General features: G+C 30.5%; 62 protein-coding genes, 1 tRNA gene and 1 other RNA gene (1 of these 64 running past the window's edge). 16 read left to right on the forward strand and 48 right to left on the reverse strand.

The window, feature by feature from the left end:
- The 5 genes from tnpA to BUA92_RS17135 form a co-directional block, all read right to left on the reverse strand.
- The coding region (tnpA, locus tag BUA92_RS17115) for an IS200/IS605 family transposase (RefSeq protein WP_139259354.1) at positions 1-222 on the reverse strand (222 nt) is incomplete at its 3' end.
- 220 nt (positions 223-442) lie between these two features.
- Positions 443-1,705, reverse strand: a complete 1,263-nt coding sequence (locus tag BUA92_RS17120) for an ammonium transporter (RefSeq protein ID WP_073021609.1) — start codon at positions 1,703-1,705, stop codon at positions 443-445.
- Between the two features lie 264 nt (positions 1,706-1,969).
- On the reverse strand, positions 1,970-2,989 hold the full coding sequence (locus BUA92_RS17125; RefSeq protein WP_139259370.1) for a hypothetical protein: 1,020 nt from the start codon (positions 2,987-2,989) through the stop codon (positions 1,970-1,972).
- 319 nt (positions 2,990-3,308) lie between these two features.
- On the reverse strand, positions 3,309-3,569 hold the full coding sequence (locus tag BUA92_RS17130; protein ID WP_073021613.1) for a pro-sigmaK processing inhibitor BofA family protein: 261 nt from the start codon (positions 3,567-3,569) through the stop codon (positions 3,309-3,311).
- Positions 3,570-3,595: 26 nt separating this feature from the next.
- The gene (locus tag BUA92_RS17135; RefSeq protein WP_021803885.1) at positions 3,596-3,868 is read right to left on the reverse strand and encodes a DUF2508 family protein; all 273 of its coding nucleotides are present in this window, start codon (positions 3,866-3,868) and stop codon (positions 3,596-3,598) included.
- Positions 3,869-4,030: 162 nt separating this feature from the next.
- Between BUA92_RS17135 and BUA92_RS17140 the strand changes: the two genes are divergently transcribed.
- Entirely contained in the window at positions 4,031-4,630 is a 600-nt protein-coding gene (locus tag BUA92_RS17140; RefSeq protein ID WP_021803886.1) for a tyrosine-type recombinase/integrase, read from the forward strand.
- Between the two features lie 79 nt (positions 4,631-4,709).
- Here the strand turns inward: BUA92_RS17140 and BUA92_RS17145 are convergent, their stop codons facing one another.
- The 4 genes from BUA92_RS17145 to dnaX all read right to left on the reverse strand — a co-directional run bounded on the left by BUA92_RS17145 (position 4,710) and on the right by dnaX (position 8,520).
- Complete coding sequence (locus BUA92_RS17145) at positions 4,710-5,627, reverse strand: ROK family protein (RefSeq protein ID WP_073021615.1); 918 nt, start codon at positions 5,625-5,627, stop codon at positions 4,710-4,712.
- Between the two features lie 134 nt (positions 5,628-5,761).
- Positions 5,762-6,358 (reverse strand): recombination mediator RecR, encoded by a 597-nt coding sequence (gene recR, locus BUA92_RS17150; protein WP_073021617.1) that lies wholly within the window; start codon positions 6,356-6,358, stop codon positions 5,762-5,764.
- Between the two features lie 95 nt (positions 6,359-6,453).
- Positions 6,454-6,798, reverse strand: a complete 345-nt coding sequence (locus BUA92_RS17155; protein WP_073021619.1) for a YbaB/EbfC family nucleoid-associated protein — start codon at positions 6,796-6,798, stop codon at positions 6,454-6,456.
- A 96-nt stretch (positions 6,799-6,894) separates the two neighbouring features.
- The gene (gene dnaX, locus BUA92_RS17160) at positions 6,895-8,520 is read right to left on the reverse strand and encodes a DNA polymerase III subunit gamma/tau (protein WP_073021621.1); all 1,626 of its coding nucleotides are present in this window, start codon (positions 8,518-8,520) and stop codon (positions 6,895-6,897) included.
- 176 nt (positions 8,521-8,696) lie between these two features.
- On the opposite strand from dnaX, the gene BUA92_RS17165 reads away from it, so the two are divergent.
- From BUA92_RS17165 to BUA92_RS17195, 7 genes are all read left to right on the forward strand, one after another.
- Positions 8,697-9,488 (forward strand): thymidylate synthase, encoded by a 792-nt coding sequence (locus BUA92_RS17165; RefSeq protein ID WP_021803891.1) that lies wholly within the window; start codon positions 8,697-8,699, stop codon positions 9,486-9,488.
- A gap of 389 nt (positions 9,489-9,877) precedes the next feature.
- Complete coding sequence (locus BUA92_RS17170) at positions 9,878-10,198, forward strand: PadR family transcriptional regulator (RefSeq protein WP_021803892.1); 321 nt, start codon at positions 9,878-9,880, stop codon at positions 10,196-10,198.
- A gap of 14 nt (positions 10,199-10,212) precedes the next feature.
- Entirely contained in the window at positions 10,213-10,872 is a 660-nt protein-coding gene (locus BUA92_RS17175) for a permease prefix domain 1-containing protein (RefSeq protein WP_073021624.1), read from the forward strand.
- Between the two features lie 2 nt (positions 10,873-10,874).
- Positions 10,875-11,789: a DUF4097 family beta strand repeat-containing protein gene (locus tag BUA92_RS17180; RefSeq protein WP_073021626.1), complete on the forward strand. Its 915-nt coding sequence runs from the start codon at positions 10,875-10,877 to the stop codon at positions 11,787-11,789.
- Between the two features lie 246 nt (positions 11,790-12,035).
- Positions 12,036-12,713: a M15 family metallopeptidase gene (locus BUA92_RS17185; protein ID WP_073021629.1), complete on the forward strand. Its 678-nt coding sequence runs from the start codon at positions 12,036-12,038 to the stop codon at positions 12,711-12,713.
- A gap of 31 nt (positions 12,714-12,744) precedes the next feature.
- Complete coding sequence (locus tag BUA92_RS17190) at positions 12,745-13,446, forward strand: response regulator transcription factor (protein ID WP_073021632.1); 702 nt, start codon at positions 12,745-12,747, stop codon at positions 13,444-13,446.
- On the forward strand, positions 13,433-14,539 hold the full coding sequence (locus tag BUA92_RS17195; RefSeq protein WP_073021635.1) for a sensor histidine kinase: 1,107 nt from the start codon (positions 13,433-13,435) through the stop codon (positions 14,537-14,539). The genes BUA92_RS17190 and BUA92_RS17195 overlap by 14 nt, the downstream gene beginning before the upstream one ends.
- A gap of 44 nt (positions 14,540-14,583) precedes the next feature.
- Here BUA92_RS17195 and BUA92_RS17200 read toward each other — a convergent pair whose 3' ends face one another.
- From BUA92_RS17200 to thiS, 13 genes are read right to left on the reverse strand one after another with little or no spacing between them, the layout of a single operon-like run.
- A complete protein-coding gene (locus BUA92_RS17200) occupies positions 14,584-16,434 on the reverse strand; it encodes a GTP-binding protein (RefSeq protein ID WP_139259371.1) in 1,851 nt (616 codons plus the stop codon).
- A gap of 17 nt (positions 16,435-16,451) precedes the next feature.
- Positions 16,452-17,252: a sulfate adenylyltransferase subunit CysD gene (gene cysD / locus BUA92_RS17205; protein ID WP_021803899.1), complete on the reverse strand. Its 801-nt coding sequence runs from the start codon at positions 17,250-17,252 to the stop codon at positions 16,452-16,454.
- Between the two features lie 15 nt (positions 17,253-17,267).
- A complete protein-coding gene (locus BUA92_RS17210) occupies positions 17,268-17,996 on the reverse strand; it encodes an ABC transporter permease (RefSeq protein ID WP_083553581.1) in 729 nt (242 codons plus the stop codon).
- Positions 17,974-18,813, reverse strand: coding sequence for an ABC transporter ATP-binding protein (locus BUA92_RS17215; RefSeq protein WP_073021642.1), 840 nt, complete (start codon positions 18,811-18,813; stop codon positions 17,974-17,976). Before BUA92_RS17215 ends, BUA92_RS17210 begins: the two co-directional genes overlap by 23 nt.
- On the reverse strand, positions 18,810-19,832 hold the full coding sequence (locus BUA92_RS17220; RefSeq protein WP_073021644.1) for an aliphatic sulfonate ABC transporter substrate-binding protein: 1,023 nt from the start codon (positions 19,830-19,832) through the stop codon (positions 18,810-18,812). The genes BUA92_RS17215 and BUA92_RS17220 overlap by 4 nt, the downstream gene beginning before the upstream one ends.
- A 28-nt stretch (positions 19,833-19,860) precedes the next feature.
- Positions 19,861-20,175: a 4Fe-4S dicluster domain-containing protein gene (locus BUA92_RS17225; RefSeq protein WP_073021647.1), complete on the reverse strand. Its 315-nt coding sequence runs from the start codon at positions 20,173-20,175 to the stop codon at positions 19,861-19,863.
- Entirely contained in the window at positions 20,156-21,847 is a 1,692-nt protein-coding gene (locus BUA92_RS17230; RefSeq protein ID WP_073021649.1) for an adenylyl-sulfate reductase subunit alpha, read from the reverse strand. The genes BUA92_RS17225 and BUA92_RS17230 overlap by 20 nt, the downstream gene beginning before the upstream one ends.
- Complete coding sequence (cysC, locus tag BUA92_RS17235) at positions 21,838-22,437, reverse strand: adenylyl-sulfate kinase (RefSeq protein ID WP_073021651.1); 600 nt, start codon at positions 22,435-22,437, stop codon at positions 21,838-21,840. The genes BUA92_RS17230 and cysC overlap by 10 nt, the downstream gene beginning before the upstream one ends.
- Before the next feature lie 9 nt (positions 22,438-22,446).
- Entirely contained in the window at positions 22,447-23,676 is a 1,230-nt protein-coding gene (locus BUA92_RS17240; protein WP_073021654.1) for an O-acetylhomoserine aminocarboxypropyltransferase/cysteine synthase family protein, read from the reverse strand.
- An 11-nt stretch (positions 23,677-23,687) separates the two neighbouring features.
- A complete protein-coding gene (locus BUA92_RS17245; protein ID WP_073021656.1) occupies positions 23,688-25,991 on the reverse strand; it encodes a sulfurtransferase TusA family protein in 2,304 nt (767 codons plus the stop codon).
- 23 nt (positions 25,992-26,014) lie between these two features.
- A complete protein-coding gene (locus tag BUA92_RS17250; RefSeq protein WP_073021658.1) occupies positions 26,015-26,422 on the reverse strand; it encodes a M67 family metallopeptidase in 408 nt (135 codons plus the stop codon).
- A gap of 23 nt (positions 26,423-26,445) precedes the next feature.
- Positions 26,446-27,261 (reverse strand): HesA/MoeB/ThiF family protein, encoded by an 816-nt coding sequence (locus BUA92_RS17255; RefSeq protein ID WP_073021660.1) that lies wholly within the window; start codon positions 27,259-27,261, stop codon positions 26,446-26,448.
- Entirely contained in the window at positions 27,251-27,466 is a 216-nt protein-coding gene (gene thiS, locus BUA92_RS17260) for a sulfur carrier protein ThiS (protein ID WP_073021663.1), read from the reverse strand. The genes BUA92_RS17255 and thiS overlap by 11 nt, the downstream gene beginning before the upstream one ends.
- 266 nt (positions 27,467-27,732) lie before the next feature.
- On the opposite strand from thiS, the gene BUA92_RS17265 reads away from it, so the two are divergent.
- Positions 27,733-28,224, forward strand: a complete 492-nt coding sequence (locus tag BUA92_RS17265; RefSeq protein WP_073021665.1) for a dihydrofolate reductase — start codon at positions 27,733-27,735, stop codon at positions 28,222-28,224.
- 24 nt (positions 28,225-28,248) lie between these two features.
- Here the strand turns inward: BUA92_RS17265 and BUA92_RS17270 are convergent, their stop codons facing one another.
- The 12 genes from BUA92_RS17270 to BUA92_RS22890 all read right to left on the reverse strand — a co-directional run bounded on the left by BUA92_RS17270 (position 28,249) and on the right by BUA92_RS22890 (position 38,397).
- Positions 28,249-29,055 carry a YitT family protein gene (locus BUA92_RS17270; protein ID WP_073021842.1) on the reverse strand — a complete coding sequence of 269 codons (807 nt, stop codon included), beginning with the start codon at positions 29,053-29,055 and terminating at the stop codon, positions 28,249-28,251.
- Between the two features lie 161 nt (positions 29,056-29,216).
- Positions 29,217-29,924: a superoxide dismutase gene (locus tag BUA92_RS17275; RefSeq protein ID WP_083553569.1), complete on the reverse strand. Its 708-nt coding sequence runs from the start codon at positions 29,922-29,924 to the stop codon at positions 29,217-29,219.
- A gap of 276 nt (positions 29,925-30,200) precedes the next feature.
- An RNA gene (gene ffs, locus BUA92_RS17280) (signal recognition particle sRNA large type) lies at positions 30,201-30,465 on the reverse strand.
- Positions 30,466-30,469: 4 nt separating this feature from the next.
- Positions 30,470-30,559 (reverse strand) — tRNA-Ser (locus BUA92_RS17285).
- Positions 30,560-30,734: 175 nt separating this feature from the next.
- Positions 30,735-31,508, reverse strand: a complete 774-nt coding sequence (gene lgt, locus BUA92_RS17290; RefSeq protein WP_073021667.1) for a prolipoprotein diacylglyceryl transferase — start codon at positions 31,506-31,508, stop codon at positions 30,735-30,737.
- A 276-nt stretch (positions 31,509-31,784) separates the two neighbouring features.
- Positions 31,785-32,129 (reverse strand): FMN-binding protein, encoded by a 345-nt coding sequence (locus BUA92_RS23630; protein WP_139259372.1) that lies wholly within the window; start codon positions 32,127-32,129, stop codon positions 31,785-31,787.
- Positions 32,130-32,153: 24 nt separating this feature from the next.
- Positions 32,154-33,572, reverse strand: a complete 1,419-nt coding sequence (locus tag BUA92_RS17295; RefSeq protein WP_139259373.1) for a flavocytochrome c — start codon at positions 33,570-33,572, stop codon at positions 32,154-32,156.
- A 208-nt stretch (positions 33,573-33,780) separates the two neighbouring features.
- On the reverse strand, positions 33,781-34,461 hold the full coding sequence (locus BUA92_RS17300) for a response regulator (protein ID WP_073021669.1): 681 nt from the start codon (positions 34,459-34,461) through the stop codon (positions 33,781-33,783).
- 14 nt (positions 34,462-34,475) lie between these two features.
- Entirely contained in the window at positions 34,476-36,008 is a 1,533-nt protein-coding gene (locus tag BUA92_RS17305) for an ATP-binding protein (protein WP_073021671.1), read from the reverse strand.
- A 109-nt stretch (positions 36,009-36,117) separates the two neighbouring features.
- Positions 36,118-36,858 (reverse strand): TIGR03943 family putative permease subunit, encoded by a 741-nt coding sequence (locus BUA92_RS17310; RefSeq protein ID WP_073021673.1) that lies wholly within the window; start codon positions 36,856-36,858, stop codon positions 36,118-36,120.
- A gap of 9 nt (positions 36,859-36,867) precedes the next feature.
- A complete protein-coding gene (locus BUA92_RS22885; RefSeq protein ID WP_083553570.1) occupies positions 36,868-37,755 on the reverse strand; it encodes a permease in 888 nt (295 codons plus the stop codon).
- A gap of 21 nt (positions 37,756-37,776) precedes the next feature.
- Positions 37,777-38,397 (reverse strand): GTP-binding protein, encoded by a 621-nt coding sequence (locus tag BUA92_RS22890; RefSeq protein WP_083553571.1) that lies wholly within the window; start codon positions 38,395-38,397, stop codon positions 37,777-37,779.
- 116 nt (positions 38,398-38,513) lie between these two features.
- On the opposite strand from BUA92_RS22890, the gene BUA92_RS17320 reads away from it, so the two are divergent.
- Complete coding sequence (locus BUA92_RS17320; protein ID WP_073021675.1) at positions 38,514-40,043, forward strand: coiled-coil domain-containing protein; 1,530 nt, start codon at positions 38,514-38,516, stop codon at positions 40,041-40,043.
- Between the two features lie 49 nt (positions 40,044-40,092).
- On the opposite strand, the gene BUA92_RS17325 is transcribed toward BUA92_RS17320, so the two are convergent.
- The 4 genes from BUA92_RS17325 to BUA92_RS17340 form a co-directional block, all read right to left on the reverse strand.
- Positions 40,093-41,229: an aminotransferase class V-fold PLP-dependent enzyme gene (locus BUA92_RS17325; RefSeq protein WP_073021677.1), complete on the reverse strand. Its 1,137-nt coding sequence runs from the start codon at positions 41,227-41,229 to the stop codon at positions 40,093-40,095.
- A 10-nt stretch (positions 41,230-41,239) separates the two neighbouring features.
- The gene (locus BUA92_RS17330; RefSeq protein ID WP_021803924.1) at positions 41,240-41,503 is read right to left on the reverse strand and encodes a putative Se/S carrier protein; all 264 of its coding nucleotides are present in this window, start codon (positions 41,501-41,503) and stop codon (positions 41,240-41,242) included.
- Between the two features lie 71 nt (positions 41,504-41,574).
- Positions 41,575-42,417, reverse strand: a complete 843-nt coding sequence (locus tag BUA92_RS17335; RefSeq protein WP_073021679.1) for a hypothetical protein — start codon at positions 42,415-42,417, stop codon at positions 41,575-41,577.
- Between the two features lie 109 nt (positions 42,418-42,526).
- Positions 42,527-43,540: a homoserine dehydrogenase gene (locus BUA92_RS17340; protein WP_073021681.1), complete on the reverse strand. Its 1,014-nt coding sequence runs from the start codon at positions 43,538-43,540 to the stop codon at positions 42,527-42,529.
- A 121-nt stretch (positions 43,541-43,661) separates the two neighbouring features.
- Here BUA92_RS17340 and BUA92_RS17345 point away from each other — a divergent pair, with 121 nt between their 5' ends.
- The gene (locus BUA92_RS17345) at positions 43,662-44,192 is read left to right on the forward strand and encodes a hypothetical protein (protein ID WP_073021684.1); all 531 of its coding nucleotides are present in this window, start codon (positions 43,662-43,664) and stop codon (positions 44,190-44,192) included.
- 24 nt (positions 44,193-44,216) lie between these two features.
- Here BUA92_RS17345 and BUA92_RS17350 read toward each other — a convergent pair whose 3' ends face one another.
- Both BUA92_RS17350 and BUA92_RS17355 read right to left on the reverse strand, forming a co-directional pair.
- Entirely contained in the window at positions 44,217-44,651 is a 435-nt protein-coding gene (locus BUA92_RS17350; RefSeq protein WP_073021846.1) for a nucleoside deaminase, read from the reverse strand.
- Positions 44,652-44,676: 25 nt separating this feature from the next.
- Complete coding sequence (locus tag BUA92_RS17355; RefSeq protein ID WP_073021687.1) at positions 44,677-45,918, reverse strand: HlyC/CorC family transporter; 1,242 nt, start codon at positions 45,916-45,918, stop codon at positions 44,677-44,679.
- Between the two features lie 289 nt (positions 45,919-46,207).
- Here BUA92_RS17355 and BUA92_RS17360 point away from each other — a divergent pair, with 289 nt between their 5' ends.
- The 3 genes from BUA92_RS17360 to BUA92_RS17370 all read left to right on the forward strand — a co-directional run bounded on the left by BUA92_RS17360 (position 46,208) and on the right by BUA92_RS17370 (position 50,055).
- Positions 46,208-47,590 (forward strand): MATE family efflux transporter, encoded by a 1,383-nt coding sequence (locus BUA92_RS17360; RefSeq protein WP_073021689.1) that lies wholly within the window; start codon positions 46,208-46,210, stop codon positions 47,588-47,590.
- Between the two features lie 168 nt (positions 47,591-47,758).
- On the forward strand, positions 47,759-48,283 hold the full coding sequence (locus tag BUA92_RS17365) for a TetR/AcrR family transcriptional regulator (protein WP_021803932.1): 525 nt from the start codon (positions 47,759-47,761) through the stop codon (positions 48,281-48,283).
- Positions 48,284-48,354: 71 nt separating this feature from the next.
- Positions 48,355-50,055, forward strand: coding sequence for an MFS transporter (locus BUA92_RS17370; protein WP_073021691.1), 1,701 nt, complete (start codon positions 48,355-48,357; stop codon positions 50,053-50,055).
- Positions 50,056-50,102: 47 nt separating this feature from the next.
- Here BUA92_RS17370 and BUA92_RS17375 read toward each other — a convergent pair whose 3' ends face one another.
- Positions 50,103-50,291 (reverse strand): hypothetical protein, encoded by a 189-nt coding sequence (locus BUA92_RS17375; RefSeq protein WP_073021693.1) that lies wholly within the window; start codon positions 50,289-50,291, stop codon positions 50,103-50,105.
- 186 nt (positions 50,292-50,477) lie between these two features.
- Here BUA92_RS17375 and BUA92_RS17380 point away from each other — a divergent pair, with 186 nt between their 5' ends.
- Positions 50,478-51,422, forward strand: coding sequence for an alpha/beta hydrolase (locus BUA92_RS17380; protein WP_073021695.1), 945 nt, complete (start codon positions 50,478-50,480; stop codon positions 51,420-51,422).
- 89 nt (positions 51,423-51,511) lie between these two features.
- Here BUA92_RS17380 and BUA92_RS17385 read toward each other — a convergent pair whose 3' ends face one another.
- The 5 genes from BUA92_RS17385 to BUA92_RS17405 form a co-directional block, all read right to left on the reverse strand.
- Positions 51,512-51,859, reverse strand: a complete 348-nt coding sequence (locus tag BUA92_RS17385; RefSeq protein WP_073021698.1) for a hypothetical protein — start codon at positions 51,857-51,859, stop codon at positions 51,512-51,514.
- 12 nt (positions 51,860-51,871) lie between these two features.
- Complete coding sequence (locus tag BUA92_RS17390) at positions 51,872-52,393, reverse strand: sigma-70 family RNA polymerase sigma factor (protein WP_073021699.1); 522 nt, start codon at positions 52,391-52,393, stop codon at positions 51,872-51,874.
- Entirely contained in the window at positions 52,383-53,162 is a 780-nt protein-coding gene (locus BUA92_RS17395; protein ID WP_073021701.1) for a hypothetical protein, read from the reverse strand. Before BUA92_RS17395 ends, BUA92_RS17390 begins: the two co-directional genes overlap by 11 nt.
- Positions 53,163-53,500: 338 nt before the next feature.
- The gene (locus tag BUA92_RS17400; protein ID WP_073021704.1) at positions 53,501-54,799 is read right to left on the reverse strand and encodes a sensor histidine kinase; all 1,299 of its coding nucleotides are present in this window, start codon (positions 54,797-54,799) and stop codon (positions 53,501-53,503) included.
- Between the two features lie 24 nt (positions 54,800-54,823).
- Positions 54,824-55,549 carry a LytR/AlgR family response regulator transcription factor gene (locus BUA92_RS17405; RefSeq protein WP_073021705.1) on the reverse strand — a complete coding sequence of 242 codons (726 nt, stop codon included), beginning with the start codon at positions 55,547-55,549 and terminating at the stop codon, positions 54,824-54,826.
- A gap of 166 nt (positions 55,550-55,715) precedes the next feature.
- On the opposite strand from BUA92_RS17405, the gene BUA92_RS17410 reads away from it, so the two are divergent.
- Entirely contained in the window at positions 55,716-56,138 is a 423-nt protein-coding gene (locus tag BUA92_RS17410) for a hypothetical protein (protein WP_073021706.1), read from the forward strand.
- A gap of 75 nt (positions 56,139-56,213) precedes the next feature.
- Here BUA92_RS17410 and BUA92_RS17415 read toward each other — a convergent pair whose 3' ends face one another.
- Positions 56,214-57,398, reverse strand: a complete 1,185-nt coding sequence (locus tag BUA92_RS17415; protein ID WP_073021707.1) for an ABC transporter permease — start codon at positions 57,396-57,398, stop codon at positions 56,214-56,216.
- Positions 57,361-57,671, reverse strand: the 3' portion of a protein-coding gene (locus BUA92_RS17420) for an ABC transporter ATP-binding protein (RefSeq protein ID WP_341413346.1). The gene runs 412 nt beyond the window's last position; 311 of the gene's 723 nt are visible here — the last part of the coding sequence; its start codon lies off the right edge, out of view; the stop codon is at positions 57,361-57,363. The genes BUA92_RS17415 and BUA92_RS17420 overlap by 38 nt, the downstream gene beginning before the upstream one ends.

Consider the following 57,671-nt stretch of genomic DNA (forward strand, 5'->3'; position numbering starts at 1 on the left):
ACTTATCTTTGGTGGAATTGTTATAAGCATATGTATATGGTCGGGGCATGCATTTGCTTCTATAATTTCTACCCCATTTCTTTTACATATTTCCCTTAATATTTTTCCTATCTCTGATTTATACTTCCCATATATTATTTGTCTCCTGTATTTTGGTGCAAATACTATATGATATTGACACCTCCATTTTGTGTGTGATAAGCTTTCTATGTCGTTACCCATACGACACCTCCTATGATTTATTTGTTTTGCGATTGTCAGTCGCTTTCATTTTATCATAGGAGTTTTTTTCTGTTCAGAGCTAAAGCCTTTTTGTCCACCGGCATAGCCGGAGGTTTTCTAGACAACAAAAAAAGTATAAAACCAATTAAAAATTGGTTTTATACTTAATTTTTCACACAATATTATAAAAATAAACTTATATTTTTAACTTACTTAAAAACTACGCACTATAGCTTTCTTTTTCTTCTATTACTCCAAATTCACCATATGCACCTTTTCCATGCATAGTTACATCTAGACCATAATCTTCTTCAATATTTGTAGCTCTGAATACTGTAACTAATCCTATAACTTTTACTATTGCAAATGTTACTATAGCTGAATACACTATGGTTGCTGCAATACTTATAATTTGCGCTGATAAAAGAGTAACTCCACCACCGTAGAAAAGTCCATCTGCTCCAGCTGAATTAATTCCTGTTGTTCCGAATAGTCCTACCGCTATTCCTCCCCATATACCACCTATTCCGTGGCATCCAAATGCATCTAATGCATCATCATAACCGAATTTTTCTTTTAGGAAAGTTACTGCCCCATAACAAATTGCTCCGCCGATAGCACCTATAGCTAATGAAGCTATTGGTGTAACAAATCCAGCTCCTGGTGTTATTGCTACAAGACCTGCTACAGCTCCACTTATGAAACCAATAGCTGAGAATTTCTTAGTATGAGAATATTCAAATAACATCCAAGCTAATGCAGCAGCTGCTGCTGAAGTATTAGTAGTTATGAAAGCATCTAAAGCTACATCATTTAAACCTAAAGCACTTCCTGCATTAAATCCAAACCATCCGAACCAAAGAAGTCCTCCTCCAAGTATTGTCATTGGTATATGATGTGCAGTAATATCTTTTATATTTTTTCTCTTACCTATAAGTAAAGCCACTACCAAAGCCGAAATACCTGAACTTATATGAACAACATTTCCGCCAGCGAAGTCTAATGCACCAAGGTTTCTAATCCATCCTCCAACTCCCCATACCCAGTGAGCTATTGGATCATAAACTAGAGTAGTCCATGCTAATACGAATAGTATAACTGCTGGGAATCTCATTCTTTCAGCAAAAGATCCTGATATTAATGCAGGTGTTATAATTGCAAACATCATTTGAAATAACATAAATCCTTGATGAGGTATTGTTGCTGCATAATCTGCATTAGGTTCAAACCCTACACCATTTAATAAAGCATATTTTAAATCTCCTATAATTCCTCCAATATCATTCCCAAATACCAATGTATAACCTATTAATATCCATTGTATTGATACAAGTGCAATAGTTACGTAACTATGCATAGTGGTACTTACAACATTTTTCTTTCTAACCATACCACCGTAAAAAAGTGCTAAAGCTGGTGTCATTAACATAACAAGTGCCGTACAAACTAATACAAAAACTGAATCTGCTCCATTAAATCCCATATTAAGGTCCCCCTCTTTAAGTTTAAATTTATTTTTATTTTATAATTCCTTAATCCTCAAATACTAAAAGATGAATTACCATGGTTTAATTCAAGTTCTTGCATTTGTTTTCACTAAAAAAGAAAAAGACGCTTAATAGAGCTGTTGCTCTATTAAACGCCTTCGTTTAATATATTTCTATTATATAAGCTGTAAAGAAAAAAGCAATACACTTTTTGAAATTTACAAAAGTTCATTTTGTAACCATTAACATTTGCAATTTGATTAATTTTTCTCTAATTTATTATCAATATTTTTAATCCCTAGCATTTTATATATAATTATCGCTATAATAAACATAAAAATGTTTATTCCTAAATTGATTTTATCAAAAGCTTGAGGCATAACTAATAGTACTGCTAAATCTAAAAATACAAGTACTGTAAAAGCTCCTATAAAAGCTAAAATTACTGATGTAACTTTTTTAATCCAAACAAAATAATAATCTCTCTCTATTATATTTCCTTTTATTCTTTTCATTGCCTTGTAAGATAATAACATTAATAAAGCACTAGAAGCCATGAAAAATGCTATGCTTCCAAGTTGCATTCCTAAACTCTGAAGTTCTATTCTCCAATCAAAAGCAATAAAAAACACAAAATAATCTACTAAAAATGTACTTATTTTATTTAATAACCATTGAATAGGCCATAAATAGCTACTAATTAGAAGGTTAAATAATCCAAAAAGTAAAAACAAGCTATACTCTATCATAGGTAGCAATACCACTGCTATAAAATTATTTTTTATCAAAAACATAGATAAAAATCCTAAAGATCCTGCAGTAATAGATACCAAAGTAAATATTATGAAAAACATAATAACTCTAGATGCACCTATAGAATAACCTGAAAAAATATCACTATTAATAAAATAAGCCATTAATTTAAATAAAGAAATTATTAAAGTATTTAGAGTTACTACAGAAACAAATGATAAATATTTAGTAAAAAATACTTCCTTAAAGCTATATGTGTTTTTATCAATGTCATTAAATAATTCTTTTTTGTCCTTAAACAAAAAAACTATAAATAATCCATATACAAAGTATAAAATACAAGCTTTAATTGGCGCTAAAGATAGATACTTTCTTATTAATACCTCACTTTCTGATATATTTTCTTGTGCTAAAAACATTGTATGAGTATTAGTTAAGAAAAAACTAATTACTACAATAAAAAACAGAGATAATAGAATAGTTTTTTTGTCCTTTAAAATTATTTCTTGGTTAATAAATTTTTTCATTTCTTTCCTTTCATTAATTGCTTCTATATATTGTATTAATGAAAGATTAAATTTATAATTTTTATTTATTTTTTGTAACACATTATTATATATTTCATATATTAGTTCTATAGGGATATACGTGATAGTGTCCTTATCAGGAACCTCTCAAGTTTGTTTCCTTTTCTTTTTTTGAATACCTCAACTCCCATCTATAAATAAACCTCAGCCAGTGGTTAATAATTAATCACTGGCAAATTACTCTTCAGAACTACTATTCTTTTATTATGTAATAAAAAGGTACTAGAACTTTTAATTCTAATACCTCAAAAATAATTTCTTATAAAAATAACTTAAATATAACCAAAAATACTACCCCTGGAATCCCAAAAAATCCTGCTATTAAAGCTGTAGTTGCATTTATTCCTATATACAGACCAAATGCCTGTCCAAAAAAATTGAAAATTATTAGTAATATTGCTCCTAATATACCATTTACTATTAATTTCATTAAAACCTTAAATGGCCATGAAAATATTTTAAATAGAAGTACTAATGCTATTAGTCCAATTACCCCGTAAAGAATTTCTATAGGAAACATAATGACCCCCTCCTTAATTTAATTAACTAAGCTAGTTTCGTATATTTGTCCAAAATGTACTGGTTATCAACCTTTACGCCTCTTTCTTTGGCTTCCTTAATTAAAAAATCTAATCTTCTCTTAGCTGCCTGCTCTGTATATATGGCAACTTCAATTAAAGTTGGATTATTTACTGTTTCAAACATCATTTGTGCGGACTCTATATCTTTTATAGCTTTGTATATATCCTCTGTTATATTATCATACCTTAAATTCTCTTCCTTAGAAAATAATATTTTTAAAATCGAATTTTTATTCATACTATACCTCCTATAATTTTATCTTAATTATTGACAATAATTACAAGTTATATGCATAAATTTCTTGAATAGTTATTTTTAGTTTTGACATTAATCTTAATAAATTGTATTATTTACTCAACAAAATAAATGTTTTGTTGTATTTACTAAGGAGGATTGTATATGGGCAGAGATGCTAGTGAAAAAATTAAATATCTAACGCAACAAGAAGCGTCTAGACTTTTTAACTCAATTAAAAATTCTAGAGGTATACATTCAATTAGAGATTTAGCAATATTTAGAGTAGCTTATAGATGTGGCTTAAGGGCTTCTGAGATAGCATTATTAAGACTAGAAGACTACAACATCTCCAAAGGGGAGATTTATTGCAAACGACTTAAAGGAAGTAAAAATAATACTATAAGATTGGATTCTATTACTAAAGAAATTGTTGATAAACACATAACAATAGCTAATATACATATAGATAGTGAAGCTTTATTTAAGAGCCAAAAGGACAAACCTATTTCTAGACATACCTTAGACTACTTAATGAAAAAATATTGCGCAACTGCTGATATTGATGATAAAAAGAAACACCATTTCCATGCTTTAAAACATAGTACTGCTGTTCACTTGGCAGAATCAGATATGGATATAAAAGAATTACAATGGTGGCTTGGTCACAAATCTATTTCAAATACCGAAATATATTTTCAATTCACTACAAGACAACAAGAAAAGATGTATGCTAAATTAGAAGAAAAAAGTGAAATGGTCTAGCCTCTATACATTCCATTATAGAATATAATAAATTTGAGTATGATAATTCAACTTTATATTATCATACTCATTTTTTATATTAGTTATAGGTAGCCTTAAAATTATATACAGCTCCTAATAAGTTCGAATCATTAAAGTACTTACATACTTTTATATTAGCTCTTATATCTGCAATAGATATTCCTTCATGGATTATATTTAGCTTTTGTTCTATTCTTTCAACCAAATCTTTTCTTGCGCTTATAGCTCCCCCAATTACTATTATTTCAGGGTCAAATGAGTATTGTAGATTATATATACATTTTGCAGTAGTTTCAAAATACTCATCTATAGCTAAAATTGCATCTTCATCTCCATTATCAGCTAATTCAAAAACTTTTTTACCATCTAACTCACTTTTATCTATTCCTTTAAGCTCAGCTGCTCTCCTTACAATAGCATTAGTAGAGCCTTTATCACTCCATGTTGAGAATTTCTTATTCTTAAAATCAGCTTCAGCTATCATAAAGCCAAACTCTCCACCATAAAGGTTTTTACCTGTATGAAGCTTTCCATCAACTATAACAGCTCCTCCAATACCTGTTCCACATACTACGAATAACACATTTTTACAACCTTTAGCTACTCCATTCCAAACTTCTGCTAAAGCGGCACAATTAGCATCGTTTTCCATAGCCATTTTTAAGTTTGTACTATTTTCTATTAACTCCTTAATATTAGGACCGTGTATATAAGGTAATGCACTAGCACCGTTTATAAAGCCTGTTTTGTTATTAACTGCTCCTGGTGCACTAAGAGCTACCCCCACTAAATTATATTTAGATTTAAATTCATTTGTCACTTCTGATATGTTTTTTATAAGCTCATCTAGATCTTTTTCACCATCATCACTATGTGGGGTTTTAAAAGATCCCTTTTCTATTATTTCGGCATTTTCATCTATTATGCCATATTTTACTGATCCTCCACCAATATCAAAGGTCATATAATAATTCATAGATTTACCCTCCATCTATTAAAAGTATATACTTATAATTCTATCACATTTGTAAACATATTCATATATCTTTTTAATTATTTCAAAATAAAACCATGTTTTTAGTTTATACTTATCTAAAAACATGGTTTCTATTATATTTGTTTTCTTCCTTCAAGTGCCTTGGATAAAGTTACTTCATCTGCATATTCTAAGTCTCCACCTACAGGAATACCAGCTGCTATTCTAGTTACCTTAACATCTAGTGGTTTAAGAATTTTAGCTATATACATAGCTGTAGCTTCACCTTCTATATTAGGATTAGTTGCAACTATTACTTCTTCTATATCAGAATTCATTCTAGCTACAAGCTCTCTTATCTTTATATCTTGAGGACCTCTTCCCTGCATAGGAGATATATTTCCATGAAGTACATGATATACCCCATTAAATTCTTTTACTCTCTCCATTGTCATTATATCTTTAGGTTGCTCTACTACACACACAACATTTTTTTCTCTACTAGGGTTAGAGCATATAGAGCAAGGATCTTTATCTGTATAATTTCCACATACTGAACAGTATTTTATAGTTCCTCTAGCTTGAACTAAGGCTCTTGCAAAATCCTTAACCTCATCTTCCGGAAGATTTAATATATGTAAAGTTAATCTTTGCGCAGTCTTATTTCCAATGCTTGGCAACTTCGCAAATTCCTCTATTAATTTTTCTATAGCAATAGGATAAAAGTCCATTTATTTCCCTTCCTCTCAGAAACAATACAGGTGTGACTTAAAAATAATAAATCCTTAAGACACACCCAAATATTTCAATTTCTCATTCTAGTCTATTAAAATAGTCCTCCAGGCATTCCCATCCCGCCTGTTAATTTTCCCATCTTGCTTGATGTTTCTTCATCTGCTTTCTTTATAGCTTGATTTACAGCACTAAGAACTAAGTCTTGAAGCATTTCAACATCATCAGGATCTACTACTTCTGGTTTTATTTCTATGTGAGTTAACTCTTTTTTACCATTAACTTTAACTAAAACAGCTCCGCCACCAACTGTTGCTTCAAATTCAGCAACCTCTAAATCTTTTTGCACTTTTTCCATTTCTTGTTGAAGCTTTTGAGCCTGCTTCATTAAGTTATTCATATTTCCAAGTCCACCGCCAGGGAATCCACCTTTTGCCATGTCTTATCCTCCTTATAACAATAAATCTACTAATATTATATAGTATTTTATTTGACTATACAAACCTTTCCTTACTATTAAAGTATTTACCACTTTTTATTCATCTAAAATTTCTAAAGCATCTTCTCCAATTGTATCTAAAAGTATTTCTTCAGTAGTTTTACCTCTAACTTCCTCAGTTATTACAGAATATTTAACCCTTACTCCATCCTTTAGAACTTCACTAAACACTTCATTTACTAATTTAGATGTATCCGGCTTTTCAAGCCTAGACTTATTAAACCCATATTGATCTTCATATTGAATTTCGATGACTCCATTATTACAAGACACTGGTTTTCCAGTACTAAGAGAAGCATATACAACCATAGCTCTTCTAGCTTTAAACCTCTCTAGTATATCTTTCCAAGCTCTCTTAACTTCATCTATACTAATTTTTGAATCCTCATTAAAACTAGTATTTATAGAAGCATCCTCCTTCTTTTCTGGTCTTCTAGTAACTTGAGCTACTTTAGATTCCTTAACCATTTCCGGTTCCTTAGTTTCAACCTTTGCTCTAACAGCTATCTTTCCGCTTTTTATAGCTTCTTCTATTCTATTTATTCTAGATATTATTACTTCTTTAGAAGTATCATATTCAATTTTACACATCTTTATAGCAGCTAATTCCATATAGAGTCTTGCCTGCTTACTAACCTTTGAGCTTTCCTCACACTCTTGAAGGATTCTTATGTCTCTCATAATCTCTTCTATTCTTAAGCGTTCTCCTTGCCCTTTTACTAACTCTATATTCTCTTCTGACATGTCTAAAACTTCTTCTGGATTATTTGTTACCTTAACCATAAGAAGGTTTCTAAAATGGCTTGTAAGGTCTTTTATAAATAAAGACATATCCTTTCCAGAAAACACAATGTCCTCAATTACTCGCATAGTCTTCTCTATATTTTTTTCTATAACAGCATCTGTTATCTTTAATAAATGATCATTCGTTACAAGTCCAAGCATAGATACTAACTCATCATAATCAACCTTTCCATCTCCCATGGATATAGATTGATCTAATATACTAAGTGCATCTCTCATAGCCCCATCAGAAACCCTGCATATAAGAGCTAAACTTTTATCATCTGCAAATACCCCTTTTTCCTTTACTATCTTTCTCAGCCTATTTACCATATGATTATTAGATATTCTCTTAAAATCAAATCTTTGACATCTTGAAAGAATAGTAATAGGCAGCTTCTGTGGATCGGTAGTAGCTAAAATAAAAATAACATTACTTGGTGGCTCTTCTAACGTCTTTAAAAATGCATTTACAGCACCAGTTGTAAGCATATGAACCTCATCCAGTATGTATATCTTGTACTTAGCTTCTTGAGGAGGATATTGAACCTCATCAATAATATCTCTCATATTTTCCACTTTATTTCTAGATGCAGCATCCATTTCACTTATATCTATAGCTAAACCCTCGTTTATCTTTACGCACATTTCACACTCATTACATGGTTCTCCATCATGAGGATTAAGACAATTTAAAGCCTTTGCAAAAACCTTTGAAGTAGAGGTTTTTCCTGTTCCTCTAGTACCACAAAAAAGATAGGCATGGGCTATTCTATTAGTTAATATCTGATTTTTTAATGTAGTTGTTACATGTTCCTGACCTATTATATCCTCAAAGGTCTTAGGTCTCCACTCTCTATATAAAGCCTTATAAGCCAACGTAACCCACCTCTCAATTCCTTTAATAATCTTCTTATATTATTATATCTTATTATTGACTTAATTACATCAATGAGAACAAAAGTTCAATAAACAATTAAATTAATTTTACATAACCGCAGACTTATTATAAAATTAATGTAGGATTTTTAGAAATAAGAAAGGATGAATAATTAATGAGTCTTTATGATAAAAAATATTTAGCAATAGCTGAGGATATTTTAGAAAATGGATACTTTGACAACAACAGAACAGGAATTAGAACTTATAAACTTCCCCATCAAATAATGCAATTTAATTTAGAAAAAGAATTTCCTATATTAACAACAAAATTTGTAGCCTTTAAAACTGCTGTTAAAGAACTTCTTTGGATATTTAAAGATCAATCAAATGATGTAAAGAAACTTCAAGAGCAAAATGTATCCATATGGGATGAATGGATTCAAGAAGATGGTACTATAGGAACATCTTACGGATGGGTAGTAAAAAAGTTTAATCAAATGGATAATCTTTTAGAGGCTTTAAGAAATAATCCTCAAGATAGAAGAATGATGATTAACCTTTGGCAGATTCCTTATTTAGATACCGCTCCTCTTCATCCTTGCTGTTTCTTAACAATGTGGGATGTAACTGATGGAAAACTTAATTGTATGCTTGTACAGCGCAGTGGAGATTGGGGACTTGGAGTTCCATTTAATACCAGCCAGTATGCAGTATTAGTTCATTTAGTAGCACAAGCAACAGGATTAAAACCAGGACTATTTACTCATGTTATTAACAATGCTCATATATATGAAAATCAAGTAGAAGGTCTTAAGATTCAACTAGGAAGGGCTAATGAAGCTTATGATGCACCTAAACTTTGGATTAACCCTGAAATTAAAAACTTCTACGATTTTACACCTGATGATATTAAACTTGTAGATTATAAACATCATCCTTCAATTAAGATGGAAGTGGCAGTTTAATTTACTATAAATAAGGAGTCTCCAAGAGGCTTCTTATTTTTTTATAAAAACCGTTAACTCTAATAATTTCTACACTTCTATGTTCCTATGTTCCTATGTTCCTCTGTTTCTGTGTTTCTGTGTTTCTGTGTTTCTGTGTTTCTGTGTTTCTGTGTTTCTGTGTTTCTGTGTTTCTGTGTTTCTGTGTTTCTGTGTTTCTGTGTTTAGGAATTTTAACATAAAATCTGCTTGTGCAATACTTTTCTGACAAAATTAAAATAAATTTAACCTAAATTACTAATTTTATAAACTTAATATTGTTTGTTTTTTTATTTAGATATACCTTGACATGCGAGGTATATATTTATATTATATAACTATAGAGACGATATATTGCAAAGGAGGATACTATGTCTATTGCATCAGATTTGATTAGAGGTCATACAGAGACCATTATTTTATCTCAATTATTAGAAAAAGATAGCTACGGCTATGAAATAAATAAATCTATACAAATGAAAACAAATAATGAATATGAACTAAAAGAAGCAACTTTATATACAGCTTTTCGTAGATTAGAACAGGCAGGTTTAATAACTTCTTATTGGGGAGAAGAAAATACAGCCGCCAGAAGAAAGTACTACTCAATAACGAAACTTGGACGCGAATCTTATACTTATAATAAAGCAGAATGGGAAAGAACAAAAAAATTAATTGATAGTTTAATTTAACGGAGGGGTTATTAATGAATGATAAACTTTATAGATACGTTAACAACTTATTTGAAGATGCACCTAAAAATAAGAAAACTTACGACTTAAAAGAAGAACTACTTTCAAACTTGGATGCAAAATACACTGATTTAATGTCAGATGGATATCCAGAAGATGAAGCTTGCAATATTGTTATTTCAAGTATAGGAGATGTGGATGAATTAATTAATCGTCTTAACTCTCCAGATGAGGTTAACTCAGATTTAATTGATGAAAGAAAAAAGAAATCTGCTTTATTAGTAGCTGTAGCAGTTGGATTATATATTTTGAGTCCTTGCTTTATAATAATTTTTGATATTCTTTCTCTAAACGAGGATTTAGGAATTATACCTATGTTTATATGTATAGCAATAGCTACTGGAATTCTTATATATACAGGAATGACTAGTCCTAAATATCTTAAAAAGGATGAAACCTTGGTTGAAGAATTTAAAGAATGGAAAGCTGCTAACTCAGAAAATGTGCGAATTAAAAAATCAATCACTTCTGCTATGTGGATTACAATTGTAGCTATATATCTTGTTATAAGTTTTTATTTCAATGCTTGGCCATTCTCTTGGATAATTTTTGTCATAGGTGCGGCAATTGATCAGATTATTTCAGCTGCCTTCGACTTAAAGAAAAGGAGGTAGTTATGAATAAAAAGTTTGCTATAGCAAGAATAATTGCTTCTTCTTTATTAGCTATTGTATCTTTATTTATATTAGTGTCTTTAATCCTTGGAAACTTTAGTCCTACAGATTTTATATTTAGATTAAATAGTAAGTATAATTCTACAAACGAGCTGACAGCTTCTATTGAGTCTATTAGTAAAATCGACTTAAGAAATTTTGGAAGTGAACTAGTAACTATATACCCTACAGATTCTAATGAAGTTAAACTTTTGCAAAGCTCAACTACTACTCTTAAAAATGAAGATTTAATTTCTATTTCAAAAGAAGGTAATTCTCTTATATTTACTAAACCTAATAAAATTAAATTCTTTAGTGTGAAGATTTTTCCTCAGAAAATAGATTTATATATACCAAAAGATTATTCTGATGATTTATCTATATCTATGTCCTCTGGTAAACTTTCAATGGATGGTCTGAACTTTAAAAATTTAGATGTATATCTTAGTTCAGGAACTTGTGATTTAAAAAATCTAACTGCTGAAAATACGGAGTTGAGATTATCAAGCGGTACTCTTAATGCGAACGCTATTAAGTCTAATATCATGACAACAGATATTAGTTCTGGTAAGTTAGTAGTAGAAGGTGAATTCACTAATATAGATACTCAAACTTCTAGTGGTAGTACAAAAATATCTAGCAAAATAACTCCTGAAACCTTAAGTTCTAAAGTATCTTCTGGTAAAACAGATATATCAATCCCTGATAATAATGGTTTTGAAGTTAGATATAAAAGATCTTCTGGAAGTATAGTATTGGACTTCCCCCTATCCGACTTTAATAAAGATAATAAAAGTGGTGTTGCAAAATATAAAGATGGAGGTAATACCTATAATCTAAGTGTTTCTTCTGGAAAGCTAACTTTAGGAAAATTATAATATTATAAATGGCTAAAAACTAAGTGAAAAATTAGTTTTTAGCCACTATTTTTATATAATCTAAAGAATTTCTTAAATATACTAACTTATTAATAATTTCTTTAGGTTTCTTAAGGTTTAATTATAAGCCTCTTTAATAATTATTTGTAAAATTGCCTTATTGAACTTATTCTCGCAAGGAGCAATAAGACTAAAATCTTGCCACTTTGGGCTAGATATCAGATAAATATTTAGGAGGTATAAACTGTGAAGAGGTATAATAAGAAAAGGAGAGGTAATAAAAAAGTATTTTTATTAATATTACTACTGATACTAATATTAATTAATTTTCCTAAACACTTAATAAAATCCTCTATGGACAATTCAAAGGATTATTCTAGTATTTTGTTGCTTGTAAATAAAGATAATAAATTGGATAAAGATTATAAACCTGATGACCTAACTGTACCAAATGTGAATTTTTCCCCAAACTCAATTGAAGAAGAGCATTTTTTGAGAAAAGAGGCCTCAACAGCTTTAGAGGAGTTATTTAATGCCGCAAAAAAGGAGAATATTTATTTATACTCCTTATCTGGATACCGCTCCTATTCTACTCAGAAAGCAATTTATGAGAGAACTATTAAGCAGCAAGGTAGAAAACATGCTGACGAATACGTAGCGAAACCAGGATACAGCGAACATCAAACAGGTCTAGCTATGGATGTAACAACTAAGGATTCTTATGTGATTTTCGAAAACACTCCAGAAGCAAAATGGCTATCAAAAAATGCTTATAAGTATGGTTTCATTATTAGGTATCCATTAGGGAAAGAATCTATTACTGGATATAGTTACGAGTCTTGGCATATACGTTATGTTGGGAAAAAGGCTTCAAAAGAGATATTTACTAAGGACTTAGTATTAGAACAATACCTAGAGAAATAATTTTGTATTATAATCTACTGGGGTGATAAAATTGAGAGAAAAAATTTTACTTGTAGACGATGACAAAGAAATATTAAACCTTTTGAAAATATATTTGGGTAATGAAGGTTACTCAATCCTTAAGGCATCAGATGGATACTCTGCTTTACATATGTTAAGTAAAGAAACTCCCCATCTAGTAATTTTAGATGTAATGATGCCTGGTATAGATGGTATAGAGGTATGTAGAGAAATCCGCCAAACTATGAATATACCTATAATAATGCTCAGTGCTAAGGGGCAAAATACGGATAAAATCACCGGTCTTTTAACTGGAGCTGATGATTATATAACTAAGCCTTTTGATCCCTTAGAATTAGTGGTTCGCGTAAAAACCTTATTGAGACGTACTTATTTATTCAATAACTCTTCTGAAATAAACAAAGATGATGATTTATTAGAGCTTGGTAACTTATCTATTAGGAAGTCCACACATTTTGTTTCTGTAAATGATAACGAGATAACCTTAACTGCTAAGGAATTTGATATACTAATTCTTTTGGCAACAAACCCTAGTAGAATTTTTTCTAGTGAAGAAATATTTGAAAAGATATGGAAAGAAAAGTATTATCAATCAAATAACACCGTTATGGTTCATATAAGTAATCTTAGAGATAAACTTGAATATTATACCGAAGGTGAAAAAATCATTCATACTGTTTGGGGGGTGGGATATAAAATTGAAAAAATCTGATATTTATAAACATGAATTACTATTATTATCTATGTTTATTTATCCAGTATTGCTTACTGGGTTAATTTTTCTAATGTCCTTAATTATTTGGAAAGCTTTTTTATTTTTTATAGTTAGTGATAACTCAACTTTAACAATGTATATATATAAATTTAGGTTATTATTGAATTTTGATTTGATTAAAAATATCTTTGCAATCTTTATATTCCTTTTTAGCTTTCATATGATTTCCAAAAATAAGATTATATACTTTTTAGAAATAAGCAATCAAGTAAAGGATATGTCTAATGGTAATTTTAAAGCTCGTATTCCCGTAAATCCAAAACTTTCATTAGGAGGTTTTGCTAAAAATATAAATACCATAATGAGTAAATTTAATGATGCTATTTTAGAGGAACGTAAATCTGAGCAGACTAAAAGAGATCTTATAACTAACATCTCTCATGATTTGAGAACCCCTCTTACTTCTATAATAGGATATTTAGAACTAGTTGATTCAGATAAATATAAAGATGAACTTACCTTAAGGCACTACACTAATATAGCCTACTTAAAATCTAAAAGATTAAAATTTTTAATAGATGATCTTTTTGAGCTTACTACCTTAAATAATTATGGTCTTAAACTATCTAAAGAAAATATAAATCTAATAGAGTTATTAAATCAAATTACTCTTGAAAATAGATTGAATTTTAGAAAAGCTAATATGGAGTGCAGATTATATTTTCCTGATGAAAAAATCTTTATATTCGGGGATGTAAATAAATTAGTAAGAGCTTTTGAAAATCTTATAACTAATTGTATAAAACATTCTAAGTCTAGTCCTTTTATAGACATATACGTACATAAAGATTTTGATAAAGTAATTCTTAAATTTATAAATTATGGTGAACCTATACCAGCTATAGACATCCCCTTTATATTCGAGAGATTCTATAGAGTTGAAAAATCTCGTTCAGAAGAATCTGGTGGCTCAGGCTTAGGCCTAGCTATAGCTAAAAATATTATAGAACTTCATGAAGGAAATATAGCTGTTGAAAGTTCTATAGAAGAAACCTCGTTTATTATAACTTTTCCCATTAGCTCTAAATAGAAAAAAGACTCACTATACTAGAGAACATAGTGAGTCTTTTATGCTTATATATAATATTCTACTGTTAAATTAAGAGTTTCTAAAATAGCGTCTGCTTTTTTATCTGAGTTAAATTCAGCGTCATCTATATATAGAGAAAGTGTTGGATAATCTGATTTTTCATATAGATATTCCTTTGCATTATCATTCTTAAATGCATTAGGATTTCTCTTTTTGCAGATTTCACTAAGAGCTTCTACATATATTTCTGTATAGCTGTCTTTACCTATGATATCTTTTGCGTATTCCCTGTCTTCTTTAAATCTACTTACTGCTGAAACTATTGTTATTGTTCCACTATCTGCAAAAAGATTCGCTACTTCTGCAATTCTTCTTGTTTGTTCATACGCATCTTTTCTATCAAAAGCTAAGTCTGAACTTAAGCCAAATCTTAAGTTAGATGAATCTAAATAATACACCTTTTTACCTAAATCAAATAATTTCTTTTCAAGCTTAACTGCTATTTCATTTTTACCACAGCCAGGAACCCCTGTAAGCCATATTACTTTTCCTTTTTGATTAAGCTTAGCTTCTCTTTCTTTTCTAGATACAAGTCTTTTTCTAATTGCTAGATTGTTAGTTTTAAGTTCTTTAATTTCTCTTCTTAAAGAATCCTCAACTCCAGATATAATTCCACCACCGCTTACATCATATCCATCTACAATTACAAATCTTCCTGTAGCTTGAAGTTTTGTGAATTCATCAAAGCATATAGCATGTTTAGTTTTTATTGTTACTTCTGCTACGTCATTTTTATTGATTTCTGCTAAATCAGCCTTGCTCTCTAATGTAGCTGCATCAATTATCTTATTTACTGATAAAACTTCGAATTCTACTTCATCTGTAGTAATTTTAAGTTTATATTTTTTATTTGCAACGAGTGGAGTTTTTCCAAGCCAAAATATATTTGCATTAAATACATTAGCAACTGTAACTGGATCTTCTTTATGGCAGATTACTTCTCCTCTTTTATTAAAGAATTCATCTTCAACAGTTATTCCTACAGACATTCCGGCTGTTACTTTATCTGTTCTATCTTTTTCTTGCCAGTATTCTATAGTTTTAACCTTTGTAGTTTTTCCGCTTGGATATATAACTATTTCATCTCCAGCTTTTAAGGTTCCTGCTTCTAATCTTCCTGCTATAATTCTTCTTGTATCAAATTTATATACATCTTGAATAGGGAATCTTAAGCCTTTACGTTCAATTCCTTGATCTTTCTTTATACTGTCCATAGTTTCTAGTATTGAGCCACCTCTATACCAAGGAATATTTTTAGCCTTTGAAACTATATTTTCTCCATAGAAGGCTGATATAGGAATATACCTTTCTGGATATATGTTTAAGTTATTTAGAAATTCATTGAATTGAGTTTGTATCTCATTAAATCTTTCCTCTGAATAATCAACTAAGTCCATTTTATTTACTGCTACATATACTTTCTTTATTCCTAGAAGTGAAAGTATGTATCCATGCCTTTTTGATTGCTCTTGTATACCCTCTTTAGCATCTACTACTAGTATTGCAGCTTCTGCACTAGCTACTCCCGATATCATATTCTTTAAAAATTCCTTATGTCCAGGTGCATCTATAATTACGTAATCTCTTTTTTCAGTAAAAAATTGAAGCATTGTTATATCTATTGTTATACCTTGCTTTTGTTCTTCTTCAAAAGCATCTAAAAGGTAAGCATATTCAAAGCTTTTTCCCTTCTCAGCTGATATTCTTTTCACCTTCTCTATAGCCCCTGCTGGAAGTGAATCTGTATCATAAAGAAGTCTACCTATAAGGGTTGATTTACCGTGATCTACGTGCCCTACAACTACTATATTTAAATTTTCTCTTTCCTTACTCACTATGTTGCCCTCCATTCCTACATGTATCCAAGTTTTCTTAGTTTTTGTAATGCATGTGCATCTTCTTGGTCTTGTGCTCTACCTGATCTTTCAGTTTCTTTTGTATTTTTAAGTTCTTCTATGATTTCGTCAATAGTAGTAGCATTTGAATCTATAGGGTTTGTACATGGAGCACAACCTAAGCTTCTATACCTCTTACCATCTTTAGCAAAGTATAAATCAATTAGAGGAATATTTTCTCTCTTTATATATTCCCAAACATCAAGCTCAGTCCAGTTTAAGATAGGATGTACCCTTATGTGGTTTCCTTTTCTGAAATCTGTCTTAAATTGATTCCATAATTCTGGTGGTTGATCAGTATAATCCCACTCTGATTCAGCATTTCTTTCACTAAATATTCTCTCCTTAGATCTTGAACCTTCCTCATCTCTTCTAACCCCAACTATAAGTCCATCAAACTCTTCTCTTTTTGTGATTTCATTAAGAGCATCTGTTTTAAGAGCTTTACAGCATACTAATCTTCCTTGTTCTGGTCCCATTCCTTCTGCTAAAGCTTTGTGATTTGTGTTTACTATAAGATTAAGATTATATTCTTTTGCTACCTTATCTCTAAACTCTATCATTGCTGGTATTTTGTGAGTTGTATCTACATGTATTAATGGAAACGGACAATTTCCATAAAAGGCTTTTTGAGCAAGCCATAACATTACTGTAGAATCCTTACCTATTGACCAAAGCATACCTAACTTTCCTAAATGTTTATATGCTTCTCTTAATATATAAATACTTTCTGCTTCTAATCTATCTAAATGATCCATTTGATAGCCCCCTTCTTATTTAACTTCTAATCCACACTTATATCTAATATTTCTTTCTAACTTTTCAAACACTAATTTATCAAAAACAAATCCCAATAGTATTATTACTATCATAATAGCCATTACTTGGCTTATATCTCCAAGTTCTCTCCCAACTGTAAGGACCTGTCCCAGTCCCTTAGTTGCTGACATCATTTCTCCAGCCATTAAAGCTCTCCAAGCAAAGGACCAGCCTTGCTTCATACCAGATATTATAGCCGGAAGTGCTGATGGAATTATTACGCTCCAATATAACCTAAAGCCTTTTGCTCCCATAGTACTTGCTGCCTTAACATATATAGGATTAACATTTTTAATTCCTGATTCTGTAGCTATGGATATTGCAAATATTGATCCTATAGCTATAACAAATATAATTGCCTGCTCATTTATTCCAAACCAGAGGATTGAAAAAGGTATCCAGCATATACTAGGTAATGTTTGAAGTCCTAATATCATGGATCTAAAGTTCTCATCCAAATATTTATATCTTACAATTAAAAGCCCTAAAGCTATTCCCACTATTAAAGATATTAAATAGCCTATAAAGAGCCTCTTTATACTAGCTGCTATAGCTATAAACAAAGTATTATCACTTATAAGTTCTCCTAAGGTTTTGGCTACATCTATTGGAGATGGGAAAATATATGGCTTCCATATCTTAAATACATCTACCCCCAGTTTATAAACCAGCTCCCAGATCATTAGTAGAATCATATAAAATGCTACTTTCTTTAATACTCCAATCACTATCGTATTCTGCTTTTGCAACCTTCTCCACCTCCTCTTTAAGTTCTTTCATGATTTCAGCGGTTACTGCTGCAACATCTAGATTTCCTTCTTCTCTAGGTCTTCCAAGCTGTATCTTAAATTCCTTTTTAACTCTACCAGGGTTAGCTGCCATTACAATAACTCTATCTCCTAGTAAGACAGCCTCCTCAACGTTATGCGTAACAAATATTATAGTTTTTTTAGTTTCCCACCATATATTTTGAAGTTGTAATCTTAAAATACTTTTAGTTTGAGAATCTAATGCCGAAAAAGGTTCATCCATAAGTAGTACATCTGAATCTAGAGTCAATGCTCTAGCTAAAGCTATTCTTTGCCTCATTCCTCCTGATAGTTCATGTATATAAGAGTTTTGAAACTTACTTAAATGCACCATTTTTATATACTTTAAAGCCTTCTCTCTTCTTTCTACTTTTGGAACTCCAGCTACCTTCATTCCAAATTCCACATTATCTATAACCTTAAGCCAAGGAAATAATGCTGATTCCTGAAACATTACCGCTCTATCTGGTCCAACACCTTTTATTTCTTTATCATCTAAAAATAATCTGCCTTCAGTAGGTTTCTCAAGCCCCGCAATTATATTTAACAAGGTAGATTTTCCACATCCTGAAGGGCCTAAAAGACATATAAATTCCCCCTTTTTGAAGGTGAGATTTATAGTATCTAGGGTGTGTGTATCTTTATGCTTCGTTATAAATCTTTTGCTTACTGCTTCTATTCTTAAACTCACCTGGCATCCCCCTTAAGTAGAACTTTATTAAGTATATCTAATTCAAATAAATTGCTTCCTTTATACTCTTCTTTTATAAAACTAACCCTCAAGGATAAATTTATCATCTCGTTCATAATTTCTGGATTTGGGTCATTTGTTACTGTAATTCTACTGAAAGCTTTTTCTAATATATCTTCATCTAAAGATTTTTTAGTTAAATTTTTTATTTCCTCATTAACCAAAGAAGCTGCCTCTTTTTTATTGTTATTTACATAGCTTGTTAGCTCCACATGAGCTTTTAAAAAATCCTCCACTACGTCTGGATGTTTTTCTAAAAATTCCTTACGAGCAATAACAACAGTTGTAGGATATTCTCCATTTCTCCATATATAGTCATAGTCTAGAACTAAATTAGCTCCTACTTCTTTTTGTAATCTAGCTCCCCAAGGTTCTGGAACTAAAGCGCCATCTATATCACCCTTATCTAAAAGAGTTTTTATATCTGCATTAGTAGCCTGAACTACATCAACAGTTCCACCTTTAGTTGTTTCCATTAACCCATTTTCTCTTAATAGATATCTTAGACATAAATCCTGAGTATTTCCATACTGAGGTATAGCTATTCTCTTACCATCTAAATCTTTAACAGTTTTAATATCAGAATCCTTTTTAGATACTAAAATGGCTCCTGCATCTGTAGATCCAGCAATAATAACCACATCTCCTTTGGATTTTGTAAATCCATTTATAGCTGGTCCAGGTCCTATAAACCCTAAATCAAGTTCTCCTGCTAGAAAAGCCTCTATTTCTGAAGAACCTGCATTAAATTGCTTCCAATCAATAGTAATGTCGCTTCCTAAAGCTTTCTGATAATCTCCTCTGTTTTTACCTATCAAAGCTTGTGAATGAGTAAAATTTGCAAAAAAACCTACTCTTACGGTAGAAGAATCTTCATTACTTTCTTTAGAATCACAGCCTGCTAACATTGCAAGGATAAAAATAAAACTTAAAGCTAGGCTTATGGTTCTTCTCCCCATGCTTTTCCCCCTTCTTAGATTTTATAACCTAATACTTGTTAGATTCTTTTCTATTAGTTGTTATAACTTTTTCATTTCCGTTTTTATCTACTATATGCCAGTGAAGATCTTCTTTTTGTTTATTAACATAAAGATAAGCACCTTTTCCGCCTATATCTTCACCTAAATAATATTCTATAGCCTTTACTGGACATTCTTTTAAGCATGCCGTACATCCCCAACAGTCTTTTTCATACTTAATATATGCCTTGCCTTCAGAGTCTCTATATATTAAGCTTCCAGGACAAACCTCTAAGCATTTTCCACATTTAATACATGTTTCTTTACGAATTCTTATGCTCATAATTTTCATCCTTTCCTACTATATCTCTTAAAATAATCTTTATAGCCCCATCTTTATATACAGAGTTTACATACTTAAACCAGTTATAATCATCTCTTTCAGGAAAATCAATATTTTCTTCATAGCATTTCCATCTAGTCTCTTCTCTTGTTAATAAATGTTCTATAAGCACCTCTGAAACCTGAAGTCTATCTATTATTTCATAAATAAATAGAAGTTCATGTAAATCATTAGCCTTTAATCTATTAACTTTTTCAAACAGCTCTTTAATTTTAGTTTTAGCTATAGTTAAGCTTTCTTTGCTATATCTATAGTATTTAGATATTCCACCTGCATACTCATCCATTATGGTCTGCATTTCTTTTTCTAAATCTTCTATAGATAAATCTGCTTCTTCATTTAGGAAAAATTTATTTAACTCTTCAAGCTTACTATTAATTTCACTATCAGCTAAAGTTTCTAACTGTTGCTTCTTTATATACTCTAAGGCATCCTCAGATGCTATTTCTCCCTCAACAAAACATCCTGTAACATACTTCTTAGGGCTTCCCCCTGTCACATCCCCTGCTGCATATAACCCTTCTAATGTACTCTTCCTATTTCTATCCACCCAATAACCACTAGCTGTATGCCCACCAACTATATATGGCTCAGTTCCATCTATCTCAACATTCTCTGTAGATGGTGATGTATTATTTTCAACCCACTTTAAAGTTTGGCTAGGTGCCATATTAAGATAAGCCTTTAATAAGTCCATTTCCTGCTCTTCTGAGATACCTTGAGTTTTAAGGTAACATGGTCCAAGTCCCTGCATATTCTCCATTAAAGTTGAGTGAAGTCTATTTATAGTAGTAGGAGTTCCATACTTTCTAACATAGGTTTCTCCACTGCCATTTATTTGTGGAGTTCTTATACCTTGAGCGATAGTTCCTGTAGGAGCTATCGTATCCTTACATCTTAAAGCAATAAACCTCATCTCAAAGGTAGTCATCTCAGCTCCAGCTCTTATTCCCATAGCATATCCCGCTCCAGTATTAAAAGGGCTGTACCACATTTTGTGCCTCGAAAAGCCTTCATTATTAGGTTTATATATTCCAGCAGCTCCTCCTGTTGCACAAATAGTTGCTTTGCTATATATCACATAGAAAATATTTTCTTTTATAGAGAAACCGTAAGCACCTATAACCTTATTATCCTCCACTATATAATCAGTTATATTAACTCCATTTAGAACTTCTATATTTTCTCTCTTAGCTAGTTGTTCTGCTAAAAGTGGCTTTATATTTTCACCGTTTATTTTTATACTTCTCTTCCCTCTTGATTGATAATTGCCCTTATCATCTTTTAATATAGGAAGTCCATATTCTTCTACTTTTTTAGTTACACTATTTAGTCTCTCTGCAATTGTGTAAACTAAGTCTTCTCTAATAACACCGTAAAACTCCTCTTTTACGTAATCTAAAAATGATTGTGGCGTTTCTCCATCAACTATATAAGCATTTAATGCATTCACTCCAGCCGCTAGACAACCACTTCTTTTTATATTTGCTTTTTCAGCTACTAAAACCTTTATTGATTCATTTTCACTAGCCTTTAAAGCAGAGAAGCAGCCCGCTGCTCCTCCCCCTATTATTAAAATATCCGTAGTTAAAACCTTGGTTTTTAGTTCCATAAACCCTCCTCTAGATAATCTACTAACTTATCTACACATTCGTCTAAAGTATTTAAATGGGTTGATACCACTATTTCTGGGTTTATAGGACTTTCATAAGGTGAATCAATTCCAGTGAAATGTTTTATCTCTCCTGCTCTAGCCTTTTTATAAATTCCTTTAGGATCTCGTTTCTCGCATACTTCTATTGGACAGTCAATGTATATCTCAACAAAATCTTTTCCAAGTAGATCTCTTACATTTTGTCTATCTTCTCTAAATGGAGAAACAAAAGTAGCTATGGTTATTACTCCAGCATCTACAAAAAGCTTAGATATTTCTCCTATTCTTCTTATATTCTCTACCCTATCTTCATCTGAAAAACCTAAATCAGAATTTAATCCATGTCTTACATTATCTCCATCTAGGGTGTAAGTCAGTTTTCCCATATCATGAAGCCTCTTCTCTAGGCTTGATGCTACAGTAGACTTTCCTGACCCAGATAGACCAGTGAACCATAAGACAACTCCCTTTTGTTTTAATAGCTCTTCTCTATCTTCTCTAGAGACATTCATTTTGTGCCACACTACATTAGTTGATTTTTTCTCCATATCATCACCTCATATAGCCTTTAATGCTTCTTCAATGTCCCCGATTATATCTTCTATATCCTCAATTCCAACAGATAATCTTATTAGATCTTCATAAACTCCCATTTGAAGTTTTTCTTCCTCTGTATTGTTTAGGCATATAGTTGATGCAGGGTGTATTATAAGTGTTTTTGTATCTCCTACGTTAGAAAGATTAACTATTAGTTTTAATGCATTTATAAACTTAAAGCATCTCTCTTTGCTTCCTAGTCTAAAAGTTAAAATCCCACTGGCACCTTTTTCATAATATTTTTCAACTAAATCAAAATAAGGTGAAGATTTTAATTTAGGATAATTTATTGAAACCACCTTCTCATGAGCTTCCAAATATTCTGCAACCTTTAAGGTATTCTCACAGTGCTGCTTCATTCTTAATGACAGAGTCTCTATTCCAGTAAGATTCAAAAAAGCACTCATAGGTGATAAAGCTGCACCTAAATCTTTTCCTATTGTATCTCTTAGCTTACCTGTGAAGGCCATTTTTCCAAACTTCTTAGAGTAGTTACTGAAGTTCTCAAATTTCTCACTTTTATATTTAGTACTTCCACCATCAACGATAACTCCACCTATTGAATTAGAAGTTCCGTTTATATATTTTGAAGTTGAGTGTATAACAACATCTGCTCCATATTTTATAGGATTTATTAGGTATGGAGTTGTTATGGTTGAATCCACAATAAATATAATATTGTGCTTATTACAAAACTCACTTACTTTTTCAATATCTAAAATGTCTAGCTTAGGATTTCCTATAGCTTCTGCAAATAGAACCTTAGTTTTTTCAGTAACTACTTTTTCTAAACATTCTTCATCTAAAGTCTCAAGAAAATTAGTTTTTATCCCATAGGATTTTAGATTTCTAAATAAAGTATAAGTTCCTCCAAATAATCCTGAAGAAGATATTATTTCGTCTCCACTTTCAACTATGTTCATAATAGCTAGATATATAGCACTCATACCTGAAGCTGCTGCTGTAGCCGCCATTGCACCTTCTACGCTAGCTATTCTTCTTTCAAAGGCATTTATAGTAGGATTTGATATTCTTGTATAGGCAAATCCCATAGCTGTTCCCTTAAATATTCCTTCAAGCTTTTCTGGTGAAGTGTGAGCATATGCATTGGATAGAAACACAGGAGTGTTAGTAGCTCCTGTACTATCTAAAGCCTCATTTCCATGAATTAACTTCGTGGTAAACTTCATAAGCACACCCCCTACTTCTTTTCTATAACTAATAAGTTATAGCCATCATAGTTAGTGTCTATAGAAACTATTTTGTGTCCTTCTTTTTCAACACTCTTAGGAACATTATTTATTGGCGCTCCATCATCTAAGTAAAACCCTCTCTGATCTCCAGATTTTATCTTAGATAGCTCCACCTTAACTTTTACAAAGTTTATAGGACATTGAACACCTCTAAAGTCAACAACTTGAACAGAAGGTTTAGAGTCTTCAACCTTTTCTGCCTCTATTTCAGTTTCTTTAGCTAAGGTTATTTCTAATTGTCCATTTAAAGAAGCATACATATCCTTAACCTTAGTTGCTAAGTATTTAATATCATCTTCTTTAGAGGTTATATCACTTACATCTCCTAATTTGTAATCTATAAGTTCATCAAAAAGATCTTTTATACTTTCTTTTACATATCCCTCTTCTATAAAATGTTTGCTAAACTCTTTAAATATTTGTCTATCCTTATCTGTATCAACACCTTTTAATATTAAAAGCGCTCTAGCTGCTGATACTGCTCCGCTATATAGATCGGCTGAACTTTTGCTTACAGAGAATTTTTGAAGTGAGCTATCTGCATTGGCTAAATCTAGCTTAATAACGTCAAATACTCCTGTACTACATTCTCCAGCTCCTCTACCTTCTATAGAGAACTTTTTAGAAGCACCAAGATCATAATAAAGTTCTGGATTCTCTTTAGCGCTATCTACAGAAGAATAGTCTTCAACTAATTTCTTTATATCTTCTCTTTTTTCTTTTAGGAACTTCTCAAAGTCCTTAATTTCTGAAGAAACTTTTAAACCAGCAAGATCTAGAAGATATTTAGGAATCTTTTTAGCTGGAATATCTCCAAAAACCTCACCCATTTTTGCTCCACCAGCACCTACGAATCCACCAAATGATATTGAATAAGATGGAACTAATCCATCCTCAGATCTTATTGCTCTTCCACTAAACCCAATTGCTCCTTTTTGATGTTGTCCACAAGAGTTAGGACATCCAGAAATAAATAGTCTAGGTAAAGCATCCTTGATTTCATCACTTGCTCCCTTAAACTCTTCTTTTATTCCCTTTAGTAGTCCTTGAGATAAACATAATCCTAATTGACAGGTTGATGCTCCTGCACAGGTTACTGAATTATCTAAATCAAATCTTGATGAAAACTCTTCAATCTCTTGTGCTAGTTTTTCTACATCATTTCCTTTTAAATTTCTTACATAAAGTCCTTGCGTAGAAGTTAGCCTAATGCCAGCATAATATCCTAAATTCTTAACAAAATTTATTATCTTATTTATAGATTCTGAATTCATATTTCCGCTTTGAGGATGAACATAAATTGAATAATATCCATCTTGCTTTTGCTTAAATATAACATTTTTATATTCATCTTTTATCTCAATAGAATATCCTGCATCATAGTCAGTGTTTTCAAAAGCACTGTCCTCTATAACTAAATCTAGGTCTCTACTTACTTTTACCCTATTTAACTCATTATTGAATAGCTCAAGGAATTTTTCTTCCCCTAATCTATGAACTATATATCTAATTCTAGCTTTATGTTTATTGCTTCTATCTCCTTCTTTTTCAAAAAGTTCTTTCATAGCCTGTACATAATATAAAGCTTCTTTAGTTTCTATAAAATCTGATAACTTAATAGCTACTCGTGGATTTCCACCAAAGCCGCCTCCACCATATACTTCAAAGCCCTTAACTCCATCCTGAAGCTTTGCAATAAATCCTAAGTCAGAAATAGTCGCATTGGCTGTATCTTCTGGAGAGTTTGAAAAAGCTATTTTATACTTTCTTGGAAGATTCATAGTGGATGGATCCTTAATAAGATAGTCTGTAACCTCTTTTACATAAGCAGTTACGTCAAAGACTTCATCACTAGAAACTCCTGATAATGGTGATAAAGCCACATTTCTTACTGTATTTCCACCAGTTCCCTTTGTGATTATTCCTACCTTTATTAACTTTTCCATAATAGCATGTACGTTTGTTAACTCTACATTTTGAAACTGAATATCTTCTCTAGAAGTCAGATGTATTTTCCCGTTAGAATACTTATCTGCTAGTTTAGATACTGTTTCAAACTGTTCTAGGTTAATTACTCCACCAGGTATTCTAAGTCTAACCATGTAAGTTTCTTTTTCTCTTTGTTCATAAATTCCCATAGCTACTCTAAATGCTTTAAATCTTAATGGGTCTATTTCTTTATTTAGATACTGTTTCGACTTTATATCAAACTCTTCTACACTTTTAAAATGCTCTTCTAATACATTAATCATCTTCACACACCCCAAATAATTATTTAACTAATTAGGTATTCTAACTTCTCCACACCTTCTTTAGTTATCTTGAATATATTAAAAACTGGCTCCTCTTTTTCTAGCGAAACTATTCCATATAAAGCTTTAGGATCGTAGGCAAGTTTCTTATCCTCCTCTGATGGTCTTGATGGAGTATAAGGATGGGAGTGGTAATTCCCTAATAATATCAGTGCTTTTCCTCTTATAGCTCTAATAGTATCAAACTGCTCTTTGGGATCCATAGAAAAGTGTTCACTACTTTCATCTATGTTTCTTAATGCATATACCTTTTCTATATAGATATCCTCTTCTTTTTTTGTACCTGCGATAAGTCCACAACACTCTAATGGGTATTCTGCTTTAGCTTGGTTAATTATGTTTTCATACTCTACTTTTGGTAAATATATCATTATATAGCCCTCCTAAATCAAACCTAAAGCTTAAGGTCACAAGTTGGAGCAGCATAATCTATAAGTTCAGTTATAGTAGGATGTTCTCCACAAACTCCACATTTCTTATTATGATTTACTTTGATTTTCTTAAATTGCATCTTTAATGAATCATAAGTAAGAAGATATCCTGCAAGTGGTTCCCCGATTCCAAGCAAATATTTTAATGCTTCAGTAGCTTGAAGAGTTCCTATTACACCTCCCATAACCCCTAAAACTCCAGCTTCTCTACAAGTTGGAACTGCACCTTCTGGTGGTGGTGTTTGGAATATACATCTATAACAAGGTGTTCCGTTGTCAGGTATATATGTTGTAAGCTGTCCCTGGAATCTTATTATCCCACCATGAGAGAATGGCTTTTTAGCTAATACACAGGCATCATTTATTAAAAACTTAGCTGAAAAATTATCTGTACCATCTATGATAAAGTCATAATCTTGATCTGCTATTATCTTCAATATATTTTCTGATGTAACAAACTCATGATAAGTTATTACGTTTATATCCGGATTCATTTCATTTATAGTTTCTTTTCCTGATTGGACTTTAAGCTTGCCTACATCTTTTGTTTGGTGAATTATTTGTCTTTGAAGATTAGATAAATCAACAACATCAGCATCAACGAGTCCTATAGTTCCAACACCTGCTGCCGCTAAAAACATTGCTGCTGGGGCCCCAAGTCCACCAGTACCTATTATAAGAACCTTAGAATTAAGAAGTTTTTCTTGTCCTTCTACTCCAACTTCTGAAAGTATTATGTGTCTAGAATATCTCTCTATTTGATCATCTCTAAAGTCCAATACTTCCACCTCCCATAAAGTATAAGAAATCTACTTCATCATTTTCTTTAAGCTTAGTGTCAGAAAAACTATCTCTTTCTAAAAACTCCCCATTTAATTGAACTGAAACCATATCCGGCATTTCTACATCCTCTGCTTTTAAAAGCTCAGTTACTGTTAAAATTTCTTCATAACTTTTTTGTTCTCCATTAACTTTGATATTCATGTTTTCTCCCCCTAATCGTTATTGCCTAGTTTTTTAGTATGAATACTATATTTTTCTTGAATTATTATTAAAAATACCACTTTGTATTAAAATTGTCAATATGAATTTTCCATTTATTAAAGAGCTTATACTTAGTAAATTCACATCAATCCGCATTTAGTCACACTTACTTATTTGGAAAATATATTTTTAACTATAAAATATTTTTGTATCTTTATACTTACGCCATTTTATTATATAATTACTAGATAAAGGAGGATGTTCTTATGCTTTCAATAATAGTAGCTGTAGCTGAAAATAATTCTATTGGTAAAGATAACAATCTCCTATGGAGATTGCCAGGGGATCTAAAAAGATTTAAAGAAATAACTGATGGTAATACTATCGTTATGGGAAGAAAAACATTTCTTTCTCTACCAAAAGTTCTTCCTAACAGACATCATATAGTTATAACTAGAGATAAAAATTTTAGTATAGATGATAAAAACGTGACTGTTATTAATTCATTAGAAACTATTTTAGAAAAATACTCTAATAATCCTGAAGAGGTTTTTATAATTGGTGGAGGAGAAATTTATGCTTCGTTCTTTCCATATGTTGAAAAGATTTATTTAACCAAAGTTTATAAAAATTTTAATGGTGATACTTTCTTTCCAGAAATAGACCACTCTAAATGGGAAAAGACTTATGAGAGTCCTGTACAAGAAGAAAACAATTTAAAATATAAGTATACAAATCTAATAAAAAGAGAGCATTAGAAAATTTCTAATACTCTCTTTTTATTAATGTATAGCTCTCTTTTTATATCTCTTACCAGTTACCTCAACATTTCCTATAGTTATTAATGCATTTTCATCAAACCCTAAGACTATAGATTTTAATTTAGTTATCTCAAGTCTAGAGACTATTACATATATAACATTAGTTTCTAAACCTTTATATGCACCTTTTCCATCTAATAATGTAAGACCTCTTCCTAGCCTGTCCATGATTGCACTTGTTATATCATCGTACTGTTCTGATATAATCATTACAGCTTTAGCTTCATCTAATCCTTCTACAACAATATCTATTACCTTAAATGCTATGAAATATGCTAATAATGAGTACATTGCCTTATCCCATCCAAATATTAGAGAAGATATTCCTAATATAAAAAGGTTAAAAAACATAACAATCTCACCTATAGAAAAACTAACCCTCTTATCTAAGATAATAGCTACTATTTCTGTACCATCTAAAGAACCGCCATTTCTTATTATAAGACCTACTCCCGCTCCCATTATTACACCACCAAAAACCGCTGCTAGTAATATATCATGGGTTATTCCTGGTACAGGATGTAATACACTTACTCCTATAGATAGACAAATTACTGAAAATAAAGTACATATAGTGAAAGTTTTTCCTATATGCTTATATCCCAGTATAAAAAATGGAACATTAAACAAAAATGTAAATAGCCCTAGAGGAAGCCCTGATACGTGACTTGCCATAATTGACATTCCTACGACTCCTCCATCTACAAGCCCATTAGGAACCAAAAATATCTCTAATCCTATTGATACTAAAGCACATCCTAAAATCATAAATAATCCATTTACTACGTAATTAACTCTCTTTTTTACTTTCACTGCACTTCCTCCCCCCTTTTATTTTATTTATAATTATACATTTTCTAATAAGCTTTAGTAAATATTAATTTTATCCATAATAAAAGGGAGATAAGATATCTCCCTTTTATAAAAATCTATTTAGTTTTATATAGCTGTTCAGCTTTATCCCAATCTACAACATTCCACCAATTATCTATGTATTCAGCCCTTTTATTTTGATATTTAAGATAATATGCATGTTCCCATACATCTATAGCTATTATAGGCTTAACACCTAATTCTACTGGTCCATCTTGATTTGGAGTAGATACTATCTTAAGATTTCCTTTATCATCTTTAATTAACCATGCCCATCCAGATCCAAATCTACCTAACGCCTCTTTTTTAAATTCTTCTTTAAACTTATCAAATGAACCAAAAGTTTTATCTATAGCAGTTTTTAGTTCCCCTTTTGCTTCTCCACCTTTATTAGGCCCTATTATTTCCCAAAAGAATGTATGATTATAATGTCCACCTGCATTATTTCTAACTTGTTCTTTAATTTCCTTAGGTAATTTTTCTAAATTAGATAATAAGTATTCTAAAGTTTTATCTTGAAGCTCTGGATATTTTTCTAATGCCTTGTTTAAGTTATCAATATAAGCTTGATGATGTTTGTCATGATGTATTCTCATTGTAGCTTCATCTATATATGGTTCTAGTGCATTGTATGCATATTTTAATGCTGGAAGCTGAAATGGGTATGTATTTCCTGCAACTTTATCATCTTTAGCCTTTACTGGAACCATAACTATTCCTAAAATCAGCATAGCTGTTAAAAGTATTCTTAATAATTTTTTCATTATATAAACCCTCCTTTTTTCTAAAGTATTTTTTACCTTATTAAGGAGTTTTATTAATGTAAATTCTACCAAATTTTCTTTTGTGATATTTTTTTACATATTTTTTTCTTGTTTTCCAGCCGCATGCCGTCGAAATTTCTACATATAGTATAGGTTATCCACATTGTCCACAATATGTTGTTGATAACTTTTTTATAGTATATTCTTTTTTTAATCTTCCTTTAAAATGAAAAAAACCTTTAAGATTTCTCTTAAAGGTTAATATACAATATAACACCGTGCACCTCACTTCGACAGTAATCTATGAACGTTACCTAAGTAGTTAGCTCAGACCAGGTTAATCCACGGCACACGGAAGGATTCACTTATCGCTGCTTCCTTCCGGACCTGACGAGGTTCATGAGCTTCCGTTGCGTGGGACCCAATCCTCAACACTACTTGCTTAGGGCAGACTCCACAAATTAAAGCCTAGGCGAGGAATTCAATCCTGCTATAGCGGATTGCAGGTTACAGGGCACCGCTAACTCCCCATCTAGCACGGCATATGGCGGAGAGAGGGGGATTCGAACCCCCGGTAGAGTTTCCCCTACACCCGCTTTCCAGGCGAGCTCCTTCAACCGCTCAGACATCTCTCCATATCAGTGCATTTCCTCTAGGTGTATTAGGTTATCACCTAATTTCCTGACACGTATTCCATTATAACAATTTAAAAGTATTGAGTCAAGGCATTATACTAAAATAGACCTGTGGTAAGTTTTCACTTATTGAAAACTATATGGGAATAGCTATCAATAACTATTCCCATATATCTTAAGCTTTATTTCTTTCTCTAAAAGTTACAGCTGCTATATATATAACTCCAACTATTATACCTATAACACTTACTAATTGGGCTACTCTTATTCCCATAAAGTATAAGCTATCTGTTCTTAAACCCTCAATAAACAGTCTTCCTAATGAATATAATGCAAAGTAAGCAAAGAACAATCTTCCCTTAAGGTCTCCTCTATATGTTCTATATATCCACACTAAAAATATACACACAAGAACATTCCAAATAGATTCATATAAGAATGTTGGATTATAATAAGATCCATTTATATACATTCCTTTTTGAATAAACTCTGGAAATTTACTTATAAATTCTTCTGACACTTTTCCACCATGCGCTTCAGAATTAAAAAAGTTTCCCCATCTACCTAATGCTTGAGCTAGTATTATTGATGGTGCTGCTAAATCTGCATAATCTAACATAGATATCTTCTTCCATCTCGTATATATAAAAGCTCCAAGCATAGCTCCAATAAGACCTCCATGTATAGCTAAGCCACCTTGTCTTATATTTATAATTTCAGATAAATTATTTCTATAATAATCTAATTCAAATATAACATAATAAGCTCTTGCTCCCACTATCGCTAGTGGAAATGCCACTATAAATATATCAATTAATTTCTCAAAATCTATTTTTCTTTTAGGCGCATTTATATACGCTAATAAAAATGCAAGTATAATCCCTAAAGAAATAAGAATTCCATACCATCTAAATTCTATTCCAAATAAATCAAACGCAACTGGATTCATGTCTTTCTCCTCCATACTTTTTTTATATTTTCTATGATACCACATTTTTATAGAATTTATATGAAGAATTTGAAGTGTATTCTATAATGATAGAAATTAATACAGTTTTATATTTATTCTATTTTATATCGAGTCTGCTCTAAGGCTCATAAACACTATATATTCTTAACAATCTATATTTATAAGAAGATATATTCTTATACTCTTATCTTCTTATATTCTCCTATAAAATAAAAAACCGCTACAAATTTAATTGTAACGGTTCTTTAAGGGATTCTATTTTTTAGCTCCTTCTAGAGCTTGGTTAACTGCTTCTAACACTCCATGAGATGAAGACGATGCTCCACTAACAGCTTCTACATCTTCAGTACTTTGTTTTTTTATTATATTTGGTATTAATTCATTTTTAACACCATCTATAATTGTCTCAGTTTCTTTATGCTCAAGAACTTCTATATTATCTATCTTACCGCTTTTTACAGTTACTTCAACTTTTATATTACTTGAAGCTCCTTTTCCTTCTCCTGTATATGTTCCATCTTTATATTTGCCGCTGCTACATGCAACAAACAAAACACTTAAAACCACTAATATGCTCATTAATCTCATTAACTTTTTCACTATATGAATCCTCCAAATTATAAATTATTTTATAAATGTTACTGCATTTTTTCCTGCTGTTCTTCCATAAGTAACTATATCCGCTAATGCGTTACCACCTAATCTATTTCCACCGTGAACTCCACCTGTAACTTCTCCTGCTGCATATAATCCTGGGATTGTATTTCCATCTTTATTTATAACTTCTGCATTTGTGTTTATTTTAACTCCACCCATTGTGTGGTGAACTGCTGGAGTAACAGGAATTGCATAAACTTTTCCTTTGTTTAACTGTCTTGGAAGGTCTGGTCTCTTAAATTCATCATTTTTAGATTCAACACCTGTATTGTATTTATTAACACTTTCAGTTAATGATGCTGGATTTACTTCTATTTTCTTTGCTAATTCTTCTAGATTATCTGCTTCTATAACTAGTCCCATATTAAAATATTCTTCTGTAGCTTTTAAACTTTCTTTTAATCCATCTTCAAAGAATAGATAAGCTAATTTATCTTTTTGTTCTAGTATTGCAGCTGAAACTACGTCTCTAGTTTCTAACTCATTACAGAATCTTTTACCATCTTTATTTATAAGTATAGCTCCATTACCTCTTACTGCTTCTGTTACCATTACTGCTTTATCCGGTACAACTGTTGGATGAGTTTGAATTTCTGCCATGTCAACAAAATCTGCATTTATTGCCTCAGCTAACTTTATACCATCTCCTGTAGCACCACTGTGGTTAGTAGTTGCAAATCCTTTTAAGTTCGCATTATACGATACAATCATTTCTTCATTTGCTCCAAAACCACCAGCTGTAAGTATAACTGCCTTCGTATTTATTGTATATTCTTTTCCTTCTTTATCTGTAGCTTTAACTCCAGATACTTTTCCATCTTTATCTAATACTATCTCTGTAGCTTTATTCCATAATCTTATATCAACTTTTTCTTTATCCGCTGCTTCTTTTAATGTTTTTACTATGCTTGCTCCTGCTGCTGCACCACCTGTAGGTCTATGTGTTCTATAGTTAGTTGCTCCCGCCATTCTTCCAACGTCACTTAAGTCAGCTCCTAACTTAGTTAACCATGCAACAGAATCTTTAGCTTCATTTGCTAATTTTCTAACTAAATCTGGGTTGTTTTTGTTATATCCACCCTTCATTGTATCTTCATACATAGTTTCTATGCTATCTTTTATTCCTTTTTCTTTTTGTTGCTCAGTTTCTGCTGCATTTAATCCACCTGTAGCTCTGTTAGTATTTCCTCCAACCATAGGCATCTTTTCTAAAACTATAACATTTTTAGCACCATCTTGTTTAGCTTGTACAGCTGCTGAAAGCCCTGCTCCGCCAGCACCTATTACTACTACATCAGCACTTTCAGTTTTTTTACATCCAGTTAACGCTAAGACTGGTATAGCAATTGTCAAAACCATCATTACCTCTAAAATCTTTTTCTTCATTATTGTATCCCCCTGTAAAAGTTTTTTTCTACACCTAGAGTATATTTGTTAATTAATAAACAAACAATATTCTGCTCTTATTGTTTATTTTGGTCTTTTTGTTCACAGCTTTTTTACTAGTTAAATGATTTCATTTAATCTTTTATTGAGAAAACTAGTTTTTCCATGTTATTTTATTCACATATATAAGAAAAAAAAGTAGCTTCCGCTACTTTTTTAATCTATAGTAATTGTTAGGCCTTCCTACTTTTCCATATTCTAAAGTTAATTCCATTTTTCCTTCCTCAACCATATATTCTAAATATCTTCTTACTGTAACTCTAGCTAATCCCACCTCATCAGCTAAGCTGTCAGCCGTAACCTCCTTAGCCGGATTATTATTTATTGTTCTCCATATTTCATTGTAAGTTACTAAACTTAAGCCTTTTACAGTTTCTTTTTTACTTACATTAGAATTTTCACTGTTAACTATGTATTTATCAATATGCTCTTGCTTCAAATCAACTAAAGAACTCATCTTATCATGTCTATTTTTATATTTTATCAACGCCTCATTAAATCTATCTTTAGAAAATGGCTTAACTAAATAATCAACCGCTCCATACCTAAAGGATTCATCAACACTTTGAACGCCTTTTTCTGCTGTTATTAATATAGCATCACAATTAATATCATTTTTCCTTACCCATTTTAATAAATCAATTCCATTCCCATTTGGTAAAAAAACATCTAACAAGATTAGGTCTACGCTATTTTCTGATAAAAACTCTTGAGCCTCTTTAATTCTTGAACATTCATAGATTACATTAAAGCCATCGATTTTACCTAAAAATTCTTTATTTATCTCTCTTACCATAGGATCATCTTCTACAATAATAACCTTTATCAAATAATCATCCCCTCTTATATTTTAACTTTCCATTCTGTTATTTTCCCGCTGGTAAAGCTTATCTCTCCACCTAAAGAATCTAGTATTTCTTTTACATTATATAGACCATACCCTCTATCACCGTTTTTAGTTGTAAATCCTCTATCAAATAAATTAATCCCTATTTCTTCCTTTATAGCCTCACCATTATTTCTTACTTGTATTATAATATTATCTTCCTCAGATATAAATATAGACATTTCTCCATTTTCTTTATCTTTTAATACATCTATAGAATTATCTAAAAGATTTCCTATTACGGTGAGTAAATCATGAGTTCCTACCTTCTCACGCTCTTTTTTCAGATTACATCCCTCTTCTATTATGAATTTTATTTTTGCTTCCTGGGCTTTATGGTACTTAGCTAAAATCAATCCCTGTATAGACACATCTTCTATTTTCTTAAGAGATTCTACTACCTTATTTCCCATCTCAGATACATCAAAAATATATTTTAAAGCCTTATCATATCTCTCTAATTGAATTAATCCAGCAATAGTATGTAGTTTGTTCATAAATTCATGGTTTTGTGCCCTTAAATCCCAAGTTAATAACTTTATACCCGTAAGCTCCTCTGCCATTTTAGTTACTAATGATCTATCTTGGAAATTAACTAAAGCTCCTATTATATTTCCCTCATTGCCTGTGATACCTTTATAATTACTTAATATTATAGTATCATCAGATAATTTTTCAGTTCTATTATAATACTCTTCTCCAGTTTTAAGCACTTCTTTTAAATTATTTAATATGATTGGATAAATGTATTCTTTATCATCTATATTTAAAATTTCCTTTGCCTTTTTATTTAATACTGTTATTTCCCCTTTAGTGTTTATTGCTATTAGACCATCATTTGTATTATCTATTACCGCTTTTCTTTCCTCAACTAACAGAGCTATTTCCTTTGGCTCTAATCCAAATATAGTTTTCTTTATGTTATTTGAAAGAGCATATGCCCCAATAACACCTATTACAAAAGCTAGACCTATATAGGGAATTAATTTGTACATAAAAGATGTTGCCTCTTGTTTCCAGTCAGTTTTTAAAATCCCTACACATACAGCACCTACTTGTATACCCTCCTTATAAACTGGAGCAAAAGCCCTTACTGAATATCCTATTCTCCCCAGACCCTCTGATATGTAACTTTCTCCACTTTCAAGTACTCTTTTATCATCTCCACCTTCAAAAGGCATACCTATGTATTGTCTTAATGGATGAGAATACCTTATTCCATTCATATCAATAACAACTATAAAATTAACCTTCATTTTTAAATTAAGTTTTTCTGTAAATGTCTGAATCTTGAAGTTATTAACACCCTTCTCAAGTTCATCTTCTATAAGTGGTACAGAAGCTACAGCTTCAGCAGTATCTAATAGATAGTTTTCATTTTTTGCATTTACTTTATCTCTAACCATTTTCATGGCGAAGTTAGAAATTACCCCTATAACCGCCATAATTACTACAATAGTTAATAACATTATTTTATTTCCAAGTTTCATATTATTCTCCTAAGTAACAAACTCTAATAAAACTAGTATAACAAAAAACGTGGGTTCATAATAACAGGGAAATAAATTAAGCCCCAAAAGGGGCTTCTATAAGATTAATTCAAGCTTCTTTATATAAGAATTCATTTTGGTCATTTGGAATTCTGTTTGTTGATTTCACCTTAATAGTTGGTAAGGCTACCTTGTTTCCTTTATACTCTACTTCATTAACATTTATAACTCCATTTACCTGAAGCCACTGTCCTTTTTCTGGCATGTTTGCTTCATCAGCCTTAAATACTAATGCTAAGTTCTGAGAATCAGCCACACAACAATTAAGTACACTTCTACCTAGATAAAAAATCCCCTTCTCTTTTTCTACCTTATATACAAAGCCACTTATATCGACTTCTCTCCCTAAATAACTTTTAGGATTCTCCTGAAGCTCCTCAAAGTAACAAAAAAAATGTTCTTTATCAAATTTAATTATTCCCGTCTCATTAATCTTTTCATGACTTTCTTTATCTTCATGTATATCCTGATTGTTTAATATTAGTGTTACTCCCTTATATTCAGTAGCTTCTATTCCACTTACTTCTCTTCCATACATCATCAAAATAAAAGCGATAAAAAAAATACCATAACCTTTTTTAACCCCTTGTCTTGAAGGAATTGTGAATACTCTAGTTAATTGAAACAAAGAAATAATTCCTATCAATATTATTGCAAATACAGTGTAATAAAACATTTTGGGATGCACATAATTGTAGAGTCCTTCAGTTTTTAATAAGTATATCAAGTACAAATCAATAAATGTCAAACACAAAAACCATATAAATTCATTTAAATTAAATTTCTTCATCCATACCTCCTATATTAAGCAACCTACTATAAAACATGAAGAAAATACTAAAAACATAAGTTTAAACACAAACCCTTTCTTAAACCCACTAAAAAGCATTAAATTATTTTTTAAATCTAACATAGGTCCAAGTATTAAAAATGCCATAACTGGACCTAATGAAAATTGAGTTAAAAAGCTTCTAGCAACAAAAGCATCTGCCTCAGAACAAAGTGATAATAAATAAGCTAAAACCATCATAACAATTACAGCTAACAATTTATTAACAGCTAGTCTATTTACAATATCAGTGGGTATTACCACTTGAAATAAAGAAGCTAATGTACTTCCTATTATTAAATATTTACCTATGCTGTATAACTCTTCACCTATATGTCTTATTAATACCTTAAGGCTTTTCTCTTTTTTAAGTTCTTCACATCCACAGTCACAAGTAAAGCTTATATTTCCTTCTTTTAGAACATATTTGTTATTATTTAGAACCTCTAATAAAAAACCAATAATTATGGCTAATACTATCCCTATACCTACCCTTAATAACAAAACCTTAGCACTTTGACCAAATGCTTGATATGTAGATAGCATAACCACAGGATTTACTATAGGTGCAGCAAGCATAAATGTAATTGCTATGTTTGTAGGAACACCTTTTTTTACAAGTCCCCTAGTTACTGGAACAGTGGCACATTCGCATAGAGGAAAAAAGAGCCCTAATAGTGATGCTACTATGGCTCCTCCTAACTTGTTTTTAGGTAGAACTTTCTTTATTAATTCCTCAGTCAAAAAGGTGGTAATAATACCTGCTACTAAAGCACCTATTAAAATAAAAGGAATAGCTTCTATAAATATCCCAATAAATAAAACGCAAAAACTTTTAAACATATCATTTAAAGCCATTAATTCTTACCCACCCCCTATTCACATATTTTTAAAATAATCCGTTATCATTTTGTATATTCCCTTACTTATTATTTTGCTGCTTTTAATTTCTTCTTGTAGCGAATCTATTGATTTACTTATCAATATGTATGAATCCTTATTTAGACCCATAATAGTATCCTCAACCTTATTCTTTTTTTCATCGAGAAGATCTCCGCAATTATTTATTATTATCATATTTGCTCTATGAATGTAAGATAATATGATAGCTCCCATACTTTTTAGAAATATCTCAATAATCCTTCCATCTACAATTACGAATAAAGCCCCTAAAGTTCCTTTTGATGCATCTACATTTTCTATAAGATTATTTACAGTTTGTACCCCATTTGCTTCTATTATTATTCTATGTGGTTCATGAAAGTTTATAGCTCTATTTAACACTCTCTTATCTATTTGGGCGTTGCTTCTAAATTCCTTTATAACAACTCTATCATCAGACTTTAAATCATCTCTTATTTCTGTGTTGCCCTTTTCACACTGCATAATAAGTACTTTTTCATCCTTAGTCAAAGTTTCTTCCAAGTAAGCATTAATAAATGAAGTTTTACCCCAGGATAAAAAACCGCCTACTATTTCTACTGTGCATTTTTTTGCCATTCTACGCCCTCACATAAATATTTTTCCTATATTTACTTTAATATTTATATTCTTTTAAATATTACATTATTACTTATCATATATTTTATAAGGAAATTAATTATTTAGGAGGAAATATGATTTCATATAAAAAAGATGAGTTTTTAATCATGAAAAATGAAGAGTTATGGGCATTTTATAAAAACTATAAAAACGAAATTTGTTATACAATATTGAAAGAAGATTCTTCTGGAGAGGAGGTTTCTTTAATAAAAGACTGTCATAAGTTACTTTCGGTTATTTTGAGTAACAATGGATATATCTATATATTAGCTATATCCTCAACTAAAGCCTTAATGTTTTACACTTATAGTGACTTAGGCATAAGAGAAAATACTTTATTAAATTACTCTTTTGATATGGAGTATATTCAAGTTATTTCTCTAAATAACTCGTTAAATTTAATATATACAAGATACGATAATAGCTCATTAAGCCTTTATCATAGAATAATTGATTCTAATTTGTATATAACTGCACCAGTTTTAATTGATAGAATTCAAAAAATTACTGATTTTCCCTTTATAGCTACTGTTAACTCTACTGATTTAATTGTATTATATCTAAAGAAATCTCAAGACTACTATATAGGTTATAGAGCATTTTCACCTACTAAATATGCCTGGGGATCATTCATAACTTTAGATAAATCTCCTCTTCTTCCTTATGATTATTCATTTATATTAGGAGAAAATAATCTATCAGCTCTTAGTTATTCTATAAAGGACAATTATAATTCTTTCTTGCGATATGGAATTATAATAGACAATGTTTTCAAAGGAAAAACTTTAAAGACAACAGAAAATGTAAATAACTATTCATATCTTATATATGAAAAAGACCACTTTTACTTAACCTATACCTTTAAGAATAAATTATTTCTAAATCTTTTATCTGTTGGCGGAGATCTAATATCTATAGATACTATTCCTTATTCTAAAGAAAGCAAAATAGAAAAATATATTGTTCAAAGTGATTTGGATAGCGTTTCTTTTACATCTGCTTTTATATTATATGAAAATAATAAATTGAAATATTCAGTATTATCTTTAATATCAAGAGTTATAAATAATGAACCTAAACATAGTGCCGCGACAAAAAAAGTGGATACAACCTTATATTATGAAAGGCAACTTATTGAAAAAGAACGCTTAATAAACAAATTAAATTTAGATATTTCAAATTTAAAAAATGACATATCTCAACTAGAGAGAACTAGGACAACTGTTGAATCCAAAGATAATGAAATTAGAGCCTTAAAAGAAGATTCCTTAAGAAAAAATTCTTCTACAGTTCAGGAATATGAAAGAAGACTAAAGGATAAGGACATCCTAATAAAAAACTTAAATAGTATTGTATCTGACCTACAAGAGAAGTTATCTGATAAGCGTAAAGTCATAGATTCTTTGACTTTAAGCAACAAGGAGCTTTTTGATAGGATTACCTTATTACAAGAAAATAGTGATACTGTATCTAAACTTAAACTTCAATTATTAGATAAAGAATCCACTATATCAAACCTCAGATTGGAGATAAAAACTTTGCAAAACGAAATTGAGACCTTAAAGACCTCAAGAGGCTCTATATTAAAAAAATTTTTTGAATAGAGAAGGATACTGAAGTTTCTGATTCTAGAAATTTCAGTATCCTTAATATTTATTTATTGATATATATTTTTTTCAATTCAATCAATAGTTGCTTCATTTCATCAAGTGTATTAAAGTAACCTGGACTTATCCTTACGGTTCCCCGTTTTTCAGTCCCTATAACCTTATGCACTAATGGAGCACAATGATACCCAGTCCTTACGTATATATCTTTTTTATTTAATAATTTTCCTACTTCAGAGCTTTCCATACCTTCTATATTTATCGATATTATAGCTGAGCTATCTTTAGAATTTGTCCCATAACATTCTATAAAAGGCATACATTCAAATTCACCTAATAAAAAATCTACAAGAGTCTTTTCTTTTATTCTTATATTGTTAATACCCTCATCTTCAATAAACTTTAGTCCGCTATTTAAACCTACAATTCCTGGTGTATTTAAAGTCCCGCTCTCAAACTTATCAGGTAAAAATTGAGGTTGCTCTAAGCTATGTGATTGACTTCCTGTCCCTCCGTACTTAAGCTCTTTTAAAGCAACATTTTTATTTATAATCAAAGCTCCTGTTCCTTGAGGGCCTAATAAACCTTTATGTCCAGGTACCGCTAAAAGATCTATATTATACTTATCTATATCTATTTCTATAGTTCCGGCAGTTTGAGCTCCATCAACTATAAACTTAATATTATTCCTTCTAGCCAAGTCCCCAATAGCTTTTATATCTTGAATTGTCCCAATTACATTTGAACCGTGATTTATTATTATAGCTTTAGTATTAGATTTAATTTCTTTTTCTATTTCATCTACTGAAAGAAGTCCATCTTTATCACCTTTTAATAAAGATACTTCAACTCCTTGTCTCTCTTTTTGCTTAACAGGTCTTAATACCGAATTATGCTCAAGGTAAGAGGTAATAATGTGATCTCCTTTTTCTAATAACCCATGTATAGCTATATTTAATCCATCTGTAGCATTTGCTGTGAAAATCACATTTAATGGATTATCTATATTAAAAAGTTTAGCTATCCTTTCTCTGCACTCATATATCTCCATATCACATCTTATAGACATATCATGAGCACCTCTTCCTGGATTAGCACAATAATCCCTTACACACTTTATCATCTCTTCATATACACTACGAGGCTTAGGAAAAGAAGTAGCTCCATTATCTAAATATATCATTTAAATCCTCCTATATCTTCACAAGAACATAACGTAGGCTTTTCCCATTAATCACTCTTTTATATACATTTCTAATTCTTATTGAATTGCTCTTAATCTCCTCTATTACTTTATCAAGATCGTTCTCAGTAAATTCTATTGCACGAGAGCAACCAGCTGTAATTGTGCATGGTGTTGCAATCATACTTATATCAAATTCTTTATTCTTTAGTATCTTAAAAAGCTGTAGGCACTCACTATTAGAGTAAAAAACAACTATATAAGCAATTTTCATAACAGCCTCCTTTGTATTACGTAAATCAACCCCCATATCTTAAATTTACAGGGGGTTGATAGTATCTTCCTTTATTCTCCGCAGAAATAATCATTTGAAGATGGTGGATCAAAACAATCCATTGGAAAATCTAAAGTATCAAAATACTTGCATGGGTCTCCAGGAATGATTGTTTCACAATCTGGAAGCTCGCAAGGTCCTGCTGAAGATACTGATAAATTAACAATTCTATAAAGTTTAATTATAGTAAACAATCCTATTACTGCATTAGGAACATATTGTAGAACGCCCTCAACATCTATAGGAACTAAAGTAGCTGCTAATGGATTAACAATTGCTTGAACAAATACGTTTGGTGCTTCTGGATTTATAACGAATTGAGGAACAGTTGTTGAGTCAAAAGTATAAATAGTTGAATTTCCTGTTTCTCCTCCAAATAAATAAGCAACCTTACTGAAAGATGTTGTTGCAATTAAAGTTTCACTTACTCCTCCAGCAGTTGTAACAGTTAGTGTTATAGTAAAATTATAAGTTATATTTACATTCCAATAGCCATTTTCACAGAATGGACTTTGAACAACACTAGTTGTAATTCCAGTAATTACTGAATCAACTATTAATAATGTTACAGGTTCAGTAAATGCTAAAGAGTCCCCAGGAACATTGGATACTAGAACAGCTATAATAGCTGGGTTTATAGCTGGTGCTGCTAGCGCTAACGCTGTTATAGGTATAGGATCTAAATCACCATGTTTAGAGATTTCATGGCTAGAACAACCACAACAAGTGTTAGGAGAAAAAGTGCTTAAACAATCTTTTTGTTTACACTTTCCGTATACTTTTTTAGCTATTATACATTCATCTATGATTTCTTGTTGCCTTGCTAAACCATTAACTTCAAAATTATCTTGCATTTTTTATCCTCCTTATTAAAATTATAGGATTCTATATTAGTTTCAATAATATAATATGGAGGACCTTCGATATGTGTGATTTGTTATTGTAAAAATTTTCTAATTTAAATTAATATTTATATCCTTTATGTATGTTTATGATATCTCTTAAAATAGAAGCAGCTGCATTTATAGTTCCAGATGCCCCACCCATAACAACTAATTCCCCTAAAGTATCAGTTTTAAATCTCAAACCTTTATTTTTACCATTAATTGAAGCTAAAACATTATTTTTTTCTACTAATCTAGGTTTGACCTCTATTGAAACATTATTATCTATATTAGATATAAGTCCTACTAACTTGTATTTAGACCCATTTTTCTTTGCTTTTTCTATATCTTCTTTTTTTAAATGGGTTATACCTTCCACATTTATATCTTTTAGTGATATATTTTTATTCATAATAACATTTGCCATTATAGTCATTTTTATTGCAGTATCCCATCCTTCTATATCCAAAGATGGATCCGCCTCAGCTATTCCTAAATTCTTGGCTAATTCTAATGCCTCATTAAAGGATATACTCTTACTTTCCATCTCATCTAATATAAAATTACTTGTACCATTTAATATCCCTTCTATAGACAAAATTTTAGAACCTGCTAATTCTATTAATCCAGAATTCAAAGAAGGTAGAGCTCCTCCTGTAGTACACCCCAGCCCCATAGACACTCCACTCTTTAATGCCCGCTCTTTTAAATCACTATATGCTAATAATATAGGTCCCTTATTTCCAGTCACTACATTTATCCTGTTATCAAGTGCATATCTTATATGACTTAACCCCGGTTCTCCAGTTTCTTTATTTGTGTGTGTTAACTCTACCATTAAATCCACACAATTAGAATTTAACACTTCTCTATAATCTAAGTCCTTATTCCATAATGAATGTTCTCTTAAATCATTTAAACCACATAATTTCTGTAAATCTATGCCATCACTACTATAAACTCCTCCCTTAGAATTTAATATAGCTACTACATTAATATTTAATCCTTGGTCTATAAGTTCATCATTTTTATCAACCAATAGCTTTATAAATGATTTTCCTACTCCACCGAAACCCAATAATGCCAAATTCATTACACTACCTCCAACACTTTTATTAATTCTTTATATAAATTTAAGATTTATTAAATACACTTATATGACTTAATGTTATATAATTATATTACTTGATAAAAACTATGAGGTGATTAAGACGATGAGAGATATTTATATTGTACTTACAGCAACAGGTACATTTTATGCTAGAGCTATACGTTTATACACAAAAAAACAATATACTCATTCTTCCATTTCTCTTGATGAAGAATTAAGCAGTATGTACAGCATGTGCAGAAAGTATGCTAGAAACCCGTTTTTAGGAGAATTTAAAAAAGAAGAAATAAATAAGGGTGTTTTTTCATTTTATCCAAATTGTCCATCTGTAGTAATAAAAATAACTGTAGACGCAACTCAATACACTCAAATGAATTCAATACTTAAAGATTTTAATAGAAAACAAGTTAAATATAACTTAATAGGAATATTCTTTAAATTATTTAACAAGGAGTATCAAGCGAGGGACAAGTTCTTTTGTTCAGAAATGATTGCTTATTTACTTAAAGAAACTAATGTCTATGAATTTGACAAGCCTCTAAACTTTGTAGAGCCTATGGATTTATTAGAAATACCTTCTGCTGAAATAGTGTATCAGGGACCATTAAACAACTATCAAATGGCAGCATATTAAAAATTGACCACTAATACATAGTGGTCAATTTTTTTTACGCTTATTTTTAAAAAAGTTACTTAATATTTCGCTACATTCTGTATCATAAGTCCAGTTCACTTCTACAAAACTACTTAAGTGTGGATGATTAATTATATTTGCAACTGATCCACACGCCCCTAGTTTAGGATCAAAAGTTCCTATAAATAACTTGCTTATTCTACTTTGAATTATAGCTCCAGCACACATAACACAAGGCTCTAAGGTTACATATAATTCACAACCATTTAATCTCCAATCCCCTAAACATCTAGAAGCTTCTTCTATAGCTAATACCTCTGCATGTGCTAAAGAAGACTTTAAACTTTCTCTTAAATTATGGGCTCTAGCTATAATATGACCATCTTTTACTATTACAGCTCCAACAGGCACCTCATCCTTCTCCAGAGCTTTATAAGCTTCTTTAATAGCTTCTTTCATATAACTCAATGGAAAACCTCTCCTCTTAAGTAAATATCCTAACTTTTTTAATCCTATTTTTATCTATTTCTTCAACTACAAACCTCATGTTTTCATAGCTTACTTCTTCCTTAGGTTCTGGTATTCTTCCTAGTTGACCTATAACAAATCCTCCTATAGAATCAAACTCCTCAGACTCCATTTTTACACCTATTAACTCACTTAAATCATCTAATCTTATTCTACCATCTACAATATATTCATCCTCTTTAACAACTTCAATTTCTTCCTCTAGCTCATCATACTCATCCTCTATTTCTCCAACTATTTCTTCTAATAAGTCTTCTATAGTCACTATTCCAACCGTTCCACCATATTCATCTAATACAACAGCCATATGATTTCTACTTTTTTTCATCTCTTTAAATAGCTCTGTTACCTTCTTAAATTCAAAGGTATAATAGGCTTCTCTTATACAATCCTGAACCTTAAAGTTATCTTTATTATTTAAAAGAATTAAATCCTTAACATACATTATTCCTATAATATCATCAATACTATCATTATAAACAGGAATCCTAGAGAACTGTTCTTCCTTAATTATATCTATAACATCATCATAGGTTGAGTCTAAACCTAATGCCACTATATCTACTCTTTGAACCATTACATCTTTAACTTGAATATCACCAAATTCAAACACATTAAAGATCATTTCCTTTTCTTCTTCTTCTAAAACGCCTTCCTCTTCACCTACATCAACCATAGTTTTTAGCTCTTCTTGAGTTATAAATGGTTGATCTTTATTTAAATCTCCTCCAAACAACTTTAATACGGTAGAAGATATAAATGTAAATATTGCTACAAAGGGTCTTAAAATTTTCACTATTATATTCACACTGCTTGAAACCTTTAACGCAACCCCTTCTGACCTTTGCTTTGCTATTGATTTAGGTGTTATTTCTCCAAATATAAGTATTAAAATAGTCATTATTGCAGTAGCTACTCCTACTCCTGATTCACCAAACGTCTTCATAGCCACTGATGTAGCTAATGCAGATGCTCCTATATTTACTACATTATTTCCAACCAATATACTTCCAAGAAGTTTGTTTGGGTCTTCTGTAAGTTTTTCTATTAATTTAGCTCCCTTAACCCCATCTTCAACCATATGCCTTATTCTTATTTTACTTAAAGACATAAGTGCTGTTTCCGATGCTGAAAAAAACGCAGATAATAAAAGTAGAAATATAAGCACTATTATCTGCAACGTATAACTTGAATCCAAAAAAATCACTCTCCTATAGTTTGGTAAATGTTATTTCAAATATTATACCATATTTATATGTTTCGATTAATATTTACCAGACAAAATATCTAATAAACTACCTTAAAAAAGTACTAATCCTAGGTTTAATGTTGTTTATTTTAAGTTTTTTATGCTTTTTGTGCATTATTAGTTATTCTTATATGCCCATATTAATACCTCAAACACCTCATTTAAGTCACTCAAATTAACTGAATCGCTGACTTATAATATTATTATGAGATTAATAATGTTAAAGGAGGTGAGGGCTATGGGAGTTAATGATAAAATATTTACAGAAGGTAAAATAGGAAAAACTTTATTAAAGTTTGCTATTCCTGCAATGATTTCTCTCTTAGTAGTTGAACTTTATAACATGGTAGATACTATATATGTAGGTAGATACATCGGTTCTAACGCTATAGGAGCATTAACCATAGCCTTTCCTGTACAAAGATTTATGACATCCATAGGTATGTTGATTTCAGTTGGAACTTCTACCTTTGTTGCTAAAAATCTAGGAGAGAAAAATTATAATGGCATAAAAAAAACAATAATAAACAGTATAATAATGACACTGTTATCTTTAGGAATTTTATCTTTAATAATATATGTATTTCATCAACCTATAATAACTAAATTAGGGGCCAGTGAAAATTTATATCCATTTGCTGAAGACTATATATCTATAATTCTTATAGGAACAGTATTTCAGGGACTAACAATAGTTATGGGATATATAATGACCTCTTTAGGTGATACTAGAATAAATCTCTATGCAAACTCTTTAGGTGCTATTGCTAATGTATTTATAAATCACTTATTTGTTGCAATGCTTGGCTATGGAGTAAAAGGTGCAGCTATTGCAACAATAATATCTCAATTTATAGCTTTCCTATTTATAAGTTATAAATTCTATAAAACAAAGAATACTTTAAAACTAGATATTACTGCTTCTGGATTAAGCAAAGAGTTTTCTAGCAGTTTAATAAAAGATATATTTACTATAGGTTTTTCAACTTTTGTTATAGAAATTTCAGATGCTGTAGTTTCAGTAGTACTTAATAACTTACTTTTATCAACAGCTGGAGACAATGCTATAATTATGATAGGAGTTATAACAAAGGTTTCTATGTTTATGTTTGTTACAATAATAGGAGTAAGCTCATCTATGCAACCTATAGTTTCTTATAACTATGGTGCAGAAAATAGAGAAAGAATGCTTAAAGCCTTAAAGGTTTCTATAAAATGGGTAACTATATTCTCCTTAGCAATATGGAGCGTACTTATGTTATTCACTCCATCTATAATAGGATTTTTCCTTAAAGAAGCTGAATTATTAAAAGAAACCATAACTGCTTTTAGAATATGTATATCTATCCTTCCAGTAGTAGGGATATATTATATTGGAATTTACTACTATCAAGCTATAGAGGAATCTGGAAAGTCTTTTTTACTTTCAGTTTATAGACAAATAATAATATTTATTCCTCTAGCAATAATACTAATTAATTCATTTGGAGCCATGGGAGCTTGGATTGCTTATCCCTTATCAGATTTAATATCTGCAATAACATCTATCTTTTTCATGAAGAGAACTCTTACTCCAAAAGTTAAAGAACCAAAAAGATTTCTTAAACCTAAGTTATCATAAAGTGATAATCCAAAACCTTGTTTTGGTATCTATATAATTTAAAAACAGTTAAAGAGTCAATCAACCGTTTCGTGTTAATTGACTCTTTTTCTTTATATAATACTATTGCAAAAAATTTCTCATAGGTCTATAATATGAACATGGTTCATATAAAGAGAGGGATTAGATTTGCCAAAGATTATAGAAAACATAAGAGAATTAATTTTGGATGAAGGAAAAAAAGCTTTAACTAATTCTAATTATAAAAATTTAAATATAAGAGAAATAACTAAGGCCTGCGGAATTGGTACAGGAACTTTTTATAATTACTTTAAAAATAAAGAGGAAATGGCTATAGCTATCTTTGAAAGAGATTGGGCTAATATAATATATTCTGTTAAATCCATTGTAAAGGCAGATATAAGTTTAAAAAATAAACTTTTTCAAATATACCTTTGTATAGATGGGTTTTTAAGTGATCATATATCTATTTTTATTGAAATGTCCTCTGATAATTGCAGTTATAAGCAAGATATGTCAACAATGGCACCATTATATGAAGCTGTAGAAGAAATTCTTGTTTTGCATAAAAGCACTCTTAATACTAATTTAGAAGTAAAAAAATTAGCTGCTTTTATAATATATAACTTTAATAATATGGCTAAAACCAAATATATTACTTTTGAGGAATTTTACAGTTTATTAGTACTATAAATATTTAGGAGTATCTCCTAAATATATTTTTTAAATTTATGTGAACATAGTTCATAAAAGGAGTGTATTAAATGAATAACAAAAAAACTTTAGCACTTATATTATTTTTATTAGGTATATTCATAGGGGCTATGGATACCGGTATAGTTTCTCCTGCTAGAACAGTAATAGCTAACTCCTTTGGAATTGATGCCAGTAGTTCTATATGGATGATAACCATATATACTTTAGCTTACGCTGTTACCATGCCAATATCAGGAAAGCTCTCTGATATATATGGTAAGAAAAAAATATATACTATCAGCATACTAATATTTGGAGTAGGTTCTTTACTTTGTGGTATCTCAGATTTTTATGGTGGGTTTACCCTTCTTTTAGTAGCTAGAGTTATTCAAGCTATAGGTGGTGGCGGAATTATGCCTATTGCTACAGCATATATAGGCGAGACTTTTCCTCCTGAAAAAAGAGGTTCTGCTCTAGGTATGGTTGGTGCTATATATGGTATTGCAACCACTTTAGGCCCTACTATAGGTTCTGGCCTATTAAGCCTAGTAGGTAATGATAACTGGGGATTTTTATTCTTTATCAATGTACCTATAGTATTAGTCATTCTTATATTATCAAAACTTACTACAGATGAAAGCTCAAAAAATCCTAACAGTAAGCTAGATACAAAAGGAAGCATAGTTGTTAGTGCTCTTATTCTTTCACTAATGTATGCATTAACTAACTTAAACTTCCATGACTTTATTAATTCTATAAAATCTATTAGTGTTTATCCATTTTTAATAATATTTGTTTTATTGGTACCTGTATTCATATATGTTGAAAAGCGAGCTAAAAATCCAGTCATAAACTTAAAATACTTTAAAGATAGAAACATAACACTAACTTTAATAATAAGTTTCATTGTAGGTTCTGGTCTTATGGGTATTGTTTTTGTTCCTCAATTTGGGGAAAATGTTCTTAAGCTAAAGACTGGTTCTGGTGGCTATTTAGTAACCTTAATGGCTGTATTTTCTGGAGTGTCCGCACCTTTAGGCGGTAAATTGATAGATAAATACTCGGCAAAATTTATACTTACAATAGGCTTTATATCTACAATTATAGGCACTCTTACTTTATCACTTATAACAGCCAAAACAAACTCTCCAATAACTCTATTTATTGGTTTAGCATTTATAGGAATTGGAATGGGCTTTTATATGGGAACACCTTTAAATTATTTAATGCAAAGCTATGTTCCTAAAAATGAAACTTCTTCAGCTCAAGCAACACTTTCTCTTATTCGTTCCATAGGAGTAGCTATTTCTCCAAATATATTGATTAATTTTATAGCAGATGCAGGCAAAAATATGGCTCCTGAACTTATGAAGGTTCTCCCTCAACCTGAGGGAATGCCCGTATCAGCTTTAAGCGGAGGTGGAATGGCAAGTGATACATTATCATCATTACAAAATGCTGATGTAACTACAATATTTGATGCAATTAAAAACTTTGCTCTATCTATGATAGATAAAGTAAGTCCTATGATTAAAGCATCTTTAGCTAACACCTTACCTCCTAATGTTTCGTCTGATTCTATTATAGAGGGAATTAAATCTAGTTATCTATTATCTTTAGATACAAATAGAGCTACAATAGAATCTACCTTCCAAAGTGTATTAAATGGCGGTTTCGCTAAACTATTCATTGGTGCTGCTATTATAGCTGGTGTAGGATTACTATTCACCTTAATGCTCTCAACTAACAAAACTAAATCTGAAATTTAATAAAAGCCCTCTCTGAAAAATTTTAGAGAGGGCTTTTAAAATATTTCCTAAGAAATTTTTTTTCTAAAAGTTATAGTTAAAATTATAAATATAAATATTAATAAACCTAAGTTTTCATTATTATTAAAAGAGGGAATGTTTATTCTTAACAATATGTATATAATAACGAGCAAACTAATAAAAAACATCCCTTTAACTTTGCTTCTTTCCTTAGTTTTAGGTTCTTCATATTTCATCTATATCCCTCCTTTTATTTTTATTATTTTGATTCTATCATACATAAATTTATTTGTGTGAAATATGTAGTAAACGTTGCAAATTATGTAATAATCGTTATACTTTATTTCATTTAATAACCAATTGTCTTATGTAAGCTAATATATTATTATAAATACAATAAAACTATAGAAAGGACTGAATTAATGAAAATTTTACTAAGGATTACGTTACTCTTAATAACTCTTATATTATTAATAGGACTAACTTTGGCAAGCTTCTATTTTTATGATTTATCAGTAGCTCGTACAAGCAAAGATTTCTTAAAGGGTGACACATCTCTAGATTTCAAGCAATCAGTCCCTGCCGTAACCCCTAGAAAAACTTGGCTTGACGAGATTGGATATGAGGATATAGAAATCACATCTTTTGATAATTTGAAGCTTCGTGGCTATTATCTTAAAGCAAATAAACCTACCAATAAAACTGCTATAATTGTTCATGGATATTTTAGTAAAGCTAAAGAGATGTCCCAATATGCAAAATTTTATTATGAGACTTTAGGGTATAATGTTTTAATGCCTGATAATAGAGGTCATGGCGAAAGTGAAGGAGATTATATAGGTTTTGGTTGGCATGATAGAAAAGATTACTTGCAATGGATCGATTATATAATTGCAAATATTAATCCAAAGGCCGAAATAATATTACATGGTGTATCCATGGGTGGAGCCACAGTTTTAATGACTAGTGGTGAAACTCTTCCTGGCAATGTAAAAGCTATAATTTCAGATTGTGCTTATACCTCAGTAAAAGCTGAATTGTCTTACCAGATGAAAAGAATGTACAACCTTCCATCCTTCCCTTTAGTTAATACCACAAGCCTATTAACTAAAATAAAGGCCGGATACTTTTTCGGTGAAGCCTCAGCTATTAAGCAGGTTTCTAAATCTAATACACCAACCTTATTTATCCATGGAGATAAAGATACCTTTGTTCCTTATGAAATGGTTTATGAACTATATGAAGCATGTAGCAGTGAAAAAGATCTATTTGTTGTTCCTAATGCTACTCATGCAACAGCTTATAGAGAAGATAAAGAAGGTTATGAGAAAAAAATTAGTGACTTTCTTAATAAATACGTAAAGTAGACTCACTCTTCCAAGTATTTTGACTAGATTTCTAACATTAATATAACTAAAGCTAGAATGCACCTATTTAGCATTCTAGCTTTTCTTTATTATACCAATACAAAATCATGCTCTATTTTAAGTTTGTATGAACCATCCTCATTAACACCTAATATTTCAATTTTTCTATCCCTATTATCTCCCCATAATATTCTATTAGTTATTATATATTCGTGTTTTATATTCTCTTTATCATAATGATACATAAATATTTTTTTAAATTCATTTGCATTTTTAGTTACAATAGCTGTAGACTCCATACTACCCTTACCTATCTTTTTAATTTTTACATCTGGTCCCATCATTCCTTCATAGGTAAAATACAGATTTCTTAAAACCTCATCTGTTGAATTAACTACATACATGATTGGAAAAAGCTTCACATAATTAGCAGTCATTAATACCCCTCCCTAATTCTCAATATATTCTTTTATTTTCTCTCTTCCTCTCATTAACCGTTTGTATACTGTATCTTTTGGCATATTTATATCTTTAGCTATTTTATCTACAGACTCATCCAGTAAATACTTTTTTACGAATATAACTTTATCCTTTTCTTTTAAATTCTCTATAAGTTTGTAAAAACCTTCATCATCGATTTGAATGTCATCTGTATCTTTATAGATCTCATCCTTTAACTCAAGATTTATTTTCTGCTTACTTATTTTTCTCTTATAATCTAAAGCTCTAAATTTTGCTACAGATATTAGAAAATTTCTGAGTTCCCCTTTAGTTTCATCATAACAATCAATATTTTCCCATATACTCATAAGCGCATCATTAAAACACTCTTCTATATCCATTACCCCACAAAAAGATGATAATATCTTATTTATAACACCATAAAGAAGGCGTCCATAATTATTTTTAAGCTCTTCCAAAGCATCTTCTTTTCTATTTAGTATACCTGTGACTATATCTCTATCTGTCAAACTCCTCCCCCCTAACTAGAAAAGTGTTTAAATACTCATGGATTTCTTTATAATCCTCGTTTCTAATAATTACATCATAACTTTTACCATCCTTAGTTTCTAATAAAACTTCTGTGATAAGTTTAGGTCTTACTACTACAATATATCCAAGACCTAATATAGCGCTATAAAAACCAAGCAATGCTAAAACTTCAGACTTTGTAGCAAAATATATTCCAGCGGCTAACGTACCTCCTGCAGCTCCTATTGAAAATAAAAAAGGTATTGCAGCTACAAGTGTTATAAGAGCTTTTGTTAAACTTAAATTACTTTCAAGCAACCTTTTAAGTCTAAATTGCCTTTTAACCTTTTTACCTAAACTTATCTTTTTGATTTCTTCTTTTAAATAACTCTCTGTTACAAATGGGTTGTTATAATAATTGGCTGAAGTTATCATAATTCTCTTATTTGTGCAAAACATTAACCTATTAAAAGAGTAACCATCACCAGACATAAATGGTATTTTAGCTATCATGTTTATCATAATTGAATCCTCTAAAACATCTATATCCGTACCTTTAATAGTTTTCTCTATAAATTCACCTTGCTCCAACATTTCTTGGACACGTAATCCACTTTTCTTAAGCCCACCTCTAGCTATTCTTGTCCTAACATCATTTGTTATCCTATTTAAACTGTTGTCATCAATATCAGAAAAGCTCATATAACTTTCTATCTCATCCTCATCATAAGTGTTTTCATTTAACAGTTTGGCTATTTCTTTATTCATATTACTCCCTCCTAATAAGTTTCTTTACCATATATTCGTAAATTAATAGAAAATATTGGACAAAAAATTCTAATTATTAAAAGTTTTTGTATAAATTATATATCTCAATATTTTGTTAACCTTGTACAATTGTACAGGTGTACAAATTAACAAATTAACAATTTTACAGATGTACAGGTGTACGATTGTACAGTTGTACATCTGTAAAAAAGTTTTTATAAATATATTTCCACAATCTTATTTAAAATTTTTAGAGGGATTAGAATAAAATAATACTCTGCTTAAGATAAATTCAAAGCAGAGTATTTTAATATGTAATTATAACAACCAAAATATAATTAATGGTTATCTTTAAAGTTTTTATCTAGAGTTATAGTTTGTGTAAACTCTCTATCTTCGATTAAGGTGTCTAGATAAATAGCTTCATATTTATTTATTATCTCTCTTAAACTTGTAAGACCTATTCCTCTATTGGCACCTTTAGTTGAAAACCCCTTTTTATAAAGCTTCTCTACAGATGGTATATCCCCCTTGTAACTATTGCATATAACTATTATTAGGGACTGGTTGTCTTTTATAAATCCTACCTTAATTTTAGGTAAAACACATTCTTCTGTAGCCTCTATAGCATTATCTAATAATATGCCTAGTACTCTAGTCAAATCTATTATGTTCATACTTATTTGTTCTATGGGTTCCTTTATATCAATTAAGACTTCTATGCCCATTTCCTGTGCTCTTATTAGTTTTAATGATAATAGTCCTTTAATCTCAGGCACTTTTATCTGCCTAAGACGTCCTATTTCTGAATCATTTTTTCCAATCTTTTTGTTTAAGGGTAATATGTTTTCATAGAAATGCTTTTTTAAACCTGTCATGTCTTCTTCATCTATATATCCCATCATTGATGATATTATATTAGCGTAATCATGTTTAAAAGACCTCATATCACTATACATACCTTCTACTTTTGTAGTATAGTTTTGTAAAATTTCAAAATTAATCTGCTTACTTTTTAATTCTGCTTCTTTTGTTGTAACTCTAAACATTACATATATTATTATAATTATTAAGATGCATAAAATAAAAAACAAAAATGCATTAATATATGTTCCATCAATACCTTTAGCAGCTACGCTAGTATAGATTTTTATTAATATTAAAACCAGTGCTATTGTCATTAATATAAGAAACTTCCTATTAAATAAAACATCTATTATTTTTAGATTTGCTTTCTTTAAGAGTTTCCCTAACACTTTACTTACTAAAAACATTACTATTAACTCTAATGCCATAAATTTTAATGTAAATTCCGGCCCTACACCATTTATGTTAAACAACATATAATATAATGCACATAAAGCATAATCGACCATTATAAGCAACATTATTGAAGTTAGTGAATATGCTATGCTATGTAGTACTTTTTTAGTATTTATGTATATATATAATCCTCCACCAATTAACATTGGAAGCATCTTTAAATAATGTTTTATTTCAAATGCTATTGTTGATGCTATTAACGTTAATATCATAGCAATTATAAGCTCTTTAAAATCTATTTCAAAATAAGATAAATTAACTATAATTATGTATGTAAACAAAGTGCAAAAAACCACTGAGCTATATTGATCCATCTTCTGTCTCCTTAATACAAGTGTCTAATCACCTATTAAATTCTTCATATGCCTTATAGAAACTAAACATTCTTCTCCATTTTTCATATATATTATTCTTTTTTTAACGTCTATCTCTTCTATATTATCCTTGTTTACTATATATGACTTATGACATCTATAAAATCTTGAATCTAACTTTTCTTCTACATCTTTCATTTGAGCTATAAATTCTATATATCTATTTTCACCGTGTAAGACAATTTTTCTTATAAAGGTTGAGGTTTCAAAAAATAGAATTTTATTAAAAGGTATTTTAATTATTTTATCTCCAACTTTTACACTAAAGATTTTATCGTCTATTCTTTTATCTGATAACTTATTACAGGCCTCTTCTAGACATTGCCTTATTTTAGGTTTAAGTTCTTTATAGTCTTCCTTTACTATATAATCCATTGCTTCAACCTTATATTTGAAGGTCAAGTAACTCATTTCTTCATGGGTTGTTACGAAAACAATAAAACCACGTGGATCGTATTTTCTTATTTCCGCAGCCAGTTCTATTCCATTTATATCAGACTTTAGATCCACATCTAAAAAATATATACCGATCTCATCATTGTTACGTACATGATTTATAAGCTCTTTAGGATTACCTGTCTCTAATGCTACTTCCATATTATAATCACTAAATTCTATACAATCTTCTACTATATTTAAAAATCTTTTTCTTTGAATATCACTATCTTCGCATATAAATATTTTAAGCATCACAATCCTCCTAACTTATTTTAAAGCATGCATCATAAATTATAGCATAATTTTGGTAAAACATTAACGTTTATTACAGTTTTTCCAACGTTTATTACACTTTTAACTATTTTCAATTAGTCTTTGATATAATATTTTCATGATTATTTATGAGGGGGATTTATTTATGGAAGATTATAAAAGGTATACTTTAGGTGCAGGAATATTAACTGTATCTATAATTCAACTAGTTATCTATGGATTTGCTCTATTAGGTCTAGTTCCTGTTCTTTTAATGAAAGATCAGTTTTCTAGTATTGTTGGAGAGGAAGCTATGGCTGCTTTAAGTGGTCCTACTTTAATTATTAGTATTGTATTAATTGTAATTTTAGTTTTAGGCATCATTTTAATTTTAGCCAAAAAATCACTAGGAGTTTATATATTTTTCACATGCATAATAATAAATATTTTATATTCTATTATAATGAATGGATTTAAAATTTCAACTTTAAGCTCACTGATACTCCCAGCACTTATGGCTTTCTTTATATATAAGAAAAAACATCTTTATTTTGGGGATAAAGATGGAAATGTAAACACATACAATTAATATAGCCTCTAAATTTACAACCATATATAATAAGGGCAATTACTTAACTACGCCAAGTAATTGCCCTTATATTTTTTACATATATATTGCTTTAATAGGATCTAGTTTTGAAGCATTGTAGGCTGGTATTATACCAAATATTATTCCAACTATAACTGATGTTAAAGTTGCTCCTATAAAACTACTTACAGTTAATACTGGGGTAAATGGTAAAAATGCTCCTACTATCCTTGATACTATATATCCAAAGCCTATTCCTATAAGTCCGCCTGTTCCTGTTACTATTATTGCTTCAAATAAGAATTGTAGCATAATACTCTTAGGTTTAGCCCCTATAGCTCGTCTTATTCCTATTTCTCGCTTTCTTTCTGTTACTGATACGTACATTATATTCATTACGCCTATTCCTCCTACGAATAAGGAAATTCCAGTAACTAAAGCTATAAAGGTTGTTAATCCATCTATAATTTTCTCAAAAGCTTTTGTTATAGCTTGAGGATCTTGTACCTCATACGTTCCCTGTATGTTTGGGTGGCTACTCTTTAATTCCTTTTTTATATCTTCAAGAACTGAATCTTTATCTTCATTAGGTTTAATATAAATGTCTATTGCATTAATAGCACTTTCTGATGTCATAGACTTTTTGGCTTCTTCCGATATGTAGCTTGACCCTCCATCTAATGAGAGCATCCCAGCTTCAGCTAATGTTCCTATAACTTCATAGTTATATCCTCCTATTGTTATAGCCTTTCCTAAAGCATTTTCTGGAGAACCAAACAGCTCTTTAGTAACATTTTTATCTAGTACTATTAATTTCTTATCTTCTTCGCCATCTCTAAAATTTCTTCCATACTCTATATTTAACTTTTTGTCTTTATAGGAATTTAGCATGATAAAATTTCTTTTATCAAAATAACTTGCTTCACTAGTTATAAAATTTAATCCTGCTAGAATGCCTTGAGCTGCCTCTACTTGTTGCACTCCTTGGATTCTTTGAATATTATATATATCATCTTTATTAAATGGTTCTATTAGGCTTGTATCAGCTCCTATATTTTCTGCTTGAAAGTACATATTTACTTTATTTGCACTGGTATCTTCTGCTGATGACAGAACCTCAGCTTTAAGCCCATTTCCTATAGAAAGTATAGTTACTACTGAACTTATTCCTATTATTATCCCTATCATGGTTAGAAATGCCCTTAGTTTATGAGATCTTAAACTATAGAGCGCTGTTTTGATTAAGCTTATTATCGACATATCCTATCCCCTTTGTTATAACCCCATCTTTTATATTTATTACTTTATTTGCATACTTAACTAGATCCTCATCATGAGTAACCATTATTATAGTTTTATTCTCTTCATTAAGCTTTTTAAGTATGTTCATTATCTCTGTGCTTGTATTACTATCTAAGGCTCCTGTAGGTTCATCTGCAAATATTACATAGGGGTTATTTATTAGAGCTCTAGCAATTGCTATACGCTGCTGCTGACCTCCTGATAATTCTGTAGGTATCTGATTTTTTTTAT

It is taken from the genome of Clostridium intestinale DSM 6191 (assembly GCF_900130055.1).
GTDB lineage: Bacteria > Bacillota > Clostridia > Clostridiales > Clostridiaceae > Clostridium_T > Clostridium_T intestinale.

Bases quoted from the DNA above. Each gene is read 5' to 3' on its own strand.
- BUA92_RS17120 (WP_073021609.1), bottom strand. From the start codon at position 1,705: ATGGGATTTAATGGAGCAGATTCAGTTTTTGTATTAGTTTGTACGGCA.
- BUA92_RS17125 (WP_139259370.1), bottom strand. From the start codon at position 2,989: ATGAAAAAATTTATTAACCAAGAAATAATTTTAAAGGACAAAAAAACT.
- BUA92_RS17130 (WP_073021613.1), bottom strand. From the start codon at position 3,569: ATGTTTCCTATAGAAATTCTTTACGGGGTAATTGGACTAATAGCATTA.
- BUA92_RS17135 (WP_021803885.1), bottom strand. From the start codon at position 3,868: ATGAATAAAAATTCGATTTTAAAAATATTATTTTCTAAGGAAGAGAAT.
- BUA92_RS17140 (WP_021803886.1), top strand. From the start codon at position 4,031: ATGGGCAGAGATGCTAGTGAAAAAATTAAATATCTAACGCAACAAGAA.
- BUA92_RS17145 (WP_073021615.1), bottom strand. From the start codon at position 5,627: ATGAATTATTATATGACCTTTGATATTGGTGGAGGATCAGTAAAATAT.
- recR (WP_073021617.1), bottom strand. From the start codon at position 6,358: ATGGACTTTTATCCTATTGCTATAGAAAAATTAATAGAGGAATTTGCG.
- BUA92_RS17155 (WP_073021619.1), bottom strand. From the start codon at position 6,798: ATGGCAAAAGGTGGATTCCCTGGCGGTGGACTTGGAAATATGAATAAC.
- BUA92_RS17165 (WP_021803891.1), top strand. From the start codon at position 8,697: ATGAGTCTTTATGATAAAAAATATTTAGCAATAGCTGAGGATATTTTA.
- BUA92_RS17170 (WP_021803892.1), top strand. From the start codon at position 9,878: ATGTCTATTGCATCAGATTTGATTAGAGGTCATACAGAGACCATTATT.
- BUA92_RS17175 (WP_073021624.1), top strand. From the start codon at position 10,213: ATGAATGATAAACTTTATAGATACGTTAACAACTTATTTGAAGATGCA.
- BUA92_RS17180 (WP_073021626.1), top strand. From the start codon at position 10,875: ATGAATAAAAAGTTTGCTATAGCAAGAATAATTGCTTCTTCTTTATTA.
- cysD (WP_021803899.1), bottom strand. From the start codon at position 17,252: ATGGATCATTTAGATAGATTAGAAGCAGAAAGTATTTATATATTAAGA.
- BUA92_RS17210 (WP_083553581.1), bottom strand. From the start codon at position 17,996: ATGATCTGGGAGCTGGTTTATAAACTGGGGGTAGATGTATTTAAGATA.
- BUA92_RS17220 (WP_073021644.1), bottom strand. From the start codon at position 19,832: ATGGGGAGAAGAACCATAAGCCTAGCTTTAAGTTTTATTTTTATCCTT.
- BUA92_RS17225 (WP_073021647.1), bottom strand. From the start codon at position 20,175: ATGAGCATAAGAATTCGTAAAGAAACATGTATTAAATGTGGAAAATGC.
- BUA92_RS17230 (WP_073021649.1), bottom strand. From the start codon at position 21,847: ATGGAACTAAAAACCAAGGTTTTAACTACGGATATTTTAATAATAGGG.
- cysC (WP_073021651.1), bottom strand. From the start codon at position 22,437: ATGGAGAAAAAATCAACTAATGTAGTGTGGCACAAAATGAATGTCTCT.
- BUA92_RS17240 (WP_073021654.1), bottom strand. From the start codon at position 23,676: ATGAAGTTTACCACGAAGTTAATTCATGGAAATGAGGCTTTAGATAGT.
- BUA92_RS17245 (WP_073021656.1), bottom strand. From the start codon at position 25,991: ATGATTAATGTATTAGAAGAGCATTTTAAAAGTGTAGAAGAGTTTGAT.
- BUA92_RS17250 (WP_073021658.1), bottom strand. From the start codon at position 26,422: ATGATATATTTACCAAAAGTAGAGTATGAAAACATAATTAACCAAGCT.
- thiS (WP_073021663.1), bottom strand. From the start codon at position 27,466: ATGAATATCAAAGTTAATGGAGAACAAAAAAGTTATGAAGAAATTTTA.
- BUA92_RS17265 (WP_073021665.1), top strand. From the start codon at position 27,733: ATGCTTTCAATAATAGTAGCTGTAGCTGAAAATAATTCTATTGGTAAA.
- BUA92_RS17270 (WP_073021842.1), bottom strand. From the start codon at position 29,055: ATGATTTTAGGATGTGCTTTAGTATCAATAGGATTAGAGATATTTTTG.
- BUA92_RS17275 (WP_083553569.1), bottom strand. From the start codon at position 29,924: ATGAAAAAATTATTAAGAATACTTTTAACAGCTATGCTGATTTTAGGA.
- lgt (WP_073021667.1), bottom strand. From the start codon at position 31,508: ATGAATCCAGTTGCGTTTGATTTATTTGGAATAGAATTTAGATGGTAT.
- BUA92_RS17295 (WP_139259373.1), bottom strand. From the start codon at position 33,572: ATGAAGAAAAAGATTTTAGAGGTAATGATGGTTTTGACAATTGCTATA.
- BUA92_RS17305 (WP_073021671.1), bottom strand. From the start codon at position 36,008: ATGAAACTTGGAAATAAAATAATGTTATTAACTATTGTAGTAATTATG.
- BUA92_RS17310 (WP_073021673.1), bottom strand. From the start codon at position 36,858: ATGAAGAAATTTAATTTAAATGAATTTATATGGTTTTTGTGTTTGACA.
- BUA92_RS22885 (WP_083553570.1), bottom strand. From the start codon at position 37,755: ATGGCTTTAAATGATATGTTTAAAAGTTTTTGCGTTTTATTTATTGGG.
- BUA92_RS22890 (WP_083553571.1), bottom strand. From the start codon at position 38,397: ATGGCAAAAAAATGCACAGTAGAAATAGTAGGCGGTTTTTTATCCTGG.
- BUA92_RS17320 (WP_073021675.1), top strand. From the start codon at position 38,514: ATGATTTCATATAAAAAAGATGAGTTTTTAATCATGAAAAATGAAGAG.
- BUA92_RS17325 (WP_073021677.1), bottom strand. From the start codon at position 41,229: ATGATATATTTAGATAATGGAGCTACTTCTTTTCCTAAGCCTCGTAGT.
- BUA92_RS17330 (WP_021803924.1), bottom strand. From the start codon at position 41,503: ATGAAAATTGCTTATATAGTTGTTTTTTACTCTAATAGTGAGTGCCTA.
- BUA92_RS17335 (WP_073021679.1), bottom strand. From the start codon at position 42,417: ATGCAAGATAATTTTGAAGTTAATGGTTTAGCAAGGCAACAAGAAATC.
- BUA92_RS17340 (WP_073021681.1), bottom strand. From the start codon at position 43,540: ATGAATTTGGCATTATTGGGTTTCGGTGGAGTAGGAAAATCATTTATA.
- BUA92_RS17345 (WP_073021684.1), top strand. From the start codon at position 43,662: ATGAGAGATATTTATATTGTACTTACAGCAACAGGTACATTTTATGCT.
- BUA92_RS17350 (WP_073021846.1), bottom strand. From the start codon at position 44,651: ATGAAAGAAGCTATTAAAGAAGCTTATAAAGCTCTGGAGAAGGATGAG.
- BUA92_RS17360 (WP_073021689.1), top strand. From the start codon at position 46,208: ATGGGAGTTAATGATAAAATATTTACAGAAGGTAAAATAGGAAAAACT.
- BUA92_RS17370 (WP_073021691.1), top strand. From the start codon at position 48,355: ATGAATAACAAAAAAACTTTAGCACTTATATTATTTTTATTAGGTATA.
- BUA92_RS17375 (WP_073021693.1), bottom strand. From the start codon at position 50,291: ATGAAATATGAAGAACCTAAAACTAAGGAAAGAAGCAAAGTTAAAGGG.
- BUA92_RS17380 (WP_073021695.1), top strand. From the start codon at position 50,478: ATGAAAATTTTACTAAGGATTACGTTACTCTTAATAACTCTTATATTA.
- BUA92_RS17385 (WP_073021698.1), bottom strand. From the start codon at position 51,859: ATGACTGCTAATTATGTGAAGCTTTTTCCAATCATGTATGTAGTTAAT.
- BUA92_RS17395 (WP_073021701.1), bottom strand. From the start codon at position 53,162: ATGAATAAAGAAATAGCCAAACTGTTAAATGAAAACACTTATGATGAG.
- BUA92_RS17400 (WP_073021704.1), bottom strand. From the start codon at position 54,799: ATGGATCAATATAGCTCAGTGGTTTTTTGCACTTTGTTTACATACATA.
- BUA92_RS17405 (WP_073021705.1), bottom strand. From the start codon at position 55,549: ATGCTTAAAATATTTATATGCGAAGATAGTGATATTCAAAGAAAAAGA.
- BUA92_RS17410 (WP_073021706.1), top strand. From the start codon at position 55,716: ATGGAAGATTATAAAAGGTATACTTTAGGTGCAGGAATATTAACTGTA.
- BUA92_RS17415 (WP_073021707.1), bottom strand. From the start codon at position 57,398: ATGTCGATAATAAGCTTAATCAAAACAGCGCTCTATAGTTTAAGATCT.